This is a genomic window from Paracoccus sp. TRP (genome assembly GCF_000185925.1).
Lineage (GTDB): Bacteria > Pseudomonadota > Alphaproteobacteria > Rhodobacterales > Rhodobacteraceae > Paracoccus > Paracoccus kondratievae.
Map to the genome: position 1 here is coordinate 55,997 of NZ_AEPN01000002.1, position 55,420 is coordinate 111,416.

Annotated in this window: 52 protein-coding genes, 1 tRNA gene, 2 pseudogenes and 1 riboswitch (2 of these 56 cut by a window edge); of the genes and pseudogenes, 27 read left to right on the top strand and 28 right to left on the bottom strand. The window is 62.6% G+C overall.

All coding sequences use genetic code 11. The features are described from left to right. A protein-coding gene (locus PARACOCCUSGL_RS0101495) for a helicase-related protein (protein WP_010392342.1) crosses the window boundary here: on the bottom strand, positions 1-2,072 show its 5' portion. It extends 838 nt beyond the left edge of the window; the window shows 2,072 of its 2,910 coding nt (coding positions 1-2,072); the start codon lies at positions 2,070-2,072; its stop codon lies beyond the left edge, outside the window. Continuing rightward, positions 2,072-2,791 carry a tetratricopeptide repeat protein gene (locus tag PARACOCCUSGL_RS0101500; protein WP_029371275.1) on the bottom strand — a complete coding sequence of 240 codons (720 nt, stop codon included), beginning with the start codon at positions 2,789-2,791 and terminating at the stop codon, positions 2,072-2,074. Before PARACOCCUSGL_RS0101500 ends, PARACOCCUSGL_RS0101495 begins: the two co-directional genes overlap by 1 nt. Positions 2,792-2,840: 49 nt before the next feature. On the opposite strand from PARACOCCUSGL_RS0101500, the gene PARACOCCUSGL_RS0101505 reads away from it, so the two are divergent. From PARACOCCUSGL_RS0101505 to PARACOCCUSGL_RS0101535, 7 genes are all read left to right on the top strand, one after another. Continuing rightward, positions 2,841-3,125 (top strand): SCP2 sterol-binding domain-containing protein, encoded by a 285-nt coding sequence (locus tag PARACOCCUSGL_RS0101505; RefSeq protein WP_010392346.1) that lies wholly within the window; start codon positions 2,841-2,843, stop codon positions 3,123-3,125. A gap of 3 nt (positions 3,126-3,128) precedes the next feature. Beyond that, positions 3,129-4,073, top strand: coding sequence for an alpha/beta fold hydrolase (locus tag PARACOCCUSGL_RS0101510; protein ID WP_010392349.1), 945 nt, complete (start codon positions 3,129-3,131; stop codon positions 4,071-4,073). Positions 4,074-4,151: 78 nt separating this feature from the next. Further along, positions 4,152-6,002, top strand: a complete 1,851-nt coding sequence (locus PARACOCCUSGL_RS0101515; protein ID WP_010392350.1) for a M3 family oligoendopeptidase — start codon at positions 4,152-4,154, stop codon at positions 6,000-6,002. Positions 6,003-6,179: 177 nt separating this feature from the next. After that, positions 6,180-7,361, top strand: a complete 1,182-nt coding sequence (locus tag PARACOCCUSGL_RS0101520; protein ID WP_010392351.1) for a dipeptidase — start codon at positions 6,180-6,182, stop codon at positions 7,359-7,361. Between the two features lie 35 nt (positions 7,362-7,396). After that, positions 7,397-8,056 carry a glutathione S-transferase family protein gene (locus tag PARACOCCUSGL_RS0101525; protein ID WP_010392354.1) on the top strand — a complete coding sequence of 220 codons (660 nt, stop codon included), beginning with the start codon at positions 7,397-7,399 and terminating at the stop codon, positions 8,054-8,056. Between the two features lie 130 nt (positions 8,057-8,186). Then, on the top strand, positions 8,187-10,157 hold the full coding sequence (gene parE, locus PARACOCCUSGL_RS0101530; protein ID WP_010392356.1) for a DNA topoisomerase IV subunit B: 1,971 nt from the start codon (positions 8,187-8,189) through the stop codon (positions 10,155-10,157). Beyond that, positions 10,154-10,489, top strand: coding sequence for a YnfA family protein (locus PARACOCCUSGL_RS0101535; RefSeq protein WP_010392358.1), 336 nt, complete (start codon positions 10,154-10,156; stop codon positions 10,487-10,489). The genes parE and PARACOCCUSGL_RS0101535 overlap by 4 nt, the downstream gene beginning before the upstream one ends. Here PARACOCCUSGL_RS0101535 and PARACOCCUSGL_RS21355 read toward each other — a convergent pair. The 12 genes from PARACOCCUSGL_RS21355 to ccoN all read right to left on the bottom strand — a co-directional run bounded on the left by PARACOCCUSGL_RS21355 (position 10,458) and on the right by ccoN (position 21,745). After that, positions 10,458-10,898 carry a hypothetical protein gene (locus PARACOCCUSGL_RS21355; RefSeq protein ID WP_192826976.1) on the bottom strand — a complete coding sequence of 147 codons (441 nt, stop codon included), beginning with the start codon at positions 10,896-10,898 and terminating at the stop codon, positions 10,458-10,460. The genes PARACOCCUSGL_RS0101535 and PARACOCCUSGL_RS21355 overlap by 32 nt on opposite strands. A 113-nt stretch (positions 10,899-11,011) precedes the next feature. Further along, positions 11,012-11,515: a phosphatase PAP2 family protein gene (locus PARACOCCUSGL_RS0101545; RefSeq protein WP_010392363.1), complete on the bottom strand. Its 504-nt coding sequence runs from the start codon at positions 11,513-11,515 to the stop codon at positions 11,012-11,014. A 16-nt stretch (positions 11,516-11,531) separates the two neighbouring features. Next, positions 11,532-12,194 carry an ABC transporter ATP-binding protein gene (locus PARACOCCUSGL_RS20165; RefSeq protein WP_010392365.1) on the bottom strand — a complete coding sequence of 221 codons (663 nt, stop codon included), beginning with the start codon at positions 12,192-12,194 and terminating at the stop codon, positions 11,532-11,534. Then, positions 12,187-13,488, bottom strand: coding sequence for an ABC transporter permease (locus tag PARACOCCUSGL_RS0101565; protein WP_010392368.1), 1,302 nt, complete (start codon positions 13,486-13,488; stop codon positions 12,187-12,189). Before PARACOCCUSGL_RS0101565 ends, PARACOCCUSGL_RS20165 begins: the two co-directional genes overlap by 8 nt. Positions 13,489-13,575: 87 nt before the next feature. Beyond that, a complete protein-coding gene (gene ccoS, locus PARACOCCUSGL_RS0101570) occupies positions 13,576-13,734 on the bottom strand; it encodes a cbb3-type cytochrome oxidase assembly protein CcoS (RefSeq protein ID WP_010392371.1) in 159 nt (52 codons plus the stop codon). Between the two features lie 15 nt (positions 13,735-13,749). After that, positions 13,750-15,951: a heavy metal translocating P-type ATPase gene (locus tag PARACOCCUSGL_RS0101575; protein ID WP_010392373.1), complete on the bottom strand. Its 2,202-nt coding sequence runs from the start codon at positions 15,949-15,951 to the stop codon at positions 13,750-13,752. Position 15,952: 1 nt separating this feature from the next. Beyond that, positions 15,953-16,417: a FixH family protein gene (locus tag PARACOCCUSGL_RS0101580; RefSeq protein ID WP_010392375.1), complete on the bottom strand. Its 465-nt coding sequence runs from the start codon at positions 16,415-16,417 to the stop codon at positions 15,953-15,955. Further along, a complete protein-coding gene (gene ccoG, locus PARACOCCUSGL_RS0101585; protein WP_010392376.1) occupies positions 16,417-17,874 on the bottom strand; it encodes a cytochrome c oxidase accessory protein CcoG in 1,458 nt (485 codons plus the stop codon). The genes PARACOCCUSGL_RS0101580 and ccoG overlap by 1 nt, the downstream gene beginning before the upstream one ends. Before the next feature lie 291 nt (positions 17,875-18,165). Next, positions 18,166-19,194, bottom strand: a complete 1,029-nt coding sequence (gene ccoP / locus PARACOCCUSGL_RS0101590) for a cytochrome-c oxidase, cbb3-type subunit III (protein WP_010392378.1) — start codon at positions 19,192-19,194, stop codon at positions 18,166-18,168. Then, positions 19,194-19,382 (bottom strand): CcoQ/FixQ family Cbb3-type cytochrome c oxidase assembly chaperone, encoded by a 189-nt coding sequence (locus tag PARACOCCUSGL_RS0101595; protein ID WP_010392381.1) that lies wholly within the window; start codon positions 19,380-19,382, stop codon positions 19,194-19,196. The genes ccoP and PARACOCCUSGL_RS0101595 overlap by 1 nt, the downstream gene beginning before the upstream one ends. An 8-nt stretch (positions 19,383-19,390) precedes the next feature. Then, on the bottom strand, positions 19,391-20,116 hold the full coding sequence (gene ccoO / locus PARACOCCUSGL_RS0101600) for a cytochrome-c oxidase, cbb3-type subunit II (protein WP_010392383.1): 726 nt from the start codon (positions 20,114-20,116) through the stop codon (positions 19,391-19,393). A gap of 9 nt (positions 20,117-20,125) precedes the next feature. Further along, positions 20,126-21,745, bottom strand: coding sequence for a cytochrome-c oxidase, cbb3-type subunit I (gene ccoN / locus PARACOCCUSGL_RS0101605; RefSeq protein WP_029371287.1), 1,620 nt, complete (start codon positions 21,743-21,745; stop codon positions 20,126-20,128). 247 nt (positions 21,746-21,992) lie between these two features. Here ccoN and PARACOCCUSGL_RS0101610 point away from each other — a divergent pair, with 247 nt between their 5' ends. Then, positions 21,993-22,826: a universal stress protein gene (locus PARACOCCUSGL_RS0101610; protein WP_010392386.1), complete on the top strand. Its 834-nt coding sequence runs from the start codon at positions 21,993-21,995 to the stop codon at positions 22,824-22,826. Between the two features lie 70 nt (positions 22,827-22,896). Here the strand turns inward: PARACOCCUSGL_RS0101610 and fnrL are convergent, their stop codons facing one another. Further along, positions 22,897-23,646 (bottom strand): transcriptional regulator FnrL, encoded by a 750-nt coding sequence (fnrL, locus tag PARACOCCUSGL_RS0101615; RefSeq protein ID WP_010392388.1) that lies wholly within the window; start codon positions 23,644-23,646, stop codon positions 22,897-22,899. 47 nt (positions 23,647-23,693) lie between these two features. Between fnrL and hemN the strand changes: the two genes are divergently transcribed. Further along, complete coding sequence (hemN, locus tag PARACOCCUSGL_RS0101620; protein WP_010392390.1) at positions 23,694-25,049, top strand: oxygen-independent coproporphyrinogen III oxidase; 1,356 nt, start codon at positions 23,694-23,696, stop codon at positions 25,047-25,049. Here the strand turns inward: hemN and PARACOCCUSGL_RS0101625 are convergent. From PARACOCCUSGL_RS0101625 to PARACOCCUSGL_RS0101640, 3 genes are all read right to left on the bottom strand, one after another. After that, positions 25,046-25,999, bottom strand: coding sequence for a cation diffusion facilitator family transporter (locus PARACOCCUSGL_RS0101625; RefSeq protein ID WP_010392394.1), 954 nt, complete (start codon positions 25,997-25,999; stop codon positions 25,046-25,048). The two genes, hemN and PARACOCCUSGL_RS0101625, sit on opposite strands and share 4 nt — an antisense overlap. Before the next feature lie 45 nt (positions 26,000-26,044). Continuing rightward, positions 26,045-28,879 (bottom strand): DNA polymerase I, encoded by a 2,835-nt coding sequence (gene polA, locus PARACOCCUSGL_RS0101630; protein WP_010392396.1) that lies wholly within the window; start codon positions 28,877-28,879, stop codon positions 26,045-26,047. Positions 28,880-29,044: 165 nt separating this feature from the next. Beyond that, entirely contained in the window at positions 29,045-29,233 is a 189-nt protein-coding gene (locus tag PARACOCCUSGL_RS0101640) for a zinc-finger domain-containing protein (protein ID WP_010392399.1), read from the bottom strand. A gap of 69 nt (positions 29,234-29,302) precedes the next feature. Here PARACOCCUSGL_RS0101640 and PARACOCCUSGL_RS0101645 point away from each other — a divergent pair, with 69 nt between their 5' ends. After that, entirely contained in the window at positions 29,303-30,253 is a 951-nt protein-coding gene (locus tag PARACOCCUSGL_RS0101645; protein WP_010392400.1) for an ABC transporter ATP-binding protein, read from the top strand. Here the strand turns inward: PARACOCCUSGL_RS0101645 and PARACOCCUSGL_RS0101650 are convergent. Together PARACOCCUSGL_RS0101650 and PARACOCCUSGL_RS0101655 are read right to left on the bottom strand one after the other, a co-directional pair. Beyond that, complete coding sequence (locus PARACOCCUSGL_RS0101650; RefSeq protein WP_010392402.1) at positions 30,250-30,624, bottom strand: histidine triad nucleotide-binding protein; 375 nt, start codon at positions 30,622-30,624, stop codon at positions 30,250-30,252. The genes PARACOCCUSGL_RS0101645 and PARACOCCUSGL_RS0101650 overlap by 4 nt on opposite strands. An 11-nt stretch (positions 30,625-30,635) precedes the next feature. Continuing rightward, positions 30,636-32,213: a DUF5928 domain-containing protein gene (locus PARACOCCUSGL_RS0101655; RefSeq protein ID WP_010392404.1), complete on the bottom strand. Its 1,578-nt coding sequence runs from the start codon at positions 32,211-32,213 to the stop codon at positions 30,636-30,638. Between the two features lie 161 nt (positions 32,214-32,374). On the opposite strand from PARACOCCUSGL_RS0101655, the gene PARACOCCUSGL_RS0101660 reads away from it, so the two are divergent. The 4 genes from PARACOCCUSGL_RS0101660 (at position 32,375) to PARACOCCUSGL_RS0101675 (ending at position 35,805) form a co-directional block, all read left to right on the top strand. Further along, the gene (locus PARACOCCUSGL_RS0101660) at positions 32,375-33,193 is read left to right on the top strand and encodes a sulfotransferase family protein (protein ID WP_010392405.1); all 819 of its coding nucleotides are present in this window, start codon (positions 32,375-32,377) and stop codon (positions 33,191-33,193) included. A 304-nt stretch (positions 33,194-33,497) separates the two neighbouring features. Beyond that, a complete protein-coding gene (gene rpmF, locus PARACOCCUSGL_RS0101665) occupies positions 33,498-33,704 on the top strand; it encodes a 50S ribosomal protein L32 (RefSeq protein ID WP_010392407.1) in 207 nt (68 codons plus the stop codon). A gap of 17 nt (positions 33,705-33,721) precedes the next feature. Continuing rightward, a complete protein-coding gene (plsX, locus tag PARACOCCUSGL_RS0101670; protein ID WP_010392409.1) occupies positions 33,722-34,834 on the top strand; it encodes a phosphate acyltransferase PlsX in 1,113 nt (370 codons plus the stop codon). Beyond that, positions 34,834-35,805, top strand: coding sequence for a beta-ketoacyl-ACP synthase III (locus PARACOCCUSGL_RS0101675; protein WP_010392410.1), 972 nt, complete (start codon positions 34,834-34,836; stop codon positions 35,803-35,805). The genes plsX and PARACOCCUSGL_RS0101675 overlap by 1 nt, the downstream gene beginning before the upstream one ends. 3 nt (positions 35,806-35,808) lie before the next feature. On the opposite strand, the gene PARACOCCUSGL_RS0101680 is transcribed toward PARACOCCUSGL_RS0101675, so the two are convergent. Then, positions 35,809-36,084: a DksA/TraR family C4-type zinc finger protein gene (locus PARACOCCUSGL_RS0101680; RefSeq protein ID WP_010392412.1), complete on the bottom strand. Its 276-nt coding sequence runs from the start codon at positions 36,082-36,084 to the stop codon at positions 35,809-35,811. 212 nt (positions 36,085-36,296) lie between these two features. On the opposite strand from PARACOCCUSGL_RS0101680, the gene ihfA reads away from it, so the two are divergent. The 4 genes from ihfA (at position 36,297) to PARACOCCUSGL_RS0101700 (ending at position 38,555) form a co-directional block, all read left to right on the top strand. Next, positions 36,297-36,605: an integration host factor subunit alpha gene (ihfA, locus tag PARACOCCUSGL_RS0101685; protein WP_010392413.1), complete on the top strand. Its 309-nt coding sequence runs from the start codon at positions 36,297-36,299 to the stop codon at positions 36,603-36,605. Continuing rightward, positions 36,605-37,234 (top strand): MerR family transcriptional regulator, encoded by a 630-nt coding sequence (locus PARACOCCUSGL_RS21360; protein WP_010392415.1) that lies wholly within the window; start codon positions 36,605-36,607, stop codon positions 37,232-37,234. The genes ihfA and PARACOCCUSGL_RS21360 overlap by 1 nt, the downstream gene beginning before the upstream one ends. Before the next feature lie 115 nt (positions 37,235-37,349). Then, positions 37,350-37,427, top strand: a tRNA-Pro gene (locus PARACOCCUSGL_RS0101695). A gap of 60 nt (positions 37,428-37,487) precedes the next feature. Further along, entirely contained in the window at positions 37,488-38,555 is a 1,068-nt protein-coding gene (locus PARACOCCUSGL_RS0101700) for a 2'-deoxycytidine 5'-triphosphate deaminase (RefSeq protein ID WP_010392417.1), read from the top strand. A 278-nt stretch (positions 38,556-38,833) separates the two neighbouring features. Here the strand turns inward: PARACOCCUSGL_RS0101700 and PARACOCCUSGL_RS22320 are convergent, their stop codons facing one another. Then, a complete protein-coding gene (locus PARACOCCUSGL_RS22320) occupies positions 38,834-39,052 on the bottom strand; it encodes a hypothetical protein (protein ID WP_237701478.1) in 219 nt (72 codons plus the stop codon). A gap of 175 nt (positions 39,053-39,227) precedes the next feature. Between PARACOCCUSGL_RS22320 and PARACOCCUSGL_RS22560 the strand changes: the two are divergent. The 3 genes and pseudogenes from PARACOCCUSGL_RS22560 (at position 39,228) to PARACOCCUSGL_RS21180 (ending at position 40,659) form a co-directional block, all read left to right on the top strand. Beyond that, positions 39,228-39,591, top strand: a pseudogene (locus tag PARACOCCUSGL_RS22560) (phage protease). A 76-nt stretch (positions 39,592-39,667) separates the two neighbouring features. Then, positions 39,668-39,994, top strand: a pseudogene (locus PARACOCCUSGL_RS22565) (phage protease); the annotation flags it as partial. Positions 39,995-40,080: 86 nt separating this feature from the next. Beyond that, positions 40,081-40,659 carry a hypothetical protein gene (locus tag PARACOCCUSGL_RS21180; protein WP_010392424.1) on the top strand — a complete coding sequence of 193 codons (579 nt, stop codon included), beginning with the start codon at positions 40,081-40,083 and terminating at the stop codon, positions 40,657-40,659. A 236-nt stretch (positions 40,660-40,895) separates the two neighbouring features. On the opposite strand, the gene scpB is transcribed toward PARACOCCUSGL_RS21180, so the two are convergent. The 5 genes from scpB to argS form a co-directional block, all read right to left on the bottom strand. Continuing rightward, a complete protein-coding gene (gene scpB / locus PARACOCCUSGL_RS0101735) occupies positions 40,896-41,558 on the bottom strand; it encodes an SMC-Scp complex subunit ScpB (protein ID WP_029371298.1) in 663 nt (220 codons plus the stop codon). Then, entirely contained in the window at positions 41,555-42,388 is an 834-nt protein-coding gene (locus PARACOCCUSGL_RS0101740; RefSeq protein WP_010392430.1) for a ScpA family protein, read from the bottom strand. The genes scpB and PARACOCCUSGL_RS0101740 overlap by 4 nt, the downstream gene beginning before the upstream one ends. A 60-nt stretch (positions 42,389-42,448) precedes the next feature. Further along, entirely contained in the window at positions 42,449-43,435 is a 987-nt protein-coding gene (gene nagZ / locus PARACOCCUSGL_RS0101745) for a beta-N-acetylhexosaminidase (protein WP_010392432.1), read from the bottom strand. A 4-nt stretch (positions 43,436-43,439) separates the two neighbouring features. Then, complete coding sequence (locus tag PARACOCCUSGL_RS0101750; protein WP_010392433.1) at positions 43,440-44,585, bottom strand: SPOR domain-containing protein; 1,146 nt, start codon at positions 44,583-44,585, stop codon at positions 43,440-43,442. 67 nt (positions 44,586-44,652) lie between these two features. Continuing rightward, entirely contained in the window at positions 44,653-46,398 is a 1,746-nt protein-coding gene (gene argS, locus PARACOCCUSGL_RS0101755; protein WP_010392435.1) for an arginine--tRNA ligase, read from the bottom strand. 280 nt (positions 46,399-46,678) lie between these two features. Between argS and PARACOCCUSGL_RS0101760 the strand changes: the two genes are divergently transcribed. The 3 genes from PARACOCCUSGL_RS0101760 to metK all read left to right on the top strand — a co-directional run bounded on the left by PARACOCCUSGL_RS0101760 (position 46,679) and on the right by metK (position 51,530). Continuing rightward, positions 46,679-48,736 (top strand): DEAD/DEAH box helicase, encoded by a 2,058-nt coding sequence (locus PARACOCCUSGL_RS0101760; RefSeq protein ID WP_010392437.1) that lies wholly within the window; start codon positions 46,679-46,681, stop codon positions 48,734-48,736. A gap of 8 nt (positions 48,737-48,744) precedes the next feature. Further along, positions 48,745-50,277, top strand: coding sequence for an apolipoprotein N-acyltransferase (gene lnt, locus PARACOCCUSGL_RS0101765; protein WP_010392439.1), 1,533 nt, complete (start codon positions 48,745-48,747; stop codon positions 50,275-50,277). Between the two features lie 32 nt (positions 50,278-50,309). Then, a riboswitch (SAM-SAH riboswitch) is annotated at positions 50,310-50,358 on the top strand. Between the two features lie 5 nt (positions 50,359-50,363). Then, a complete protein-coding gene (gene metK / locus PARACOCCUSGL_RS0101770) occupies positions 50,364-51,530 on the top strand; it encodes a methionine adenosyltransferase (RefSeq protein ID WP_010392441.1) in 1,167 nt (388 codons plus the stop codon). Positions 51,531-51,625: 95 nt separating this feature from the next. Here metK and PARACOCCUSGL_RS0101775 read toward each other — a convergent pair whose 3' ends face one another. After that, the gene (locus PARACOCCUSGL_RS0101775) at positions 51,626-52,252 is read right to left on the bottom strand and encodes a J domain-containing protein (protein ID WP_010392443.1); all 627 of its coding nucleotides are present in this window, start codon (positions 52,250-52,252) and stop codon (positions 51,626-51,628) included. 70 nt (positions 52,253-52,322) lie between these two features. Here PARACOCCUSGL_RS0101775 and PARACOCCUSGL_RS0101780 point away from each other — a divergent pair, with 70 nt between their 5' ends. From PARACOCCUSGL_RS0101780 to recJ, 3 genes are all read left to right on the top strand, one after another. Then, on the top strand, positions 52,323-52,574 hold the full coding sequence (locus PARACOCCUSGL_RS0101780) for a BolA family transcriptional regulator (RefSeq protein WP_010392445.1): 252 nt from the start codon (positions 52,323-52,325) through the stop codon (positions 52,572-52,574). 81 nt (positions 52,575-52,655) lie between these two features. After that, positions 52,656-53,621, top strand: a complete 966-nt coding sequence (gene glpX / locus PARACOCCUSGL_RS0101785; RefSeq protein WP_010392447.1) for a class II fructose-bisphosphatase — start codon at positions 52,656-52,658, stop codon at positions 53,619-53,621. 48 nt (positions 53,622-53,669) lie between these two features. Continuing rightward, positions 53,670-55,420 carry the 5' portion of a single-stranded-DNA-specific exonuclease RecJ gene (recJ, locus tag PARACOCCUSGL_RS0101790; RefSeq protein ID WP_010392449.1) on the top strand. Its footprint extends 4 nt past the window's final position, so 1,751 of the gene's 1,755 nt are visible here — the first part of the coding sequence; its start codon is at positions 53,670-53,672; its stop codon lies beyond the right edge, outside the window.

Here is a 55,420-nt window from a genome sequence, read left to right on the forward strand (position 1 = left end):
AGGCCCCAGAGCACCAGCCGCAGCCGCGTAGGCGCCGGTTTCAGCAGGGCTGGCTGGAAGATGGTGAACTGGCCAAAGCGCACGCCATGTTTGCGCAACATCCCGCGCGCGTCCTGGTCAAGCTCCTTGACCTCAGATGCGACGCCTTCGCGCGGCAGAACGCCCAGTGCCTCGACAAGGCGGAAGGCAAAGCCGCGGGCAAGGCCCGACAGCGTTTCGTCATTACGCAACGCCAGCAGCGGCTCAAACAGCGTCGCGATCTTGCGGTCGATGAAATGCTGCAGACGGCGGCGCACCTTTTCGGTGATCTCGGGGCCTGCTTCTTCGTCAACGAAGGCTTCGACTCCCGGTTTCAGCGCCTCGCCCCCCTTGACGAGCTTGCCCACCGCCGAGCTGCCCCACATCAGGCCGCCCTGTTCGGTGAAGTCCAGCTCGGTATCCGGCGCGTTGTAGAACCGGTCGGCGCGCAGATGGAACTCGGGCCGCAGCGCCTCATAGGCAGCACGCTGCAGCATCCGCGCCTCGTCTCCGGTCGCGTTTGGATCGGCGTGGAAGCGGAAGCCCTCCAGACGGCCGGCAAATTCGCCCTCAACCGTCACTTCGCCCTTGTCATTCACCTCGGCCAAAAGGCTCTCCTTCTGTTTGAGCCGGCGCAGCAGCACTGATGTGCGCCGGTCCACGAATCTTTGTGTCAGGGCCGCGTGTAACGCGTCCGACAATCGATCTTCTACCGCGCGCGTCTCGGCACGCCAATGACTTTCATCCGAAACCCAGCCGGATCGTTGGGCAACATAAGTCCAGGTCCGGATATATGCCAAGCGTTTCGACAATGTGTCGATATCGCCTTGTGCGCGATCTATGCGCCGGATCTGGCCAGCCAGCCAGTCCCCGGGCACGCCACCTTCACGCAGGAAACCAAAGATGCGCGCCAGCAAGGTCGCATGCTCTGCCGGAGAAATGGCGCGAAAATCGGGAATACGACAGACGTCCCACAATAGCCGCACATCGCGGGGATGCGTCACCTTGTCGCGAATCTCGGGCATCGCGGAAAGCGCCTTCAGCGCCCGCAGGTCGTCAGCTTCGCGCCCCCGCACCAGCCATTCCGATTGCGAGGATGCCTCAAGGCTTTGCTGCAACCGCTCGACCGAACCATATTCAAGCGCCCCGTTGCGCCAGCTTAGCCTTTGAATCGGGGCGAACCGGTGGTTCTCGATAGCCTCGATCAACCCTTCTTCCAAAGGGGCGGCATCGCCGGTGACGCCAAAAGTCCCCGGCTCGGTATGGCGACCGGCGCGGCCAGCGATCTGGCCAAGCTCATGGGGGAAAAGCTGGCGAAAGCGGCGGCCGTCGAATTTCTCGGTCGCTGAAAAGGCGATATGGCGGATGTCGAGGTTCAGCCCCATACCGATGGCATCGGTGGCGACCAGATAATCCACCTCGCCATTCTGATACATGGCGACCTGAGCGTTGCGGGTGCGCGGGCTCAAGGCCCCCATGACCACTGCGCAGCCGCCCTTTTGACGGCGGATCAGTTCAGCCGTGGCATAAACCTCATCGACCGAGAAACAGACGATAGCCGAGCGTGGCGGCATACGGCTGATCTTTTTCGAGCCAGCCCAGGACAGGGTCGAGAATCGTTCACGCCGCATGAACTGTGTCTGCGGCACCAGCGCGGCAATCGCCGGACGCATGGTGTCACTGCCTAAAAGCAGCGTCTCGTGCAGGCCGCGCATGTGCAAAAGCCGGTCGGTAAAGACATGCCCACGTTCAGGGTCGGCACAAAGCTGGATCTCGTCGATGGCAACGAAATCAGCCCCGACCTCGGGCATGGCCTCGGTGGTGGCGACCCAATATTGCACCCGCTCGGGCACGATGCGCTCTTCGCCCGTGACCAGCGCCACGACCGAAGGACCCCGCGCCTTGACGATGCGGTCATAGACCTCGCGCGCAAGCAGCCGCAGCGGCAGGCCGATGACCCCCGTGCGATGTGCGAGCATCCGTTCTATGGCGTAATGGGTCTTGCCGGTATTAGTCGGGCCAAGGACGGCCGTGACCCGGGATTTATCGTTCATCAGGCGTCCATGCCTTGCAATTTCTGTTCAAGCCGCCGGACCGCGTCCTGCGCATCCTGCTGATGGGGGTGGATCTGCAGGCTGCGGCGATAGGCGGCGAGCGCCTTTCCGTCATCGCCCAGCTCTTCCAGAATCGTGCCAAGCTGGGTCAGAGCGTTGAAATGGCGCGGTTCAAGGCGCAGCACCTGCTCAAGATCGGCAAGGGCAGGCCCGAAATCCGCATCGAGATAAAGCGCGACCGAACGCAGATACCAGCCCGCGGCGAAATCCGGTGCGTGATCGGTCAGCGCCGTCAGGTGGCCGATAGCGGTGACCGTGTCGCCTGCGTCCAGCGCCGCCTCACCGCGCTTGTAAAGCAAATCCATCGCTGCCGAGCCCGAACGGGACCATATCCGCAGGATATCGGTTTCTGCGCGCGCCCAGGTCTCGCCCTCGGGCTGGGCCAGTTCGACGAAAAGCAGGTCCAGATCCTCACGCTCGCGCAAGCGTGCCTCGGATGTGGGCTCGGCAGGTGCAGCGGGTTCGGACAGTGGCTCCGCAGCACCCGAATCGCTTTCATTTTCAGGAGAATTTTCTTGCGGGGCCACTCCCTGTACGGGTATCTGATGAACCGGCAACCCTGGGGCCTGCCAGGCATACGAACTGCCCGCCAGCCCCAGAAGAAGCACTGTCGCTACGGCACGGTGGAAATGAGGGACTGGCGCAAGCATACTCACCATGTAACTTTCCCTACCGTCTAATTCCAGACACGAGAACAGGAGATCGAGAATGAGCAAAGTGGTCGATGCTGCCGTGGCCGCACTGGACGAAAAGGCCAAAGGCTTCGACGGCACCGCGAAATTCGTCATCGAGGGCGAAGGCTCGGTCTATATCGACACCAATGGCGCCCGCGCCGCCGATGACGAAGCCGATGTGACACTGACCGCCAGCCGCGAAACCTTTGAAGGGCTGCTTGCGGGCGATGTGAACCCAACCACCGCCTTTATGACCGGCAAGCTGCGGGTCGATGGCTCGATGGGCACGGCGATGAAACTGGGGGCACTGCTCTCCTGAAACATGAAGCCTGCGCCCTTTAACACCCTGCCCGGCGATCCCCTTCCCACGGCCCGCCCCTTCTGGGTCCGCGCCGAGGATGGGGTACGCCTCAGACTGGCGCATTGGGCAGCGGGCAACGCCCTGGGAACAGTGCTGCTGTTCCCGGGCCGCACCGAATATATCGAGAAATATGCCGAAGTTGCCGCTGATCTGAATGCGGCAGGCTTTGACGTACTGGCCATAGACTGGCGCGGACAGGGCATGTCCGACCGGCTGCAGCCAGACAAACGGCCCGGCCATATCGAGGATTTCGCCGATTACCAGCGCGACGTGGTCGAAATGGTTGTCGCCGCGCAGGAACTGGACCTGCCGCAGCCCTGGCATCTGTTGGCTCACTCCATGGGCGGCACCATCGGCCTTGCCGCACTTGAAGCCGGGCTGCCGGTGCAAACAGTGGTATTCTCGGCCCCGATGTGGGGTATCAATCTGCGCCGCGTGCCGGAGCCTTTGGCGCTGGCGCTTGCCGGCCTTGCCCGCCGTCTGGGCCGCGGCGAACGTCCGGCCCCTGCCACAGGTGGTGACGAAAACTTCGTCCTTCTCGATTCCTTCCGCCGCAATCTGCTGACCGGGGACGGACGCCGCTGGGGCCGGCTGGTCGCCGAAGCCGCGACCTGGCCTGATATCGCTATCGGCGGGCCAAGCTACAGCTGGCTGCGCGCAGCAATCCTGGAATGCCGCCGCCTTGCCGCCCGACCTTTGCCGGCGCTGCCCGCGCTGATCGCGCTTGGCGCCCGCGAAGGGATCGTTTCGCCCCGCGCCATCCGCAGCCGCACCGCCGATTGGCCCGGAGCCACCCTGCTGGAACTGACCGACAGCCTCCACGAACCGATGATGGAGCGTGACGCCATCCGCAATCGTTTTCTTGGGGCAGCCATCGCCCATTTCCACGCCGCCGCCACAGTTTGACACCGGTGGAATTGATGCGGGACGGGTTGCAGCCCGGCCATTCAGAGGTCACATCTTGGTCATACGAAAGGACCGAAAATGATGATATCAGCCTGCACCTTCGTGAACCGTATCCTGCCGCGTGACGAGAATGCCCTGCCTGTCGCAGCCGAGGCCCCTGACCTGGGCAAGCTGCCGGAATGGGACCTGAGCGACCTCTACCCCGCTCCGGACTCACCCGAACTCGCCCGCGATCTTGAGACGGTGGAACAGGCCTGCAGCGACTTTGCCCACGATTACGAAGGCAAGCTGGCCTCGCTTGACGCCGAAAAGATGCTTGACTGTATCGAACGGTATCAGCAGATCGACATCCTCGCCGGCCGGATCATGTCCTATGCGGGGTTGCGCTATTATCAGAACACCACTGATTCCGAACGCGCCAAGCTGATGGGCGACCTGCAGGATCGCATCACGACGGCGACGACAAGGCTCGTGTTCTTCAGTCTCGAATTCAACAGCATTCCCGACACCTGCTATGAGGACATCTTTGCCGCGCCAAACGGTCCTGCACGCTACAAGCCTGTGTTTGACCGCATGCGCGCTATGCGCCCCTATCAACTGTCAAATGAGCTTGAACGTTTCCTTCACGACAATTCCGTCGTCGGGGCAGCGGCCTGGAACCGGCTTTTTGACGAAACCACCGCAGCTCTGACCTTCCAGGTGGATGGCGAGGAACTGGGGCTCGAAGCGACGCTGAACCTGCTTACCGACCACGACCGTGCACGACGCGAAGCCGGTGCCCGTGCGTTGGCCGAGGTCTTTGGCCGCAATATCAAGCTCTTTACCCGCATCCACAACACGCTGGCCAAGGAAAAGGCCATCGAGGATAAATGGCGCAAGATGCCAACGCCGCAAACAGCGCGGCACTTGTCGAACCATGTCGAACCCGAGGTGGTCGAGGCGCTGCGCAACGCCGTGACCGCCGCCTATCCGCGGCTGTCGCATCGCTATTACCGGCTTAAGGCGCGCTGGCTCGGCCTCGACAAATTGCAGATATGGGACCGCAACGCGCCGCTACCCTCGGAAAGCCCGCGACTGATCACATGGGGCGAGGCGCGCGATACGGTCCTTGGCGCCTATGCCGGTTTCTCACCAAAACTGGCCGATCTCGCCCAGCCCTTTTTCGATCGCGGCTGGATCGACGCTGGCGTCAAGCCCGGCAAGGCCCCCGGTGCCTTCGCGCACCCGACCGTCACCACGGTTCACCCCTATGTGCTGCTGAACTATCTTGGCAAACCACGCGATGTCATGACCCTTGCCCATGAACTGGGTCACGGCGTCCACCAACGGCTTGCAGCTGCGCAGGGGGAGTTGCTGGCCTCAACCCCGTTGACGCTTGCTGAAACCGCCTCGGTCTTTGGCGAAATGCTGACCTTCCGCGCACTTCTGACCAAGACTACGGACAAGGCGCAGCGCAAGGCACTTCTGGCTGGCAAGGTCGAGGACATGATCAACACGGTCGTCCGCCAGATCGCCTTCTATGACTTCGAATGCAAACTGCACGCCGCCCGTGCCAAAGGTGAACTGACGCCCGAGGATATCAACGCCCTGTGGATGTCGGTACAGGCGGAATCGCTGGGCGATGCCTTCGAATTCATGCCGGGCTATGAAAGTTTCTGGACCTATGTGCCGCATTTCGTCCACTCGCCCTTCTATGTCTACGCCTATGCATTCGGCGATGGGCTGGTGAACGCACTCTACGCCGCCTATGAGGATGGCCTGCCAGACTTCCAGGCAAAGTATTTCGACATGCTGGCAGCCGGGGGATCGCGCCACCACAAGGAACTGCTCGCCCCCTTTGGCCTCGACGCCTCAGACCCCGCGTTCTGGGACAAGGGCCTGTCGATGATCGAAGGTTTCATCGACGAACTTGAGGCGATGGAGGCCTGATCCGAACCCCCGGGGTCACACGAAACAAGCTCTAACCCCTTCTTTCGTGTTAAAATATCCCGGGGAATCCCGAAGGGATGGGGCAGAGCCCCTTCCCCGGCGGCAGCCGGGACAGTTTTTCATCGCCTGTCCCGGACGCCTGTCCTATGCTGCCCGCAAACAAGGAAAGGGGACAGCATGATCCGCAGACTTCGGCGCATCATCCTTTGGCTTCTGGCGCTGGCGGCTCTCGCAGCCACTGCCGTGGCAATCTGGGGCCCGGCCTTTGTCGAACAAAGACTGAACCCGATCACCATGCCCGAGGCCGGCTGGCCGGTGACGCCACCAGCCGAGGCCCTGCATCAAAAGCTTGTCATCGGCGACTGGCATTCCGACGCGCTTCTGTGGGACCGTGACCTGCTCGAACGCGTTGACCGCGGCCATGTCGACATTCCCCGGCTGATCGAAGGCAATGTCGCGGTACAGGTTTTTACTACTGTTACCAAAAGCCCGCGCGGCCAGAACTACAGCCAGAACTCGGCTGAAGCCCCCAATAACATTACCCCTCTTTTTATCGGCCAGCTCCGCCCCCTGCCCAGTTGGTTCAGCCTTAAGGAACGGGCGCTCGTTCAGGCGGCGGCTCTGCGCGATGCCGCCGAACGCGCACCTGATCAGGTCATGCTGATCCGCTCGGCCGAGGATCTCCAGACCCTGCTCGAAGCGCGGCAGAACGGCGCAAAAACCGTCGGCGCCATCCTCGGGACCGAAGGCGCCCATCCCCTCGAAGGCAATATCGGCAATCTGCAGGTGCTTTATGGTGCGGGCTTCCGCCTGGTCGGGCTGACGCATTTCTTTGACAACGAACTCGGCGGCAGCCTGCATGGACAAGGCAATGACAACTCGGGGCTGACCCCATTTGGCCGCCAGGTTGTCGAAGAGATGATCGCCAAACGCATGATCGTCGATCTTGCCCACGCAAGCCCACAGGTGGTGCGCGACGTGCTGACCATTCCCGGCGTGCGGCCGATCCTGTCTCATACCGGGATCCATGGCCAATGCCCGAGCCCGCGCAACCTTGATGACGAATTACTGCAAAAGATCGCGGAAAAGGGCGGCCTGATCGGCATCGGCTACTGGGCCGATGTTGTCTGCGGCCGCACCCCGGCCGACATTGCCAATGCAATCACGGCGGCAATCAAGCTTGTGGGCGAAGATCACGTCTCACTCGGATCGGATTACGACGGCTCGGTCGATGCCCCATTTGATGCGGCTCATCTGGTTGCGCTGACCCAGGCGCTGATGGATGCTGACCTGAACGACGAACAGATAGCTAAGGTCATGGGCGGAAATATGATGCGCTATCTTGCGCAGGTGCTTTAACCGCGCAACACCAAAGCCATGATCAGGAGAAACCCATGCTGACCATCCATGGCGTCACCCGCTCGCGTGCCTCGCGCATCATCTGGCTTTGTCATGAACTTGACCTGCCCTTCAAACAGGTGCCGGTGATTCAGGCCTATCGCCTGGCCAATCCCGATGCGCCTGATGCGCCTCTGAACACTCATTCGGAAAGCTTTCTGAAACTGTCCCCCGCAGGGGCAATCCCGGTGCTGCAAGATGGCGATCTGGTGCTGTCTGAATCCTTTGCCTGCACGCTGCATCTGGCGCGCAAATACGGTCAGCCCCTTGGCCCCGGAGATGCGATCGAGGATGCGCTGATCCTGCAATGGAGCTTTTACGCCGCCACCTCGATCGAAGAAGACGCATTGACGATTCTGTCCAACCTTGGCAAAGGCTCGCCACGGCCACCCGAGGCCGAGAAGGCGATTTCCCAGGCTGCCGAACGCCTGCTGCGCCCGTTCAGGGTGCTTGACGACCACATTGCCCGCCACGGCCATATGGTCGGCGGCCGCTTTACCGTCGCCGATCTGAACCTGGCCGAGGTGGTCCGCTATGCTCAGGGACATGCCGGGCTGATGGGCCGTTTCCCTGCCCTGAAGGTCTGGCTTGAGGCTTGCCAGTCCCGTCCGGCTTTTCAGAAAATGTGGCAGGCGCGGCTGGATGAGCCCGCTTGAAATGCCATCTGATCGGGGCCCGGAAACGACAATCCCTAGCGGGCAGCCGCCCCGCGATCCACTTTCCCTTGCCCCCGGACCGCAGGACATGAGATAACGCCTGCTCAGAAGAACAAGACGAGCAGGTGCCATGGCTGACGATCTCTTTCCCGCCGCGGATAAGGCTGCCGAAAGCTATTCGGCCTCCTCCATCGAGGTGCTCGAAGGACTCGAGCCGGTGCGCAAACGCCCGGGCATGTATATTGGCGGTACCGACGAACGGGCGCTGCACCATCTGGTGGCCGAAATCCTAGACAACTCGATGGACGAGGCTGTTGCTGGTCACGCCAGCCGTATCGAGGTCGAGCTGCTGGCCGATTACTCGGTCACAATCCGCGACAACGGCCGCGGCATTCCAATTGACCCGCATCCGAAATTCCCCGGAAAATCGGCGCTTGAGGTAATCCTTTGCACGCTGCATGCCGGTGGCAAATTCTCAGGCGACGCCTATCAGACATCGGGGGGCCTGCATGGCGTCGGTGCCTCGGTCGTCAACGCGCTTTCTGACAGCATGGTGGTGCAGGTCGCCCGCAACCGGGAACTTTACGAACAACGCTTCTCGCGCGGCTTGCCGTTGGGTCCGGTCGAAAAGGTGGGTGCGGCACCGAACCGGCGCGGCACCACCGTAACCTTCCACCCGGATGAGCAGATCTTCGGGCACCACCGCTTCAAACCGGCGCGGCTGGTTCGCATGGTTAAATCCAAGGCCTATTTGTTCTCAGGCGTCGAAATCCGCTGGAAATCAGAAATCGACGACGGCGAAACGCCGCTAGAGGCGACCTTTCACTTCCCGGGTGGCCTTGCCGATTACCTCACCGAGGTGCTGGGCAATTCCTCGACCTATGCCGACCGTCCCTTTTCGGGCAGCGTCGATTTCAAGGAAAAATTCAACACCCCCGGCAAGGTCGATTGGGCAATCAACTGGACGCCCTCGCGCGATGGTTTCATCCAGTCCTATTGTAACACCGTGCCTACGCCCGAGGGTGGCACCCATGAGGCTGGCTTCTGGTCCGCAATCCTGCGCGGCATCCGGGCCTATGGCGAGCGGGTGAGCAACAAGAAGGCGGCGCAGATCACCCGCGACGACCTTCTGACCGGCGGCTGCGCGCTGGTGTCCTGTTTTATCCGAGAGCCGGAATTTGTCGGCCAGACCAAGGACCGCCTTGCCACGACCGAAGCGCAGCGACTGGTCGAAGGCGCGGTGCGCGACCATTTCGATAACTGGCTGGCGTCTGACACGAAATCAGCGGGCGCGATCCTTGATTTTCTGGTGCTGCGTGCCGAGGAACGGCTGCGCCGCAGGCAGGAAAAGGAAACCGCCCGCAAATCGGCCACGAAAAAACTGCGCCTGCCCGGCAAGCTGGTCGACTGCTCGGCCACCAACCGCGAGGGGACCGAGCTGTTCATCGTCGAAGGCGACTCGGCCGGCGGCAGCGCCAAGATGGCGCGTGAACGCACGACTCAGGCACTGTTGCCCCTGCGCGGCAAGATCCTGAACGTGCTGGGCGCAGCTTCGTCCAAGCTGGGCTCGAACCAGGAAATCGCCGATCTTTGCCAGGCGCTTGGGGTCGGCATGGGCTCGCGGTTCAACATCGACGATCTGCGCTATGACAAGATCATCATCATGACGGATGCCGATGTGGATGGGGCTCATATCGCCAGCCTGTTGATGACCTTTTTCTTTACTCAGATGCGGCCGCTGATCGACAAGGGGCATCTTTATCTGGCCTGCCCGCCGCTTTACCGGCTGACGCAAGGTGCATATCGCATCTATGTCGCCGATGACGCCGAGAAAGAGCACTGGCTTGCCAAGGGTCTGGGCGGCAAGGGAAAAATCGACGTGCAGCGTTTCAAGGGTCTGGGCGAGATGGACGCCAAGGACCTGAAAGACACCACCATGAACCCCAAGACCCGCAAGCTGATCCGTGTCTCGATCGACGAGGACGAAGGCGGTGAGACTGGCGATCTGGTCGAACGGCTGATGGGCAAAAAACCCGAGCTGCGCTTTCAGTTCATTCAGGAAAACGCGCAGTTCGCGGACACTGAAGAGCTGGACGTGTGACGCTGGCTGCGCCGATTGCGCTGTACGTTCTTGCGGCGCTGGCCGAGATCGCGGGCTGCTTTGCTTTCTGGGGATGGCTAAGGCTGGGCAAGTCCCCTTTGTGGCTGGTGCCGGGCGTGATCTCGCTGGCTCTGTTTGCCTGGCTGCTGACACGGGTGGACACGGATTTCGCCGGCCGCGCCTATGCGGCCTATGGCGGGATCTATGTCATCGCCTCGCTCGGCTGGCTTTGGCTGACCGAAGGGCAGGTGCCGACGCGCTGGGATCTGATTGGCGGGGCGCTTTGCGTTCTGGGCGCAATCATGATCCTGATCGGATCACGGGCAGCCTAGGCGCAACAGCCCCCCGCCCCGCACCTGGCAGGTCGAAGGCACGCCCCTTTGCCACGACTTTCTGCCAGTCCGCGCCAAGCGTTTCCCGCGCCGAAAGGGCATTCCCAGCCTCGGGCGAGCCATCTGAGACCATTCTGATCACCATTCCCCGGGAATAGTTTTGTTGGAATCCGACAATGATATCGCCCTGCCCCGCGCTGTCACTTTGATCGCCGAGGACGACGAATTTGTCGCCGCCCTTGCGGATCACCTCGATCGCAGCGGATTTGAAGGCAACGTTACGCGCGCCTGCCGGACCACAGGCCGGGGCAGCATGGGTCGCAACCTTGAACGTATCCTTGCTCATCGGCTGGATCTGGGTCTGGGCGCAGGCTGCAAGCATAAGCAGCAGCGCCGTCATTCCCGACATGACAAAAACCCCATCTGAAACCCCGCCTGAAGAACGCCCGCCCCGCTTACACAAAGCAGGCGTGGACCCTCGAATGGGGTTATCCTGGCGCTAAAACCTTGAGAAATGATTGATCAGAACCGCATGCCGACAGAAAAACTGGCACCTTCGCTGCCGATGCCAAAGCTGGCTGCACCAAAGCTGAATCCGACAAGCGCCCCGGTCCAGACCTGCTCGGGCGTATGCTCTCCGGCGTGAACCCGGCTCCAGCCGGTCAGGCCGGCGGCACCGTAGGCCAGCGCACCAGCCTCGGGTTGGTCATCGAAACATTTCCCGGCAAGATCCGCAGCGCCGAAAAAGGCGGCAGCGGTATGACCCGAGGGGAAGCCTTTCCCCTCACCCGAGGGCCGGCGCGAGATTGGCTGGCCGTCAAAGAACTCTTTCATTCCCCAGACCAGCGCAGCTTGCAGCAGCCCCCGGACAGCGAAATCCTCAAACCGGCCCTGATCGGCGGCGCAGACAGCGGCGGCTAGCGGCAGGCCATATTTCATGGCCGTCCCGAATTGTTCGAACGGATCGGCTGCCACTGGTGCAGAAACCGCCAGGGAACAGGCGCAAAGCGCAGCCGCCAATCTCATGAGCACCTCCTTTGCCTCAACCGCCCAGACGGATTACCCGATCCATGCGCTGTGCGAGGTCAAGGTTATGGGTGGCGATCAGTGCCGCAAGGCCCGTCTCGCGCACCAAAGCCATCAGCACGTCAAAAACCTTGTCCGAGGTCGCCGGATCAAGGTTCCCCGTCGGCTCATCCCCCAACAGCAGCGATGGCTGGTTTGCCAGTGCCCGGCAGAAAGCAACGCGCTGCTGTTCGCCCCCCGAAAGCTGCGCCGGACGATGATCAGCGCGATGGCTCAGCCCGACGCGGCCCAACAGATCCAGCGCCCGGGCGCGCGCGGCCCCTTCGGCCACACCATTCGCAAGCTGCGGCAGGATGACGTTTTCCGCCGCCGAGAACTCGGGCAGCAGATGGTGGAACTGATAAACAAATCCCAACTGTTCACGCCGGGCCTCGGTCCGGGTCCGGTCGTTCTGCCCGCTCATGTCGCGGCCATTTAGCAGCACGCGACCACTGTCGGCGGTATCAAGCAGCCCCGCGATATGCAAAAGCGTCGATTTCCCGGCCCCCGAGGGCGCGACCAGCGCCACCACCTCGCCCTGCGCGACCGACAGTGACAGGTCCGACAGCACCGGAACCGGGGCGGGCCCGGCCAGTCCGTAAGTTTTTGAGATGCCTTCCAGAACCAGAACGTCACTCATAGCGCAGCGCCTCGACCGGGTTCATGCGCGCGGCGCGGCGCGCAGGAAAGATGGTGACGATGAAAGACAGGCCTAGCGACAGAACCGCAGCACGGAAAATGTCCCAGGCCCTCAGATCGGCAGTAAGCTGGTAGATGCCGCGCACCTCGGGCTGCCATGCGCCGCCCCCGGTCAGTGCGTTCAGCGCCGCCATGATGTGATCGACGTTCAGCGACAGGATCACCCCCAGCACGACCCCGGCAATGGTGCCGATTACGCCGGTGAACGCCCCGCAAAGGAAAAAGACCCGCAGCACCGCACCTTCGGTCAGGCCCATGGTGCGCAGGATACCGATGTCACGCCCCTTGTTCTTGACCAGCATGATCAGGCCCGACGTGATATTCATCGAAGCGATGAGCACGAGGATCGAGAGGATGAGGAACATCACGTCATCCTCCATATCAAGCGCGGCAAGAAACGAACCTGAGGCATCGCGCCAGGTCCAGACCTGCGACCGCTCACCTGCCACCTGCAGCAAAGGCAGCGTCCAGTCGTCGATCCGTTCGGGGTTATCCACAAAGACCCCGATTTCGTCCGCCACACCCTCGCGGTTGAAAAAGCTCTGCGCCTCGGCAAGAGGCATATAGATCCGCGTCTGGTCCACATCGTAGCGGCCGGCCGAAAAGATAAAGACCACCTCAAAGGATTCCACCCGCGGCGTAGTGCCAAAAGGCGTCCTGGCACCGTCGGGGGCCACAAGCTGCAACCGGTCGCCCAGCCCGATGCCAAGGTCGCGTGCCATGCCGATACCAATGGCGATGCCCTGATCAAAGGCATCAATTTCACCTGCCGATCGTTCGGAATCAACGATCCCGGACATCGCCTTGAGCGACTCGGCCGTCACGCCATAGACATCGCCCAAGGCGGCCGCATCGCCCTGCCGCGCCATGACCTGCGCCCGCACCGCCGGGACCGCGCGGGTCACGCCGGGGATCTGGGCGATGCTGGCGGCGACGGCCTCATAATCCTCGACCCGGCCGGGGGTGACATAGGTTTCCTCGGTCAGCTCATTATAGATCTGTGTCGGCGCGTAATAGACCGTGCTATGTGCATTGGCACCCAGGATCGTATCGACGAAATCGGACCTGAACCCGGCGCGCACCGCAAGGGTGGTGATCAGCGCCATCACCCCAAGGGTAATGCCGATCAGGCTGATCCAGGTCATCACGCTGACCCCGCCCTCGGCGCGGCGTGCGCGCAGATAGCGCCAGGCAATCAGGAATTCATATCGAGAAAACGGGGCGGGACTGGCCATCGCTCACCTGTCTGTTGGCTCGCGTCTGATTGACCTGTCCCCGCCCGCAATGCAAGCCAACAAGGCCGTGACCGGCAAAGCGATGCATCAGGGCTTGGGCCGGTCGTCCCATTCGGTGCTGAGGATCCGCTCGGCGTCGCCCTTTGGGTCCTCATATTGCCGGCCGCGCAGCGCCCAGATGAAGGCAATAAGCCCCAGCCCGCCAAGCGCGAGCGAGACCGGGATCAAAAGGCCAAGAATCTCCATCCCGTTCCCCTTTCCTCAGCGCCGCAGCCGCAGCGCATTCAGCGTCACGCTGATCGAGCTCAGCGACATGGCAAGCGCCGCCATCAGCGGGGTGGCAAAACCGGCAATGGCAATGGGCACAGCGACGATATTGTAAAGAAACGAGATGGCGAAATTCTCTTTGATGCGCGAACGCGCCTGCCGGGCCAGCGTCAGTGACTGTGCAACCGGGGAAAGGTCGCTGCCGACCAGCACGATATCCGAGGCGGTACGCGCCGCATCAAGCGCCGAGGCGGGTGAGATCGAAACATGCGCCTCGGTCAGTGCAGCGGTATCATTGAGCCCATCGCCGACCATCAGCACATGCAACCCCTGTTCGCGCAGATCATGCACGGCCGTGGCCTTTTCGACCGGAGTAACGCCAGCCCGCCATTCGGCGATGCCAAGACGGGTCGCCAGATCCTCGACCACCGGCGCGGCATCGCCGGACAGCAGGAGCACCCGCCGCCCCGAGGCAAGGATCGCCGAGACGCATTCCCCGGCCCCCGGACGCAGCCTGTCCGAAAACTCCAGCCGGATCGGCGCACCCTGACCAAGCGACAGCCAGCTGGCCGAAAGACGGGCATCGCCATGTTCGGCACCTAGCCAGTCGGCACGGCCAAGCCGGACCTCGCGCCCCTGCCAGTTGCCCGCAATACCATAGCCCGGCACTTCACGCAGATCAGCAAGGGGTGCAGGTACAGTACCCGCCCCAACCAGTGCCTGCGCCAGCGCCTGTGACAGCGGATGGCCCGAGCCCTGCGCCAGCGCCAGCGCGACAGGCCGCGCCTCAACCGGGATGACATTGATCGAAACAAGCTGCGGCACACCCATGGTCAGGGTACCGGTCTTGTCGAAAACCACGGTATCGACATCAGCCAGCCGCTCAAGCGCAGTGCCCTCTTTGATCAGCATGCCGCGGCGGAACAGCCGCCCCGACGCTGTGGTGATCACTGCCGGGACAGCAAGGCCAAGCGCACAGGGACAGGTGATGATCAGGACCGCCGCCGCGATGTTTACCGCCAGCCGCAGGTCATGGGTGGCCAGATACCAGCCAAGAAAGCTGCAAAAGGCCATAAGGTGCACCAGCGGCGAATATAGCCGCGAGGCGCGGTCGGCAAGACTGGTATAATGGCCGCGCGCCGATTCAGCCGCGGCGACCAGTGCCGTCAGCCGCGCCAGTGAGCTGTCGCGCCCGGCTGCCGTCACCCGCAGGACCAGGGGACCGGTCAGGTTCACCTCGCCCGCCGAAAGCGCAAGGCCCGGGGCGGCGGCGACCGGAATGCTCTCGCCCGTTAAAAGCGAGCGGTCGATTTCGCTCATCCCGTCGATGATCTCTCCATCGGCGGGGACGCGGGCGCCGGGGCGGATGCGGATCAGATCGCCCGGTACGAGCTCGGATACCGGCACGGGCTCATCGCCGGCAGCAGTGATACGAAAGGCGCGCGGCACCTCAAGCGCGGTCAGCTCTTCGGCAGCGGAACGGGCGACGGCGCGGGTGCGATAGTCCAGATAGCGCCCGATCAGCAGAAAGAAGCACAGCATCACCGCCGCATCGAAATAGGCGTGCCGGCCCGAGTTCAGCGTTTCATAGACCGAGATGGAACTTGCCAGGATCAGCGCCAGCGAGATCGGCACATCCATCCCCAGCCGCCCATGGCTGATCGCCCGCCAGGCGCTGGAAAAGAAAGGCCGGCCAGCAAAGGCAACAGTCGGCAGGGCAATGGCCCCGGAAATCCAGTGGAACATGTCCCGCGTCGCGGCCTCGGCCCCTGACCAGACTGCAACCGACAGGATCATGATATTCATCATCGCAAAACCCGATACGCCAATGCGCATCAGGATATCGCGGCCCTGCCGGTCGGCAGCGCTGGCGCTAAGCGCAGCGGGGTCAAGCTCATGCGCCTCATAGCCGATGCTTTCGACGACGGGAATCAGCTCTTCGGCACTCATGCCCGGCGCGTCCACGGTGACGCGGCGCAGGGTCAGGTTAACCCGCGCGGCCTTGACCCCGGGATGACGGTTCAGCACCCCCTCAACATCGGTGATACAGGTTGCGCAATGGATGGTCGGCAGCGACAGGATGATATCCGCCTGCGCCCCTTTGGCCGACGCGATGCGCGAAGCCAGCGGCGCAGCATCGCAAGCCGGACAAGCCGAAAGCCGGGCATCGTGGTCGTGCAGCGTGGCGTCCGACATCTCACTGCACCCGGTTGCCGTTGTAGTGGTCGATACGCTGGCGGAACACTGTGCCGTCTGGCGCGGTGGCGGTCAGGTGGATGTTCCATTGTCCCGGCGCAAGAACAAGCGGCGCACGAAAGAGGCCGCCAGAATAAGTGAACTCGGGCCGCTGATCGTCGCGCACATGGGTGGGACGACCAACGGTGACCTCAAGCGTGCTGACAGGGGCAGGATTACCCTGACCGTCACGGATCACCAGCACCATTTCGCGCCCGTCATAATCCGGGGTCACGGTCCAGTTCAGCGCCTCTTGTGCGTTGCGATCACGGTCAAAGCGTTGCGAGGCAACATAGCTGTTCTTGACCTCAAGCCCAGGAAAGGTGCCGACGGCTTTCACGGCCATAAAGACATTGACCGCGATGATAATGCCAAAGGCCCCCAGGGTGATCAGCAACACATGGCGGCCAGTCAGTTCGCGCGGCATCACTCACTCCTTCCATGGAAGACCGTGCCGATCCGGGACTTGTTCCCATCGGTGGCATCTTCGACCCACAGCGTCAACTCGCTTTGCTCACTGCCGGCAAGGGCCGAGCCCTTTTCGGCGGTGATATAGACGCGTTGGGTATGGGTACTGTTCGCAGATACGCTGACGCGGGTGTCAGGCAGACCCTCAAGCGTCACGGTGACGCCCTGCGGCAGGGTACCATCTGCGCCAAGGACCGAAACGGTAAATTCACGCTCGTCCCCCTGCTTGTTGCGCAGGCGCAGCGCATAGGTGTTGCGGATCGCACCATCGGCCATGGTGACGTAAAGCGGGTTCCTGACCGGTGTCACGTTCAGATCGAACGGAGAGCGCAGGAACAGCGCAACCAGCAGCGCAACCCCGATCCCGGCCCAGAGCGTAAAGTACAGCACCGTGCGCGGACGCAGGATATGTTTCAGCAGCGGTTTCGGGGTCTCGCCCGCACGCTCGGCTGCCTCGTCCCGCAGCGCCATATAGTCGATCAGGCCGCGCGGTTTGCCGATCTTGCCCATCACCTCGTCGCAGGCGTCGATGCACAGCGCGCAGGTGATGCACTCCAGCTGCTGGCCGTCACGAATGTCGATGCCCATGGGGCAAACGTTCACGCAAGCCATGCAGTCGATGCAATCACCCTTGGGGCCGCCTTCGGATCTGGTCGCCTCCCCCCGGTGCAGTTTGCCACGCGGCTCACCCCGCCATTCGCGATAGGCGACGGTCAGGGTTTCCTCATCCATCATCGCGGCCTGAATGCGCGGCCATGGGCAGGCATAAATACAGATCTGCTCACGCGCGAAACCGCCAAACAGGAAGGTGGTCGCGGTCAGAATCCCCATGGTGATATAGGCGACCGGATGGGCGTCCCCGGTAAAGAGATTGCGAAGCAGCGTCGGCGCGTCGGTGAAATAAAAGATCCAGGCCCCGCCCGTCGCCACGGCGATCAGCAGCCAGATCGCCCATTTCGTCAGTCGCAGCCTCAGCTTGCGGGCATCCCACGGCGCGTTCCACAGCCGGACACGAGCGTTCCGGTCGCCCTCGACCCAACGCTCTGTCAGGATGAAAAGATCGGTCCATACCGTCTGCGGACAGGCATAGCCGCACCAGACCCGCCCCAGCGCCGAGGTGAACAGAAACAGCCCCAGCCCCGCCATGACCAAAAGGCCGGCAACGAAATAGAATTCATGCGGCCAGATCTCGATCCAGAAGAAATAGAAGCGGCGGTTGGCCAGATCGATCAGCACCGCCTGATCGGGCAGGCTTGGTCCCCGGTCCCAGCGGATCCACGGCGTGATGTAATAGATCGCCAGCGTTACCGCCATGATGATCCATTTCAGGTTGCGAAACCAGCCATGGACACGGCGGGGAAAGATCGGCTCTCGGGCGGCATATAGACGTGGCGGGTCGATGTCGGGGTTCGACATGATTAGCTCCTGTTGCGCGTGGCCCGATCATAGCGGGCCGGGCCGCACCGGCGCATTGATCTGCATCAAGCGCGGGTCCGCTGGCTTATAGCGATGGAACAAGGTGCGGGGCATGGGCCGCTTTGTCGCATGCGCCAAAGACCTGCCTCGGAGAAAAACACGCGAACCGGCTTGCGCCGGCCGCAGGGATTGACGTTTGATAAGCGCACCGGCCCCCTTGGAAACGCGCGAACAGGACAGGGGGCCGGTGCCTCCCCGGCCGGTTACCCGGCCAGGGATCCCGGTGTTTTGTTATTCGCCGCCGCCAAGGCTGTGGACATAGGCGGCAACGGCGCGAATGTCGGCCTCGGACAGACGGCCCGTCCAGGCGGGCATGACGCCAAAGGGTCCGTCATGCACAATACGTGTGATCGTTGCCGGGTCCGAACCATATAGCCAGACCGCATCCGTCAGGTCCGGGGCACCCTGGCTGCGGTCGCCGGTGCCGTCCTCGCCATGGCACGAGACGCAGTTATCGGCAAAGACCGCCTCACCTTCGGTCGCCAGCGCCGCGTCATGCGGCAGGCCGCCAAGCGCAAGCACATGGTTTACGACCTGACGGATCTGAGTGTTGTCCAACATCTCGTCCGTGCCAAAACGCGGCATTTCCGAATAGCGTGTATCATCGTTCTGCGGATCGCGGATACCGTGGGTCACGGTGGTGTGGATATCCTCCAGCGAGCCGCCCCACAGCCAGTCATTATCCAGCAGCGAAGGGTAACCCGTCGCACCGCCCGCCCCGGAACCGTGACACTGCGCGCACCAGGTGCGGAAGATCGCAGCACCGGCATTGGCGGTATAGTTCGCCAGTTCCGGATCGGCGGCGATTTCCTCAAGCGGGGTTTCTACCAGCTTGGCCTGGATGGGCGCATTCGCGTCCTTGAATCGCTGGATCTCGGCCGCCACGTCCGAGCGATAGTTCTGGCCCAGCACCCCTTGTGTCGATCCGTTCAAAAGCGGGATCGCAGGATAGGCGATGACATAGGCCACCGACCAGATGATGGTGGCGTAAAAGGTCCACAGCCACCAGCGCGGCAGCGGATTGTCATATTCCTCGATCCCGTCCCAGGAATGGCCGGTCGAGGGCACCTCGATCACCCGGCGCGCGCCCTTGCGGTCGCGCACGACCCGGGTTGCACCGGGGCGCGGGCTGACCGGCTGACCCTCGGAGGATTGGGCAAGGGTCTGGTCCTTCTGAGCCTTGTCGGCGGCCTGGCGTTCCAGCTCGGCCCGGTTATCGGGGCTCTGCGGGCTGGTGTGCTCGTCGTCGGTATCGGCCATCACTCGACCTCCTTCTCGCCCGCCGGGGCGGGCCTCATCTCATTGCGGAAGATGCTTTCGGCTGCGTCACGGTGCATCGGCCGCGAACCCGGCCTGAAGGCAAAGACCACCACGCCCAGAAAAAAGATCACCAGCGCCAGAAGCACCCAGCTATCGGCCAGTTCGCGCAGGAAAGAATATCTGTCCATGACGCACCTCAGCGATTTGGATCAGGTTCGAAGGTCGAGAAATCGACCATCGTGCCCAGCACCTGCAAATAGGCCACCAGAGCATCCATTTCAGACACGCCGGGGCGGCGGTCGAAATTGCGCTGCTGGGCACCCGGATAGCGTTCCTCAAGGCCCGAGGCATCCGCATCAGGATCGGCCTGCGCCAGGAAGTCGGCCCGACCGGCGGCGATCATCTCGTCGCTATAAGGCACGCCGACCAGCGCATCGGTGCGCAAGCGTTGCTCGATGTTCGAGGGGTCGATCTTGCGATCCAGAAGGAAGCCGTATTTCGGCATGATCGATTCCGGCACCACCCCTTGCGGGTTCACCAGGTGGTCGATGTGCCATTCGTCCGAATAGCGTCCCCCGACCCGGGCAAGGTCCGGCCCGGTACGTTTCGAGCCCCACTGGAACGGATGATCATACATCGACTCGGCGGCAAGGCTGTAATGGCCATAACGCTCGACCTCGTCGCGCATCGGGCGGATCATCTGGCTATGGCAGACATAGCAGCCTTCGCGCACATAGATGTCGCGCCCCTTCAGTTCCAGCGGCGTATAGGGCCGCATCCCCTCGACCTTCTCAATGGTGTTCTGCAGGTAGAACAACGGCGCAATCTCAACGATGCCCCCGATGGTCACCACCAGAAAGGAAAAGACCAGCAGCAGCGTTGCGTTCTTTTCCAGAACCTTATGCTTATCAAGAATTGCCATGATCCGTCCTCACTCTGCCGGGACCGCAATAGTGGTCGGCTGGGTCTTGGGCTGGCGCGCGACCGTGGCCCAAAGGTTGTAGCACATGATCAGCGCACCGCCGAGGTACAGCACCCCACCAAGCGCACGCACCACGTTCATCGGGAACTTCGCGGCAACCGTGTCGGCGAAGGCGTTGACCAGGAAGCCCTGAGAATCGACCTCGCGCCACATCAGCCCTTCCATGATGCCCGAGACCCACATCGAGGCGGCGTAAAGCACCAGGCCGATGGTCGCGAGCCAGAAGTGCCAGCTGACCAGAGAGAGCGAATAGAGCCGTTCACGACCCCACAGACGCGGCACCAGATAGTAAAGCGCGCCAAAGGTGATCATGCCGTTCCAGCCCAAAGCGCCGGAGTGGACGTGACCGATGGTCCAGTCGGTATAGTGCGACAGCGAGTTCACGGCCTTGATCGACATCATCGGACCTTCAAAGGTCGCCATGCCGTAGAAGCCGACCGCAACAACCATCATGCGGATGATGGGATCGGTGCGCAGCTTGTCCCATGCGCCCGAAAGCGTCATCAGACCGTTGATCATACCACCCCAGGAAGGCATCCACAGCATGATCGAGAACACCATGCCCAGCGTCGAGGCCCAGTCGGGCAGCGCGGTATAGTGCAGGTGGTGCGGACCGGCCCAGATGTACAGAAAGATCAGCGCCCAGAAGTGGATGATCGACAGCTTGTAGCTATAGACCGGACGCTCGGCCTGTTTGGGGATGAAGTAATACATCATCCCCAGGAAGCCGGCGGTCAGGAAAAAGCCCACGGCGTTATGTCCGTACCACCATTGCGTCATCGCATCCTGCACGCCCGAGAACAGCTGCACCGACTTTGAGCCGAATACGCTGACCGGGATCGCCAGGTTGTTGACGATATGCAGCATGGCGATGGTGACGATGAAGGACAGATAGAACCAGTTCGCCACATAGATATGCGGCTCTTTCCGCTTCAGGATCGTGCCCAGGAACACGGCCAGATAGACGACCCAGACAAGCGTCAGCCACCAGTCAACGTACCATTCGGGTTCAGCGTATTCCTTGGACTGCGTGGCACCAAGAATATAGCCGGTCGCTGCCAGAACGATGAAAAGCTGATAGCCCCAGAACACGAACCAGGCCGCATTGCCGCCCCAAAGCCGTGCGGCCGAGGTGCGCTGCACGACATAGAACGACGTGGCGATCAGCGCGTTGCCACCAAAGGCAAAGATCACCGCCGAGGTATGCAGCGGGCGCAGCTTGCCAAAGTTCGTATAGCCCATGGTGATGTCGCTGAGGTTCAGCACCGGAAAGGCCAGCTGCAGGGCGATGACCACCCCGACCAGAAAGCCCACGGCCCCCCAGAATGCGGTGGCGATGACGCCGGCCCGCACCACCCCGTCCATATATTCGGTCTCAGGGTGGGGCTCGAGGGAGGGTTGCTCGTTCCCCATCTGGCGCAGCACCCGCACGAACATGACACCCGCCACCAGCATGACGATCAAGGCGTTCACTAGGTAGGCGGGATCATCGGGCCGCGCATAGTTGGCCGCGATCGCGGCCAGAACCGCAATCGAGCCAAGCGCGATCAGCTTGATGGTGTCCAACATGAATTTCTGTCCTTCATCCAGCGGCGAGACCACCCGGGACATCAAAAGACGCTGCCGGGTGGGGCTTCGACAGATCCTTTTATCTCTGCACAGTTTCGTGAGACTTTGATCTGCATCAATCAGGATACACGGGACAGGTGTAAAATCGTTAAATATCCGGACAGGATGTCGCAGTTGGCTAAGGCGAGCGATTGCGATTCCCCCCGGAAAGGGGCAAGAATCGCCCTGAACCGTGAAAGGAGAGCCCATGGGCTACAAGACAATCCTGACCGTTCTTACCAATACCAATCAGCACAAGCAGCTTGATTCGGCCATCGCCATGGCCCGGCGCGAGGATGCGCATCTTGATGTATTCTGCCTTGGTGTCGATCACACCCAAAGCGGATATTACTACGCCGGTGCCTCGGCCTATGTGTTCCAGGAATCCATCGACAAGGCCATGGCCGCAGCAAGCGAGCTTGAAGAAAAGGTCCGCGAGCGGCTGAACCCCGAGGATATCCGCTGGTCGGTCGATTCGGCCGTGGCACAGGTCGGCGGGCTGTCAACGCTGGTCGGGATGCGCGCGCGTTATGCCGATCTTGTGGTGCTGAGCCGCCCCTATTGCGAAGGCGCGCCCACCGACGCCGAGGCAGTGACCGAGGCCGCCTTGTTCGAGGGCACCGCCCCGGTTCTGATCGTCCCCGAAGAGCTGAAATCGCCCTTTGGCAAAAAGATCATGATCGCCTGGAACCAGTCGAACGAGGCGATGGCCGCCGTTCGGCGCGCGCTGCCCCTGCTGATCGCAGCGGATAGTGTCGAAATCACCATCATCGCTCCCTCGCCCACCGGCCCCGAGCGTTCGGACCCCGGCGGTGCGCTATGCCAGATGCTCACTCGCCATGGCGTCAAGGCAGAGATCGCGGTTCTGGCCAAGACGCAGCCATTGGTCAGCGATATTTTGAATCGTCGCGCGACCGAGATCGGCGCCGATATGCTGGTCATGGGCGCCTATGGCCATTCGCGTTTCCGCGAGGCGATCCTGGGCGGGGCCACCCGCAACATGCTGGAAAAGGCGCAGGTCCCTGTGCTGATGACGCACTGATCAGACATGAAAAACCCCGCGGCGAATGCCGCGGGGCATAACCCGGGACAGGCAGGCTGCCCGATTGGCTTTAGCTCAACGGTCCGCCATCGGAATCATCTCCGCTTTCCAGCACCAGGTCCTGGAACGAAGGCACGATCACCCGGCGCTTGCCTTCAAGCTCGATCACCCCTTCACGCTTCAGCGCGCTCATCTGCCGGCTGACGGTTTCCAGCGTCAGGCCAAGATAATCTGCCATCGCTTCACGCGTCAGCGGCAGTTCGACGGCAATGCGCCCCTCGGGCCGACGCTTGATCAGTGCCGCCTCGCGCCGGGCAAGGATAACCAGCAGCGAGGCGATCTTTTCACGCGCCGATTTGCGCCCAAGCAGCAAAAGCCAGTCGCGCACGGCGTCCAGTTCGTCCAGCGTCATCTCAAGCAGGCGGCTTGCGATGCGGGGATTGTCAATGAGCAACCGCTCAAAGGGCTTGCGACGAAAGCAGCACAGCAACAGATCGCTGGTCGCGGTGACGGTATAGGCGGCTGACTCACGACCCGGCCGGCCCAGAAAATCGCTGGGCAGCAACAGGCCGACCATCTGGGTGCGCCCATCCTCAAGCTGCTGGGTCAGCCCCGCCATGCCAGCCACGACCGAGGCCACGAAATCCATCCGGTCGCCAGCCCAGACCACCACCTGCCCCGCCTCAAACCGGCGATAGAATTTCATGCTTTCCAGTTCAGCCAGTTCATCGCCTTCGCAATGTGCACAAACAGCCCGATAGCGGATGGGACAGATTTCGCAGGGCTGCTGCGTCGCGCAAAGGGCGGCATCATGTGGCATTTGATTTGTATCAAGGTCCTGGCGCGAGTTAGGCCAATAATAGCAGTATGGAACAGCAATCGCAACTTGAGCGCCTGGGATTGTTTGACGCACGTGTGCCGCGTTACACGAGCTATCCCACCGCGCCGCATTTCACCGCCGCAATAGGTGAGCCCGTCTTTCGCGAATGGCTGGGCGCGATCCCGGCGGGCGCCTCGATCTCATTGTACATGCATGTGCCCTTCTGCCGGCGGCTATGCTGGTTCTGCGCCTGCCGCACCCAGGGTACGCAATCCGAGGAACCGGTCCGCGCTTATGCCGAGGCCCTTCTGACCGAACTTGAGATGCTGAAGGCCGCTCTTGCACCGGGCGTCCGGTTGTCGCGACTGCATTGGGGCGGCGGCACGCCGACCTTGATGCCGGCCGAGATGATGCGCCGCGTTGCGGGTGCCGTACTTGATGCCTTCCCGCTGGCTGAAGGCGCGGAATTCTCGGTCGAGATCGACCCCAATGAGATCGATGATGCACGGATGGACGCGCTGGCCGATGCGGGGTTGAACCGTGCCTCGATAGGCGTGCAGGACTTTGACCCCGAAATCCAAAAGATCATCGGCCGCGAGCAAAGCTTTGAAACTACCCGGCGCGCTGTCGACATGATCCGCGACCGTGGCATTGCCAGCCTCAACACCGACATTCTTTACGGCCTGCCCGATCAGACCCCCTATCGCATCTCGGAATCGGTGCAAAAGCTCTTGGCGCTATCGCCCGACCGGGTCGCCCTTTACGGTTATGCCCATGTGCCTTGGATGGCCAAGCGCCAGGTAATGCTGCCGTCTGACCGGTTGCCTGACCCCCATGGGCGGCTGAAGCTGTTTGAGACTGCGCGTGCCCTGTTTCTGGCCGACGGCTACGAAGAAATCGGCATCGACCATTTCGCCCGTCCGGGAGATGGGCTTGCGCAGGCACAAAAGACGGGCCTTTTACGGCGCAATTTCCAGGGCTACACCGACGACCGGGCCGAAGTGCTGATCGGGCTTGGCGCCTCGTCAATCTCGCGTTTCCCACAGGGCTATGCGCAGAACGCACCTGCGACCGGCGCACATCTGGGCCATATCCGCGAAGGCCGCTTTTCGACCGTGCGCGGCCACAGGTTCAGTGCCGAGGACAAATGGCGCGCCCGCATGATCGAGGCGCTGATGTGCGATTTCGAGATCCGCGCCGAAGAATTCACCCGCGACTATGGCTTTGACGCAGAAAGCCTTGATCAGCTATTTGCACCCGTCAGAGCCCATTTCGGTGAGATGGTCGAATGCGACAGCACGGGCCTGCGCATCACCACGCAGGGCCGGCCGCTGACCCGGATGATCGCACGGATGTTTGACGGCTATGACATGGCTGCCTCGGGACATTCGGCCGCGATCTAGTGATGGTGATCGTGGCTACCGTGATCGTCATGGCCATGGTGATGACGGGAGTCACTACAGGGTGCGCCCTCGCGCTCGGTCTCGATAGTGGCATGATCAATGCCGAAATCTTGCCGCAGTAGCGCCTTGACACGCTGAACGGCCAGACCCTGATCGGCGCCATCGCGCATCACCAGATGGGCGGACAGCGCGTTGCGACGCTCATCAATCTGCCACAGATGCAGATGATGGGCGCTGGCAACGCCCTCGACCCCGGTAACCGTACGGATCAGGGCCTGATGGTCGATACCCGGGGGCGCGGCAAGCATCAGCATACGCATGACCGGCCCGATCTCTTGCCCGACATGCCACAGGATGACGGCCGAGATCAGCAGCGTCAGCAGCGGGTCGGCGATCTGCCAGCCAAAGGCCCAGATCAGCAACCCGCCAAGGATCACCGCCAACGAGACCGCCGCATCTGCAAGGTTGTGCAGGAAAGCCGCGCGGATGTTGACGCTTTCGCGCGATGCCCGCCAGACCAGCGCCGCCGTGGCGATATCGACGATCAGGGCAAAGCCCGCCAGTGCCATCACCAGCCCGGCCCCGACCTGAGGGGGTGAGGCCAGCCTGCCCAGCGCCTCGATCGCAAGCCAGACCGAAATGGCAATCAGCGCCACATAATTGACAAAGGCCGCGACGATCTCGGCCCTACCCCACCCATAGCTCATCTCAGGGGTGGCGGGCCGGCGGGCAAGACGCCGCGCGCCAAAGGCCAGCACCAGAGCCAAAGCGTCCGAAAGATTATGCACCCCGTCCGCGATCAGAGCAGTTGAGTCGGCGATATAGCCACCAAGGATCTGCGCCCCGGTCAGCGCAAGGTTGACCACCACCGCGACCAGAATGGTGCCATCCCCCGCTCCGCCCGGCAGATGCGAATGACCGTGCCCGTCATGGATGTGCGAATGGCCCATTACACCCTCTCATTGCCTGGGGCTGCTGACCGGAGACATGCCCGCTTAATGCGCCTCGGCCCAGTTCAGGCCCTGCCCTGCCTCGACGATCAGCGGCACATCCAGCTGAACAGCAGGATCTGCCGCGCCCTGCATCACATCGCGCGCCACCTCGATCAGTTCGGGCACCGCTGTTTCCTCAACCTCAAAGACCAGTTCGTCATGCACCTGCAGCAGCATCCGGGCCGGCAAATGCCTGATTGCATCGGGCATACGGATCATGGCGCGACGGATGATATCGGCGGCCGCACCCTGAATTGGCGCATTGATCGCCGCGCGACGCGCCCCGCCCGCTGCCGGACCGGACTGGTTGATGCCAGGTGTCATGATCCGGCGCCCAAAGAGGGTGCGCACGAAACCGTCCTGCTTGGCCTCGGCCACCACGCGATCCATATAGGCGCGGATTTCGGGAAAGCGCTCAAAATAGGTGTCGATAAAGCTTTGCGCCTCGGCGCGCGGAATGCGCAGGTTGCGCGCCAGACCAAAGCCAGAAATGCCATAGATCACGCCAAAGTTGATCGCCTTGGCGCGGCGGCGGATCATCGGGTCCATCCCCTCGACCGGCACGCCGAACATCTGGCTTGCGGTCATGGCGTGAATGTCGATCCCGTCGCGGAACGCCTGTTTCAACGCCGGGATCCGGGCGACATGGGCAAGGATGCGCAACTCGATCTGGCTGTAGTCAAGGCTGACAAGCCGCATCCCCGGCCCGGCAATAAAGGCTTCGCGGATACGGCGCCCCTCTTCGGTCCTGACCGGGATGTTTTGCAGGTTGGGATCGGTCGAGGCCAGCCGTCCGGTCTGCGCCCCGGCAATCGAATAGCTGGTGTGGACGCGGCCGGTTTCGGGGTTCACGTGCTGAGGCAGCGCATCGGTATAGGTCGACTTCAGTTTGGACAGCGCCCGCCAGTCCAGCACCCGCGCAGGAAGCTCATGCCCCTCGGCGGCAAGATCCTCAAGCACCTCGGCGCTGGTCGAAAACGCCCCGGTCTTGCCCTGCTTGCCGCCTTGCAGGCCCATACGTTCAAACAGGATTTCACCCAGCTGCTTGGGGCTGCCAACGTTGAAAGGGCCGCCGGCGAGGGTATGAATTTCTGCTTCCAGCGCCGCCATCTTCTGCGCAAAGGCGCTGGACATCCTCCGCAGATGTTCAGCGTCGATGCGGATGCCCGTCATCTCCATATCAGCAAGGACGGGCACCATGGGACGTTCCAGCCTCTCATAGGCGGTAGTGACATGGTTAGGGGCAAGTTTCGGACGTAAATGGTCCCAAAGCCGCCATGTCACCTCGGCATCCTCGGCGGCATATTCACTGGCCTTGTCAACCGGCACCTCGGCAAAGCTGATCTGGGTCCGGCCCGTCCCGATCAACTCTTTGATCGGCACGCAGCGATGGCCAAGATACAGCTCGGCCAGTTCATCCATGCCGTGGTTATGCGCCCCGGCATTCTGCGCATAAGACAGCAACATGGTGTCGTCGATGGGCACCATCCGGATGCCGTGGCGGGCCAGAACCTTCCAGTCATATTTGATGTTCTGGCCGATCTTCAGCACCGCCGGGTCCTCAAGCACCGGCTTGAGCAATTCAAGCGCACGCTCGACCGGCATCTGCCCCTCGACCAATGCACCAGAACCAAAAAGGTCGGCCGTGCCCTCGACATGGCCAAGCGGCAGATAGGCGGCCCGCCCCGGTCCGGTGCAGAGCGAAATCCCGACCAGCCCGGCCTGCATCTCATCAAGGCCGGTCGTTTCGGTATCAATGGCGACAATGCCTTTCTCGGCAATCTCGGTCAGCCATTCAGCCAACACCGCCTCATCGCGGATGGTGACGTAAAGGCTGCGGTCGATGGGTGGCAGTTCGGCAACCGGCGCGGCGGGACTGGCGGCAGCAGTGATCGGGGCCGAGGGCTGTTCGCTAACCACAGGAGGCTCAACCTCGAAACGGTCGGCAACCCGCCGGGCAAGGGTGCGCAACTCAAGCCGGGTCAGAAACTCCAGCAGCGGCTCTGGCTCGGGTTCGCGGATCGAGAGGCTTTGAAGCTCCATCTCCAGAGGAGTCTCGCAGTCAAGTTCGACCAGCCGTTTCGAGATGCGGATCTGTTCGGCATTGTCGATCAGCGTCTGGCGACGCTTGGGCTGCTTGATCTCTTCGGCCCGGGCAAGCAGCGTTTCCAGATCGCCGTATTCCTGAATAAGCTGGGCGGCGGTCTTGATGCCAATGCCGGGCGCACCGGGCACGTTATCGACGGAATCGCCTGCAAGCGCCTGCACATCAACCACCCGCTCGGGGCCGACGCCGAATTTCTCGAACACTTCGTCGGGGCCGATGGGCTTGTTCTTGATCGGGTCCATCATTTCGACCCCGCCGCCGACAAGCTGCATCAGGTCCTTGTCCGAACTGATGATGGTCACACGCCCGCCCGCATCCCGCGCCCGACAAGCCAGAGTGGCAATGATATCGTCAGCCTCATACCCCTCGGTCTCGATACAGGCGATGTTGAAGGCTCGGGTCGCCTCACGCGTCAGCGGGAATTGCGGGCGCAGATCTTCGGGCGGCTCGGGGCGGTTGGCCTTGTAGAGAGGATAGATCTCATTGCGGAACGTGCGCGACGAATGGTCAAAGATCACCGCCGCATGGGTCGGCTGGTCCGAACCCTTGCCGTCCTGAAGATATTTCCACAGCATATTGCAAAAGCCGGCAACCGCGCCCATCGGCAGCCCGTCACTGCGCCGGGTCAGCGGCGGCAGCGCGTGATAGGCGCGAAAGATAAAGGCCGAGCCGTCGATCAGATGCAGGTGGTGGCCTTTGCCGAAAGCCTCATTGTCGGTTGCCTCACCCATCTGCGCATCCTCCTGCCTGTCGTTTCGGCCTTCTTACTGCCACGAAGCGCCCGGCGGGCCAAGAGCAAGCACCGGCCCCCAGCCTGCCCGCAGCGTCAGCCACGCATAGGCCATCAGGCGGCAGGCATGATGCCGCCGCCCTGTCATTTCAGGCTAAAGCCAGGATCAGTGGTCGTCGTGCGCGTGTTCGCGGTCGATGACGAAACGCTTGTCGCAATAGCCGCATTCGACCCAGCCGGTATCCCGCGGGATGGCCAGCCAGACGCGCGGATGACCCAATCCCCGCTTTTCGTCTCCGTCGCAGGCAATCTTCCAGGAGGTGACGGTTTGTATCTCGGGGGCCGGAATGGTCATGGCGGTTCCTTGAGCTCTGACAACAAACAGGTTTAAACCGGTCGCGATATTAATGAACGTGGTGAGCCGATGCCAGCCCCCGCAAGCAATCCCAACGCTATCGAAATCAGCGGTCTGACCAAGACCTATGCCGGGGCGGGCAAACAGCCGGAAAAGCACGCTCTGAAAGGGCTGGATCTGGCGATTCCTGCCGGATCGATCTTTGGCCTTCTGGGGCCAAACGGGGCGGGAAAGTCGACCACGATCAACATCCTTGCCGGTCTGGTACGCAAAACCTCGGGCAAGGTGACGATCTGGGGCTTTGATCAGGACGTAAACCCGCGCCAGTCCCGCGCCGCCATCGGTGTGATGCCGCAAGAGTTGAACATCGACCCGTTCCTGACCCCGCGTGCCAGCCTTGAGGTGCAGGCGGGCCTGTACGGCGTACCCAGACGTGAACGCTGGACCGATGAGCTGTTAGCGCTTGTGGGGCTGACCGAACAGGCCGAAAGCTATTCTCGCCACCTATCAGGCGGAATGAAGCGTCGCCTGTTGCTTGCCAAGGCGCTGGTCCACCGCCCCCAGATCCTGGTTCTGGACGAGCCGACGGCAGGCGTCGATATCCAGCTGCGTGAAATGTTATGGCGTAACGTCCGGCGGCTAAACGAACAGGGGATGACCATCATCCTGACCACCCACTATCTGGAAGAAGCCGAAGAGATGTGCGACCGCATCGCCATCATCGACCACGGCGAGCTGGTGCTTTGCGAGGATACCTCGGCCCTGCTCGGCCGCGCGGATTCCAAAACGTTGGTTGTCGATACGGGGGATGCCCGTACCCTGCCCCACTTGCCCGAGGCAGCCCGTGCCGAACGGCGCGCAGATGGCCGTCTTGCACTCAGCTATGCGCCCTCACGGGTAACGGCGGACCGGCTGATCGACGCGCTGCGCGCAGCGGGCCTGCCGATCCGCGATGTCACGGTCGAGGCGCCCGATCTTGAGGATGTCTTTGTCCAGCTGACCGCGCGCCCGCGCCCCTAATCGGGCTGAACCATCCGCCCCATCGGGCGACCGCCAAGGATGTGCAGGTGGAAATGCGGAACCTCCTGCACGCCATGGGCACCGGCATTGGTAATGGCACGGAAACCCTGTCCGCTGTCCAGCGACACACCCAGATCGCGCGTCACCCGCGCCACCGCCCGGTGGAAATCCACGATCTCGGCATCCGAGGCATTGGCCGAAAAGTCGTCATAGCTGACATAGGCGCCTTTTGGGATCACCAGCACATGCACCGGCGCCTGCGGACGGATGTCACGAAAGACCAGCGTATGTCCGGTCTCCAGCACGGTGTCGTTCGGGATCTCTCCACGCAGGATGCGGGCAAAGATGTTGTTGTCGTCATAGGCGGGCATCCGCTCTCTCCTCAGTCACTGAACAGGTCCGGGGTTCTGGCAAGCATCAGCGCCGTTCTGGCCGGAACTTCAAGGAAGCGCGCAAGCTGCGCGGCATTCTCTTCGGCCGAGCGCCAGGGCGCAATGGCATGGAAAGCAGCGAATTCCATATCACGCAACCGCTCGGCCTCATGCTCAAGATCCGCGCGCACCAGAGGCAGCAGCCGATCGACCACGCCGGGCGCAGTCTCGGCCCCGGCCAGCCCCACGCGGGCGATATGGCCACGCAGGTAGTCGTCGTCAAACTGCGAATCAATCATCAGGACGCGCGTATCCGCCTTGTCCGAGGTCAGGTCCTGAATCAGATAAAGCTCGGACGGGTCCAGACACAGGATCAACCGGTTCGATTCAAAGTGTTGAAACAGCAGCCGGATCAGCGCGCGCCGGTGACGGTGACGCTTTTCGACCGTAGTTTCGACCCCGCCAAGATCAGGCAACCCCGCCTCAAGTTCGTTAAAGGCGAAATCGACTGCCGGGATCTTGGTATGCTGCCGAATCGAGGCCGTCAGCCGTTTCGCGACATGCCATTTCTTGGAAGCCAGCAGAAGCAATGTGTTTGAGCGGCCAAGACTGCCCTCGGCCTCCCAGAAACGCTGGCCAAAGCGCCGCCCGACCCGGCCCCGCCCGGTCAGAAAACGAAACAGCCCCGTGGCCTCGTTCGAGATCGGAAAATGCACATCTTTGGCTGTCCAAAGCGCGCCAAGCCGCTCACGCAGGCGGATCGCCTCGGGGCTGATCTTGCGGGCAAACAGGTAGTTCTGCCCCATGAGCAGATCATAGTGGTCGTTGTAAAAGGTGACCGGCATGCCGTAATCGGTAAAGATCAGATAGGTCAGCGTGCGCGCCCGGATCTCTTTTCCCGGCACGACGTGGGGCACGATGGTCTGAAAGAAGGTCTCGTCCGGAATCCATGTCGTGGCGAAAAAGCGCATTACGTCGGGACGGTTGGCGCAGAACTCAAGCACCTTCTCGACGGTCTGACGGCGCAGACACCACCATTGCGAACCGATCATGACCTGAATGTCGGCAGGCACCTTGCGAGTCAGACCAAACCGTTTCTGCAGGTTGTAGCTGGTGTAGAAGAGCCACTTTTGGGTACGTTCGTTGAACCAGTGACGATAGATCAGCCGCTCTTCCTTGAAGCCGGTCTTGATCCAGCCCGATTCGAAAAAGTCGAAACTTTCGATATAGTCGCAGTCTTCTGCATCCAGAAAGGCATGGGCATATTCGGCCGATTTGATCGGCATGCAATCGCCGGAAAGCATGTAAAAATGCGTCGCCTGTGGAAATGCGACAATTGCGGCACGCACGGCCTCAAGCGTGGCGGCCACAAGGGACCATTCGCCCCAGCCGCATTTCCAGCGCCGCTGGACAAAAGTCACCGACGGGTTGCCCCCCAACGCCCCGCGAATTTGCTCGTAATCCCGAGGGTTAGCGCGCGCATCAAAGTGAATTGAGACATAATCACCCGATGCAGCAAGGCGACGCGCCTGCGCGATAACGCCTTTGGGATCCTTGTGGCAAAGGAGAATGAAGGCAATTCGTGCCATCTATTATAAACCTATCCCATCAACATGAAGGGGGAACGCGTTACAGCAGGTTGAATTTTCTCCTGCGATTTGCTTTTTGTCCTTACCGATTTTGGCCGGATGGGCAACCCGGCGGGTCGCTTACTCCGACCAAGAGCAGCTTCGTGAAGGATAATAGTAGAATGGGTTTTCCTGGAACCTGGATGACGGAAAGCGAAAGCATGGTCTATCGGGTGGTGCCGAAATGCGCCTGCTCCTCGATCGGACAGATCATGTTCTATTCCGACCATGGGCGGTACTTCGATGGTGACATCCACGATTCCACCAGCGGACTGCACAAGTGGAACCAGCCTGACAGCCAACCGCTCATCGAGGCGAATGTGCAGGCGCACAAGGCGCTGACGTTCACCTGCGTGCGCAACCCCTACGCACGTATCCTGTCCTCGTTCTTCGACAAGATTGCCGGCATCCAGCGCAATGGCAAACGCTACCGCGGCAACCTCGTGCCGCAGCTGATGCAGCGCTACGGCGTCGATGTCGGCAGCCCCGAAAACGGCTTCGAGTTCGATCAGATCAAGAGCTTCCGCCGGTTTCTGCTGTTTGCGCGCGACACCATTCGCTGGCGCCGCCCGATGGAGCCCGACATCCACTGGTCTGCCATGTCCGGTCATATCGCCACCTTCATCGTGAACGGCGGGCGCTATGATCAGATCTTCTTTACCGAAAAGTTCAACGAAGGCATGCAAAAGGTGCTGGATGCCTCACCGACCCCGGTAAAGCTCGACGTGAACGATGTGCCAAAGTTCAACGAATCAGAGGGGCACGGCCCCAAGCGCGCGCATAAGGTCAGCGATTATTTCGACGACCTGTCGCGCCATCTGGTCTGGGAGGTCTATAAAAAGGACTTCCAGCTCTTCCGTTACGACTTTGACAATCCCGACAACAAGATGCCCAAGGGCGAGGTTGATCTGGACGAGGTACACGCCAAGCTTGGCCGCTAAAGCGGTCCTGGCAGGAGCGGTTTCCCGTCTAAAAACGCAATCTGAAGAGGCGGCGCATCAGCGCCGCTTTTTAATTACTGGCCCGAAAAGCTTTTTCAAAGATTTCCCTTGCGAAATGCAAAAATGGCGCTATTTTCCCGCGTTCATTCGACCGGCGGGGGAACCCCGGACCGCGACCCCCGCTTAGCGACCAGTTTTGGCGACTTGCGGTCAGCGTTCCGGTAGCCTATGCCCGCGCCAGACCCGAACACCGAATCCGGGGCCGCCCTGCCGGGTTGCCCCCCGAACCAGTTGAGGTTGTGACATGGCCGTCCCTCAGAACCGAGTTACCCGCTCCCGCCGCAACATGCGTCGCTCGCATGACGCGCTCGTCGCCGGCAACCCGAATGAATGCCCGAACTGCGGTGAGCTGAAGCGCCCGCATCACGTCTGCCCCTCCTGCGGCCATTATGCCGACCGCGAGGTGGTCGCGCAGGCCAATGAGGTCGATCTGGACGAAGACGCGGCCTAAGCGGACCGACCGCGGATATGGCTTCGGCAGAAACCAGTTCCCTGCCTCGCGTCTCTGGTGACGGGGGCGGCGTGGTGATCTCGGTCGATGCGATGGGCGGCGATCGCGGTCCGGCGACGGTGATCGCTGGCGTCGCTGAAAGCGCCCAGAAGAACCCGCATATCCGCTTTGTCGTCCACGGCCCGAAAGCCGAGCTTGAGCGGCTGATCAGCCGCCGCAGCGGCCTGGCCGGGCGTTGCGACATCCGCGACGCCAGCGGTGTGGTCACCATGGATGACAAGCCCAGTCAGGTGCTTCGCAAAGGCGAAGGCACCTCGATGTGGTCTGCCATCGAATCGGTGCGTCAGGGCGAAGCGACTGCCGCAGTCTCTTGCGGCAATACCGGGGCGCTGATGGCGCTGTCGATGATGCGGCTGCGCAAGCTGCCCGGCGTCAACCGGCCTGCCATCGCCTGCCTCTGGCCGTCGCGAAATCCGCAGGGCTTCAATGTCATGCTGGATGTCGGCGCCGATATCCGGGCCGATGCCCAGGATCTGCTGACTTATGCGCTGATGGGGGCGTCCTACGCCCGTAACGGCTTTGGACTGGAAAGCCCGCGCGTCGGTCTTTTGAACGTCGGCACCGAAGAGCATAAGGGCAGGCCCGAGCTGAAACAGGCCCATGAACTGATCCCCACCATCGCGCAGGCTGCGAACTTTCGCTATGTCGGCTTTGTCGAAGGCGGCGACCTGCCATCGGATCGGGTGGATGTGATCGTGACCGACGGCTTTACCGGCAATGTCGCGCTGAAAACCGGCGAAGGCACGGCAAAGCTGGTCGGCGATTTCCTTAAGGAAGCATTCGGAAAATCGGTGCTGTCCAAATTCGCGGCCCTGCTGGCGATGGGCTCACTCCGCCGGCTGCAAAAGCGCATCGACCCGCGCCGCGTCAACGGCGGCGTCTTTCTGGGACTGAACGGAACCGTGGTGAAATCGCACGGTTCGTCCGATGCGACCGGCGTTTCCGCAGCAATCAAGCTGGCCTTCCGGCTGGCCCAATCCGGTTTTCAGGAACGGCTGGCCGCCCGCGTAGCGCAATCCGTCGCGGCAGCCAGCCAAATCAACGGCAGCAAGGAAAGCGAGGCGTCCTGATGCGGCGTGCGATCGTCCGGGGAACCGGTCACTACCTGCCTGAGCGCGTGGTCGAGAATACTTGGTTCGAGGACAAGCTGGACACCAGCGACGAATGGATCCGCACCCGCACCGGTATCGAGCGGCGCCATTTTGCCGCCGATGACCAGCGCACCAGCGATCTGGGCATCCACGCTGCGCAGGCTGCGCTGGCCAATGCCGGGATCACCGCCGATCAGATAGATGCGGTAATCGTCGCAACCTCGACGCCCGATCTGACTTTTCCTTCGGTTGCGACCATGGTGCAGGCCGGTATTGGGATGCGCAGCGGCTTTGCCTATGATGTACAGGCGGTCTGCGCGGGCTTCATCTATGCGCTCGCCAATGCCGACGCCATGATCCGCGCTGGCCTTGCGGATCGCATCCTGCTGATCGGGGCCGAGACCTTCAGCCGGATCATGGACTGGACCGACCGCTCAACCTGCGTGCTTTTTGGCGACGGTGCCGGGGCGGTGGTGCTTGAGGCCGCCGATGGTGCGGGCGATTCTTCGGATCGCGGCATCCTTGCGACAGATCTGAACAGCGACGGGCAGTATCGCGACCTGCTCTATGTCGATGGCGGCGTCGCCTCAACCGGTACGGCAGGGCATCTGCGCATGCAGGGCAACCTGGTCTTCCGTCACGCTGTTGAGAAACTTGCCGATACCGCACATCGCGCGCTCGACAAGGCAGGCCTTGCGCCGCAAGAGGTTGATTGGCTGGTGCCGCACCAGGCCAACCTGCGCATTATCGAAGCGACCGCCAGGCGGATGCAGCTGCCGATGGAGAAAGTCGTGCTGACGGTGGCCGATCACGGCAATACCTCGGCAGCTTCGATCCCGCTTGCAATGTCGGTAGCCAATTCCGAAGGCCGTTTCCAATCCGGTGATATTCTGGTGGCCGAGGCTATCGGCGGCGGCCTTGCCTGGGGCTCGGTCGTCCTGCGTTGGTAAGCACTATTTCAGCTGCGAATCCTTTGAGCCGCGCCGGTTGATACCTGCGGCCGGCTTCCAGGCTTTATCGCGGCCGGACTGGCAATCAACGCATAGCCGGACGCCAGGAATAGCCTGCCGGCGCGCCTCAGGAATCGGCTCATCGCATTCGTCGCAGAACCCGGCGCTTTCACGGGCAACGCGCTGCGCATTACGCAGCCGCATGCGCTCGATCGCCTCTTGCGTCGAGACCTCGATCTGCTCGTTCACCGCATCATCATGCGCCCAGCCACCCGCCATGAGATTTGCTCCATCCAATCCCTTTCCTTTTCAAGATAGGGTTGAATCTCTGTGCTTCCAAGCTGCCCAGCAGGATGTCTACTACGCATTGTGGTGGTAAGGCGCGAATAATGCGAAACAAAATCAAGGAATGATGGAACGGAATCCGGTCGCAGTTGTTGACTCGACGCTTTAAAGAAATCATCCTTCACAGCATTCAAGAGGTTTCCGAGATGAGCGACTCCACCTTGACCCGCATGGATCTGGCAGAAGCCGTGTTCCGTGAGGTGGGACTGTCCCGCCACGAATCGGCTCAGCTTGTCGAGAGCGTGCTTGGCCATATCTCGGACGCGCTGGTGCGCGGCGAGCAGGTCAAGATCTCGTCCTTTGGCACCTTCTCAGTCCGCGACAAGAATGAACGCGTCGGCCGCAACCCCAAGACCGGCGAAGAAGTGCCGATCACGCCACGCCGGGTTCTGTCCTTCCGTCCGTCGCATCTGATGAAGGATCGTGTTGCAGCCGGGAACAGGCGCAAGGGCTGATGAGCAAATCCCCCGACGCCTTCAGATCCATCGGAGAGGTCTCGCGCCTCGTTGGCGTCGCGCCGCATGTCCTGCGATATTGGGAAACGCAATTTTCACAATTGGCTCCGGTAAAGCGTGCGGATGGGCGTCGCTATTACCGGCCTGATGACGTCCGCCTCGTCGCCGGCCTCTATCAGGTCATGCGCGAGGAAGGCCTCAGCATCCGCGGCGCCAAGCGTCTTATCGCCGCCGACCGTGGTACAGGCTTGCGTGAAATCGGCGCTGCAAGGCTGGGTGAAACCAGGGAAGATGCTGCAACAGCTCAACCAGCCACCCCGGCAGTGCGCCTTGCCGTGCCCGAACCAGCGCCTGCTGCACTGCAACCACCAGCGCGACCAGTCAGAATCTCACGCGTCACATCACGCGAACCCGAATCATTGCCATTGTTCGCCGGGCTGGAACCTGCGGCAGCGCCCGCCCAGCCTTCTGTCCCCTCGCCTTCTGTTCCCTCGCCAACGCCTGATTGGCTCTCGCGGTTGGCCGCAACTGCGCTCGCGCTTCGTCAGCACGAATGGCAGGATCGCACTCTTCCAGCCACGGCAAAAGCCCTGCACGACGCCCTGCAGAATCTTTGTCAGCGCGCATGATTGCCTGCAGCCGCGCGCCGCATGGGATCTTATCCCCAGCAATCGAAAATCTTGGTGAAAATTCCACCCTTGGCCTCTTGTGCTGGGCGCCCGCTTCGCTCTATATGCCCCTCGTCGGGCCGTGGCGCAGCCTGGTTAGCGCGTCCGTCTGGGGGGCGGAAGGCCGCGAGTTCGAATCTCGCCGGCCCGACCATTCCGAAAACGCCCATCCCCACCCGGGGATGGGCGTTTCCTTTTGCCAAAGGGGTTTTGCGTGAACGGAGTCCTTCCCGATACCGCCCTGCGCCAGCTGATCGAAAGCGGGGCGATCTCGGCTGACCAGCCGATCCTGCCCGAACAGATTCAGCCCGCAAGCCTTGATCTGCGCCTGGGCAGCACCGCATGGCGGCTGCGCGCTTCATTCCTTGCTGGACGCGGACGCAAGGTCAGCGACCGGCTCGCGGATTTCGAAATGCACCGCATGGACCTGACCGGCGGTGCGGTGCTTGAAAAAGGCTGCGTCTATCTGGTCCCGCTGATGGAGCGGCTGTCCCTGCCCCAAGGTCTCGATGCCGTCGCCAATGCGAAAAGCTCAACCGGGCGGCTCGATCTGCTGACGCGGCTCGTCACCGACGAAGGCACCGAATTTGATCGCCTTGCCGAAGGCTATGACGGCCCCCTTTACGCCGAAATCTGCCCGCGCAGCTTCTCGGTACTGGTCCGGCCGGGCATGCGCCTGAACCAGCTGCGATTGCGACAGGGCCAGGCGGTTCTTTCCGATACCGAATTGCATCACCTGCACAGGCAGGAGCCGCTGGTAACGGGTGAGGCACTGATCGACGACGGTCTCGGTTTCTCGGTAGATCTGCGGCCCACCCAAGGCGATCTGGTCGGATATCGCGCCCGCCCCCACAGCGGTGTCATCGACCTTGACCGCATCGGTGCCTATCAAGCACGCGATTTCTGGGATGAATTACACACCACAGACGGCCAGCTGATCCTCGACCCCGGTGCCTTCTACATCCTCGTCAGCCGTGAGGCAGTGGCGATCCCGCCCGATTATGCCGCCGAAATGGCCCCTTATCTGGCCATGGTGGGTGAATTCCGGGTCCATTATGCAGGGTTCTTCGACCCCGGCTTCGGCCACGGCGCTGCTGGCAAAGGCGCGCGCGGCGTGCTTGAGGTACGCTGCCACGAAGCACCCTTTGCGCTCGAGCACGGTCAGGTCGTCGGCCGCCTGGTCTATGAACGCATGGCAGCGCGCCCCGAACGCCTTTACGGCACCGGAATCGCATCGAACTACCAAGGCCAGGGCCTTAAGCTGGCCAAGCAGTTCGCTTGACTTCCCCGACGCCCGAATGCGCCTCTGCTTCTTTCGTGCCCCAATATCCCGGGGGAGTCGCGCGGCTGACAGGTGACAAGAGGTTTGAGACTCTGCGATTTACCGAGCGTGTAAAATCAATGGGTTGCAAGGGTGAGTGTCAAAAGGTTTGAGCCTTTCGGCACGCAAGTCGCCTTTTTCGTGGAATCGTGTATACTCTGGCGACGAAAAATCAATAGGTTAGCTGAAAAGGTGCGCACGGTTTTACGCAGATCTATCGTTAAGCGGAAACTCAACGGTTAACGATAGATCTGCTTTATCGTGGATGATCGCACGGTGGCAAAGACCGATGGCAGCGCCACCCGCTCGCCCGCCGGGGTGGTCGAGGACGTGGATTCCTCGGGTGTATGGGTTCGCCTGGACGAAGCCTTGACGCGGGCGCTGGCATGAACCGTCCTATCGAATTCGCCGTTGACCTGACGCTGACCGCCGAAGGCCAGGCCCCGGAATGGGTTCATCTCTTGCCGCTTGGCCACTTCGCTGCACGCGACGGGCGGGTGTTCGACAACTCGGACCCCGCTGCGCTGATCGCCACCTTCCGCGCGCGGGCGGTCGATCTGCCGATCGAAGAACGACCGACCCGAGGCCCGCCTGAATGGTCTGGTTCCGGCGGCTGGTTGGGTGAAGGAACTGATGCGCCGGGCGGATGGTATCTGGGGCCGCATCGAATGGACCGCGCGCCCGCGAGATGATCGCCAACCGCGAATATCACTATCTCAGCCCGGCGATCAAATACCTCAAGTCCGGCGGGAAGGTTACGATGATCAAGGGCGCAGGTCTTGTGCATTCGCCCGCGCTGCGCCTGACTGCGCTTACCGACGAGCGCCAGGACGGTGACAACCCCAGCATCGCCGCCCAGGTCGTGGCCGAGGCGTTGGGGCTTGCACCCGATGCCAGCAAAGCCGGCATTCTGGACCTGCTGCAACGCTTGCGCGACATGCTGGGCCGGGCGACGGGGCCAAAGGCGCCGTCGCGCAGCTGGCCGAGCTGGACATGATCGCGCGCGACCTCGGGCAAGAAAACCGGATACCGTGCTATGCGGAGGGTGAACCGGATCCGGCCCGCTTCGTGCTGGCGGAGCGGTCCTGACCGAGCGCAATGAGGCACAGGCCGTGCTATGCGAACAGAACGCCAAAACGCGGGTCGATCACGCTTTCGCTCGGGGCTATCTCTCGCCTGCTATGCGCGACTGGGCGATGGCCCCCTGCATGTCGGATCAGTCGAGCTTAGATCTGTTCATCAAGAAGTCGATCCCGCTGTCCGCGCATCTGTTCCAGCCCGCGGCCACATCGACCATGCCGCCCGGATTTGCGCAAAACGGCGGCGCGGCGATCCGTTCGGCCGAGGAAATCGCGATCTGCGAGCAACTCGGCCTCAAGCCCGGATCGCTTCTGGATTGACCGGATCGGGCCGTGACGGGCGGCCGGAGCGCAGATCCACCGCGAAAGAAACACAAAGCGCCAGTTCAACGCCTGATGAAGCCCTGTTGCAGCATGTGGCGGCACATCGTCCAGGCCGACCGGGCAAGATCGCTTCGGACTCCGAATTGCGCGCCTTCGTCGAAGCGCGGCTTTCGCACATGACCTTTGCCGGGATCGAGGCTGCGGTGACGGCGCAGGTCGCGCCTTTCGTCCAGGTCCCCGGGCTTGAGGGCGCGATTCGCTTCATTCTCGCCTTCGGTGGTGCCGAGCTTTACATCGGCAAGAACCCTCGCGACACCAACGAGCTGGTGCAGATGTTCGGGCGCAAGTCTGCCGAGGCGTTCGCGACCCTCGCCACGCTGTCCCGCCGCATCCCCCCGCGAAGCCATGGCTTGCCGCCCATTCCCATGCGCAGGGTCTGTCCATTGCCCGGATCGCCCACAAGCTGCGCATCTCCGATATCTCGGCGCACCTATCTGCGCCGCGAGGCCGAGAACCGCGAACGACTGCGCGCCGACGCCGAACGCCGAACGCCGAACGCCGAAGATCACGCCTCCCTGCCCGCAATCCTCTGCAATCGGTTATTCCCAGCTGATGCCACGAAAAACAGGCTCAGATCTTTTGACACCGGTTTTGACACATGACCGCGGCGGGGGCAGAGCCCCAGCTACCGCATCCGCCGCAGGATCCGCGTTACCTGTTGAAAGCGCTTCGTTGTCTCACGCGCAGCCTTGTCACGGCGACGCTGCTCAGCGGTACGCTTTTCACCTGGTTTCGGCGCATTCATCCGCCGGACGCCCCAGTTCAGTAAACGATTGCCAAACATGCGCGTCAGCATATTGATAAGTTGGTTCCAATTCATAAAGTTACCCTAAACATCTCACTCATCCTCGAATAAATCTTCGGCCAGAACCTCGGCATCATCCTCAGGCTCGGTGTCGAAAAGTCCCGGCGCCCCGGCCTCGCCGGGCGGGCGCGAATCCAGCAACCCCGCTGCGCGCAGCTCGGCCAGCCCCGGCAGGTCACGGGCGCTTTCCAATCCGAAATGGTCCAGAAAGCTTTCGGTCACAACAAAAGTCACCGGCCTGCCCGGAGTCTGACGACGGCGGCCGATGCGAACCCAGCCAAGTTCAATCAACTGGTCCAGAGTGCCCCGACTGACTGCGACGCCGCGAATCTCTTCGATCTCGGCCCGGGTGACGGGCTGGTGATAGGCGATGATGGCAAGGGTTTCGGTCGCAGCACGGGACAGACGACGACTTTCAACCACATTGTCCTGCATCAGAAAGCCCAGATCGGCGGCGGTGCGAAACGCCCAGGAATCGCCGACGCGCGCCAACTGCACCCCCCGCCCTTCATAGCGCGTTCGAAGTGCCTGCAGGGCCTCGCCTGCGTCACAGCCCGCGGGCAGGCGCGTCGAAATCTCGCGCAGGCTCATCGGCTCGGCCGAGGCAAAAAGGATCGCTTCGACCATACGCTCCTGCTCGGCAAGTGGAGGTGGCGGAAAACGCTTCTGATCTGGGTCTTGATCGTCCTGACTCATTGGGGACGCCTGCGGATAGTGATTGGGGCAAAAGTGTCGGACTGGCTGATCTCCAGCGCGCCCTGGCGGGCAAGCTCCAGCGTCGCGGCAAATGTTGCGGCGGTGGCCGAGCGGCGGCGCTGTGAATCGGCGTCCCACCCTGCTGGCAAAAAGGCAGCAAGCTCTGTCCAGTCACCGGCAAAGCCAATCAGCCCACGCACACGGTCAAGAGCCTGTTCCATCGTCAGAACATCGCGGCGATCAAACGCATAGGGGCGGAACTCGTCACGGGTGCGCAGCCGTGCATAGGCGCGCATCAGGTCAATCAGCCCGGCCTGCCAGGTGACCCGTCGCTTTTGCACCACGGTCTCGGGGGCTCCGCGCGGGAAACGGTCCTGACCCAGCCGATCGCGGGTCATCAGCCGCGCCGCTGCCTCGCGCATCGCATTCAGCCGCTCAAGCTGAAAGGCCAGATGCGCGGCCATTTCCTCGGCGCTCGGACCCTCGGCCTCGGGATCAGGGGGTAGCAGAAGGCGAGATTTCAGATAGGCAAGCCATGCGGCCATGACCAGATAATCAGCCGCCAGTTCTATACGCAGCGCCCGGGCCTGATCGACAAAGGACAGATATTGGTTGGCCAGTTCCAGAACCGAGATCTGCATCAGATCGACCTTTTGCGTCCGTGACAGGGTCAGCAAAAGATCAAGCGGCCCTTCAAAGCCCGAGACATCAACGACCAGCACCTCTTCGGCACGGCGCTCGGCCACGGCCTGCGGCTCAAGCCCCGGCAGATGTGGTGCCGGCCCGGGATCAGGGTCGGGCACAGGGGTCAGATAGGGCACCTTGGTCATGACGCTTCCGGGTAAGGAACCCGTGCAGAATCCGTCATGGGCCTGCCTTAGTCAACCTAATCAGGCCGCAAGCCCGCCAAGCGCGGTCAGTTCCGCGCGAAGCGCAGCGATATCCTGATCGGCAGGTGCGTGCCGCAAGGCCAGCGCCACCTCGCCGCGTTCAACGGCACGATGGGACATCGCCCCGGCAGCCGCGACGATCTGCTCCATCTGCTCAAGCGTCTCGTTGCAGGACAGGACCAGATCGCAACCGGCGGCCATAGCCGCAGCGGCACGCCCGGCCAGCGAGCCTGACAGCGCCTGCATCCCGATATCATCGGACATGAGCAGCCCGGCAAAGCCGATCTCGCGCCGGATCACCTCGATCACCGGTGCAGAGGCAGTGGCGGGCGCATCGTCGATGGTTGTAAACCGGATATGCGCGGTCATTGCCATCGGCAGGTCGGCAAGGGCGCGGAAGGGCGCAAAATCAGTCTGGCGCAGCTCGTCCAGAGGCGCCTCGACCACCGGCAGGTCCTTGTGGCTATCGACCCGAGCCCGACCGTGACCCGGCATATGTTTGACGACCGGCAACACCCCGGCGGCCAGCATGGCCGAGGCAGCCGTCCGGCCCAGCCGGATCACCGTATCGGCATCCGTACCAAGACAGCGGTTTTTAAGGAAAGGATGTGTATCCTCGCGCGCAATGTCCAGGACCGGGGCGCAATCGGCATCAATACCGACGGCACGCAGCTCCTGTGCCAGCAGATAATGATGCAGCCAGATCGCGCGTTCTCCCCGACCTGCCTGATCCAGGGGCGCGGGCCATTCGGTCCAGTGCGGGGCCCGCAGACGCTGGACGCGCCCGCCCTCTTGATCAATCAGGACCGGGGCATCACGCCCCACGGCCTCGCGCAGATCTGCCGTCAGCCGGCGCAGGCGGTCCGGCGTATCGACATTGCGCGCAAACAGGATAAAGCCCCAAGGGTTCGCTGCGCGGAAAAAATCGCGCTCGGCCCGGCTCAGGTCCGGGCCGGCGATACCGCCAAGGATGGTGGCTCCCGGCATCTGCTTACTTCGCCGAGGCAGGGATACAGTCCACGCCCTCGGCAATCAGAGCGGCGCAGAAACGCCGTGCCTCGTCTCGCGAGGCAAAGCCCGCGGCGCGCAGGCGCCAGAAGGTGCGGCCATTGGCCTTATGCTCCTGCACGACCATGCCCTTGCCGGCAAAGAGTGCCGAGAGCTTGCCCGAGACGCGGTTCCATTCGCCACGCGCCAGCGCATCACTGTCAAAGGCGCCGATCTGCACAAGCGGCGCACCCGAAGCAACCTTGACCGGGGCTGCGGACGGGGTCTGCGGCTGCTCGGCCGGACGGCTTTCCACAGCAGCGGCAGCCGGGGCGGCGTCGCTGGCGACAACCGGGGCCGCCGCAGCCACGCGGCGCGGACGCGGCGCAGGCCGGGCAGATTGCGCGATGGCACCGGCGGACGGCGCAGCAGAGGCCTCGGCCAATGCAGTAGTAATGGCGATATCGCGCGGTTCATTCCCGGCCAGATCGGTCACAGCCTCATTCACCGGCGCGTCGGCAGCCGGAGCGTCCGAGATAACCGCATTGGCGACAGCGTTGGCCGCAGCCTCTTCGGCAACTTCGCCGTCGGGACGCGCAATAACGCGGCTCGGCTCATCAACAAGCGGCAAATCAAGAGGATGCGAGGGCTCTTGCGCGGTCGCGCCCAGTTCGCCCATCGGCACGTCCTGACCGCCAAGCGGGGTCGAGGACGGCGCGATCGCCACCTGGTCCACCTGTCCCGGCTCGGTCCCGGCTGCAACCGTGTTGACGGCCAGCCCGATGCGGTCAGTCAGCTCGCCACCCGGATTATCGGGCGCGGTACGGGCCTCGCCTTCGATGGCGCGGATCACCGGCACGCCGGACACATCGCGCACCACCAGCTTATAACCCCAGACCACCAGCATCACGATCAGCCCGACCGAGACGAGGGCGCCCAGATAATGGGTCAGCCGTGAAATGCGTCCAACAAGTGTCGGAGCTTCGACCAGCGAATCGGCCTCGGTCTGGTAACGATGATCATCCCAGCCCTCATCCTGCCAGTCGTCCTGATAACCCTGATGCCCGTCGGCATAGGTATGGTCATGCGACAGCCCGCGAGGCTGCGCCCCTTCAAACCCGCCCGAGGAGCGGAAATCTATCACCGTCATTCCTGCCTGCCTGCCGGTTTTTCCGACGCTGCTCGTTTATCTTTACGTCCCCGGCCGGGCGCCTGTGTCAGCGCATTTCCTTGGCCGGAGTCACTCCCAAGATACCAAGGCCGGCCGAAATGACAACGCCGACAGACCGTACAAGGGCAATTTTCGCGGCGGTCGCCTGCGAATCCCCGTCCTGCAGAAAGCGCAGGGCCGGTTCGTCATTGCCGCGGTTCCACAGCGAATGCAGCGCAGAGGCGATATCGTAGAGGAAGAAAGCGACCCGATGCGGCTCATGCGCCCGGGCGGCGATTTCGACCGTGCGTGGCCATTCTGCAACTTTCCGGGCCAGATCCAGCTCGGCCGGATGCGAAATTTGCGCCAGATCCGCCTTCGAAAGCGCCGCGTCCGAGGTATCGACGCCCATTTCGCCCGCCTTGTTCAGGACCGAGTTCACCCGGGCGCTGGCATATTGAACGTACCAGACCGGGTTGTCCTTGGACTGCTCAAGCACCTTGTCAAAGTCGAAATCCAGCGCCGCATCGTTCTTGCGCGTCAGCATGTGGAAACGGGTGACATCCGAGCCGGCCTGCTCGACCACATCGCGCAGGGTGACAAAGGTCCCGGCGCGCTTGGACATCTTGAAGGGCTCGCCGTTCTTGAACAGCCGCACAAGCTGGATCAGCTTGACATCCAGCGGCACCCGGCCATTCGACAGCGCCTTGACGGCAGCGGTCATACGCTTGACATAACCGCCATGGTCGGCGCCGAACACGTCGATCAGCGCGTCAAATCCGCGGTCGATCTTGTCCCAGTGATAGGCAATGTCCGGGGCGAAATAGGTCCAGCTGCCGTCCGATTTCTTGACCGGGCGATCCACATCGTCACCATGCGCGGTCGAGCGGAACAGGGTTTGTTCGCGCGGCTCCCAATCCTCGGGGGTCTTGCCCTTTGGCGGCTCAAGCACGCCCTCATAGATCAGTCCGGCTTCGCGCAGCCGCGCGATTGCAGCCTCGATCCGGCCAGTGCCGTAAAGCGCCTTTTCGCTTGAGAACACATCCATATGGACATTGAGCAGCGCCAGATCCTCGCGGATCATCTGCATCATCGCGTCGGTGGCGAATTCACGCACCTCGGCCAGCCATTCGGATTCCGGCTTGTCGAGCAGGCTTGTGCCGTATTTCTCTTTCAGCGCCTCGCCGACCGCGATCAGATAGTCGCCGGGGTAAAGTCCGTCGCGGATCTCGGGCTCAAGGCCGTTCGCCTCGCGGTAACGCTCATAGGCCGAACGCGCCAGCACATCGACCTGTGCCCCGCCATCATTGATATAGTATTCGCGCGTGACATCATGTCCCGAGAAATCCAGCAGCGCCGCCAGCGCATCACCAAAGACCGCGCCACGGGTATGGCCGACGTGCATCGGCCCGGTCGGGTTGGCGCTGACGAATTCGACGTTGATCCGTTTGCCCTTACCCATGTCCGAGCGGCCGTAATCCGCCCCGACCTTCAGCGCGGCGCGGATCACACCCTGCCATTCAGAGGGCGCAAGGCGCAGGTTCAAAAATCCCGGCCCAGCCACCTCGGCCGAGGTAATGCGCGGATCGGCACCCAGACGCGCGGCCAGCGTTTCGGCGATCTCGCGCGGCTTCTTTCCGGCGGGCTTGGCCAGCACCATGGCAGCGTTCGTGGCCATATCGCCATGGGCCGGGTCCCGAGGCGGCTCAACCGTCACGTTCGCGGTGTCGAGGCCCGAAGGCAGCTCGCCCGCCTGTTCCATCTGTGCCAGCGCATCAAGGACCAGCGCGCGGATATCCGAGAATAGGTTCATGGCTTCCATCCATAAGTCCGGGCCGGGATAACGCTTGGTTATGGGGGCCGTCAACCGGGCCAGAGCCCGGGACAAGGCAGCTACGCATGACCGAAAAACCGGCATCAGATTGACGAAGGGCAGGTTTTCAGCTAGGCCCGCGCTGTCTGCATCCGGCAGGCAAGGCGAGGGGCGTGCGGAAATTGCGTCCCGAACGGCTGATCATCCCGGTGACCGGGTGGGCGGCAATGGACGCAAAGGACGGCGCGGCATGGTCCGCGCATTGATACGAAAGCCCTGAATGACCAAATTTTCTGATCTGAAGCTTGACCCCAAGGTTCTGAAAGCCATTGCCGAGGCAGGCTATGAGGCCCCGACGCCGATTCAGGCCGGGGCGATTCCCCCTGCGCTCGAAGGGCGGGACGTGCTGGGCATTGCTCAGACCGGCACCGGCAAGACCGCAAGCTTCACTTTGCCGACGATCACCCGCCTTGGCCGTGGCCGGGCGCGGGCGCGTATGCCGCGCAGTCTGGTTCTGTGCCCGACGCGCGAACTGGCCGCGCAGGTGGCCGAGAACTTTGACATCTATGCCAAATACACCCGGCTGACCAAGGCCCTGCTGATCGGCGGTGTTTCGTTTGCGGAACAGGACCGGCTGATCGACCGCGGCGTGGACGTGCTGATCGCCACCCCTGGCCGCCTGCTTGATCATTTTGAGCGTGGCAAGCTGTTGCTTACGGGCGTCGAGATCATGGTCGTCGATGAGGCCGACCGGATGCTCGACATGGGCTTCATCCCCGATATCGAGCGTATCTTCCAGCTGACGCCCTTTACCCGGCAGACGCTGTTTTTCAGCGCCACCATGGCGCCCGAAATCGAGCGTATCACCGACACCTTCCTGCATCTGCCCGAGCGGATCGAGGTTGCGCGCCAGGCAACCACCAGCGAGACGATCACCCAAAAGCTCGTCGAACTGACGCCCACCCGCCGCGATCAGACCGCCAAGCAAAAGCGCGAGTTGCTGCGCGCCCTGATCCACGCCGAAGGCGAGGGGCTCAAGAACGCGATCATCTTCTGCAACCGCAAGACTGACGTGGATATTGTCGCCAAATCGCTCAAGGTGCACGGCTTTGACGCTGCGCCTATCCATGGCGATCTGGACCAGCGTCACCGCATGGCGACACTCGATGGCTTCCGCGACGGCACTTTGCGTTTCCTCGTCGCCTCGGATGTGGCGGCGCGCGGGCTTGATATTCCGGCGGTCAGCCACGTCTTTAACTTTGACCTGCCGAGCCATGCCGAGGACTACGTCCACCGCATCGGCCGAACTGGCCGGGCCGGCCGTCAGGGCACCGCGATCTCGATTTCGACGCCTGCGGATGAAAAGCTGCTTGGTGCGATTGAGGCGCTTGTCAAACAGGCCCTGCCGCGCGCGTCCCTGCCCGAAGGCTTTACGCTTTCCGCAGCCGCACAGGCTCCGGCACGTCCGGCGCGTGAAAATGGTCGCAAGGATCGTGGCCGCGACCGTGATCGCGACCGCCGCGGCCGTCGTGACGACAGCGAACAGCGTCCCCCCGCCCCGGTCGAAGAGGTGCAGGTTGTGGCCCATCCCGTCGAACCCGTCGAGCGTCGCCATGACCGGCGTGAACGTCATGGAGAACGTCACGACCGCCATGACCGTCACGACCGGCGCACGGACCGTCATCCGGTAGTCGGGATGGGGGATCATATCCCGGACTTCCTGACCCGTATTTTCCGCCCTGCCTTCCGCGACCCGATCGACGCGCAGGTCGAGCAGGTCGAGGCCACCCCGGCCGAAACCGTCGCACCGGTGAGCCATGGCAAGGTCGAAACCGCTCCGATGGCTGAGACACCTGCCCCCGAGGCTACGGCCCCAGCCCCGACGCCGCTTTCGGCAGAGGAAGCTGCTACCACCGCCGAAGCCACGCCCCCTGAGGCCGAGGTCCCTGCCCCTGCCAAACCGGCCCGCAAGCGCAAACCGCGCGCGCCCAAGGCCGAGGCCAAGGCAGAGCCTGCGCCCGAAGCAGTCGCCGAAGTGCAGGGGGCCGAAACAGTTTCGCCCGAACCGGCGACCGATGTAGCTGCCGAGACCGTCCCCGAGACGGCACCGGCGGCAGCGCCCAAGCGCAAGCGCAAGACGGCGCCCAAGGCAGCTGACAAGGCTGAGGAACAAACCGGGGCGAAACCTGCGGCCAAAGCACCCGCCAAACCGCGCGCGCCGCGCAAGCCCCGCACCAAGCCGGCAAGCGCCCCCGAGACCGGGACTGACGCTGGGGCCAAGGCGGAACCTGCCGAAGCCACCGCGCCGAACCCGGACGATACGGCAACCACGACCTGATCCAAATCATGGCCCGTCCGGCCCTCATGTCCTCGCCACGACGCGCGTTCTGGGCCGCTCTTGCCGCCAACGCAGGCCTTGGCGCGCTTGCGGCACTGGGTCAGGCGCCGTGGGAATTGTGGCCGCTGACGGTCATCGCATTGGCCCTTGTCTGCCGGCAGGTCGCAACGGCAGACACCGCGCGATGGGCCGCCTTGCAGGTCTTTGCAGCCGGGCTTGGGCACTTTGCCCTTGCCATGTTCTGGATCATCGAACCCTTTCTCGTTGAACCCGAGGTCTATGGCTGGATGGCCCCCTTTGCCTTGCTGTTCATGGCGGCAGGCGCAGCACTTTTCTGGACCATTCCTGCATGGCTTGCAGTGCGGATTGCCCCCGGCTTTCCCCGTCAGGGGGTGGCCTTTGCCGCGCTGATGGTCCTGTCGGACTGGCTGCGGGGCTGGATATTCACCGGTCTGCCCTGGGCGCTGACCGGCCATATCTGGATCAATACTCCGGCTGCGCAGATCGCAGCCACATTTGGCTCAATCGGCCTGTCGGCCCTGACCATGCTTGCCGCCGCCCTGCCGCTGATCTTTCATCGCCCGGGCCGGTTTGCAGCTCTGCCGGGCTGGGTCCTGTCGATCCTCGTCATCGCCACGGCATGGAGCGCGGGTCTCGCCCGCCTTGCCCAGCCACTGCCACCTGATACCGGGCTGCACCTGCGGCTGGTCCAACCTAATGCCACGCAGGCACTGAAATGGGATCCCGTGTGGTCCGAGGTCTTTTTCGGCCGCCTGCTTGAGCTTTCGGCGGCCCGCGACCCCGGCAAGCCCGCACCCGATGTGATGATCTGGCCGGAAACGGCGGTGAACTTCCTGCTGAACCAATCGGGAACTGCGGCGCAGGACATCTCGGCCTATGTTGGCGCGCCGGTCATTCTGGGCATCCAGCGCAGCGAAGGCAGCCGCTATTTCAACAGCCTGACCCAGTTTTCAGACGCCGGTATCGGTCCGGTCTATGACAAGTTTCACCTCGTCCCCTTTGGCGAATATACGCCATGGGGCGATGTGATGGCCCGTTTCGGCATCCGCGCCTTTGCCGCGCAGCATGGCTTTGGCTATTCTGCGGGTCCCGGCCCACAGGTCATGCGCCTGCCCGGCCTGCCTGCGATGCAGCCGCTGATCTGCTATGAGGCCGTCTTTTCGCGGCATCTGATTTCAGGCGAGGATCGGCCTGACTGGCTGTTACAGGTCACGAATGACGGGTGGTTCGGACAGATATCGGGACCGTGGCAACATCTGGCGCAGGCGCGGCTGCGCACTATCGAGTCAGGCCTGCCACTTATGCGGGCGGCAAATACCGGCGTCTCGGCAGTGATTGATGCACGCGGCGGGATCCGGGCCAGTCTGGGACTGAACCTTACCGGGCGGATTGACGCACCCCTGCCCGGCGCGCTGCCCCCGACCCCTTGGTCACGCTGGGGTGACTGGCCGGCGGTGGCAGTGACGCTGGCAGTGCTTTTGTTTTGCCTGCGACGTGGGCGGGCCTCGCTGCGCTGTTGACGGCAAGGGGTCCGTCCTCTAACGCTTCGTCTTGACCGTCACAACGGCTTCCTGGCGTGACGGCGTCATTTTAACGGAGCAATTTCATGGCCAGACAGAACTATGTGTTCACCTCGGAATCGGTGTCCGAGGGCCATCCCGACAAGTTATGCGATCAGATCTCGGATGCGGTGCTTGACGCGCTGCTGGCCGAGGATCCGGCCGCGCGCGTCGCATGTGAGGCTTTTGCCACCACCGGAACCGTGGTCATCGGCGGAGAGATCGGGCTGAGCGATAAAAAGAAGCTTGGCGAATACATGGGGCACATCAGTCAGATCGCCCGTGATACGATCCGCGATATTGGCTATGAACAGGAAAAGTTCCATTGGAACACCTGCCATGTGCACAATTACCTGCACGAACAGTCGGCCCATATCAGTCAGGGCGTGGACCGCGACGGTGCCGGCGATCAGGGTATCATGTTCGGCTATGCCGTCGATGAAACCCCCGAGTTGATGCCCGCGCCGATTCAATATGCGCATGCGATCCTGCGTCGTCTGGCCGAGGCCCGCAAATCGGGCGCCGAGCCGATGCTGGGGCCAGACGCGAAGTCCCAGCTGAGCCTGCGTTACGAAAACGGCAAACCGGTCGAGATCACCAGCCTTGTGCTGTCGCATCAGCACAAGGATGAGGCCCAGACCTCGGATGATATCCGCGCCATCGTTGAACCCTATATCCGCGAGGTATTGCCCTCGGAATGGCTGACTGAGCGGACAGAATGGTGGGTGAACCCGACCGGGACTTTCGTCATCGGCGGGCCGGACGGCGACGCAGGTCTGACCGGGCGCAAGATTATCGTCGACACCTATGGCGGCGCCGCCCCGCATGGTGGCGGTGCTTTCTCGGGCAAGGACCCGACCAAGGTCGACCGCTCGGCCGCCTATGCCGCACGCTATCTGGCCAAGAACGTGGTCGCCGCGGGGCTGGCAAAGCGCTGCACCATCCAGCTGTCCTATGCCATCGGCGTGGCAAAGCCGCTGTCGATCTATGCCGATACTTTCGGGACCAGCGAAATCCCCGAGGCCGAGATCGAACGCGCCATCTCACGCGCCATGGATCTGACACCGCGCGGGATCCGCGAGCATCTGGATCTGTGCCGCCCGATCTATCGCCGCACCGCTGCCTATGGCCACTTTGGCCGGGCGCCGGAAGCTGATGGTGGATTCTCGTGGGAGCGGACGGATCTGGCTGAGGCCATCAGGCGGGAATTGTAAGGCAATGGGGGGCTTTGCCCCCGCGCGTTCCGCGCTCCCCCAGGATATTTGGACACGAAAGAAGCCAAGGGTGGGTTGCCCTTGGCTTCTTTCGGTCAGTCCTTGAAGCTGCGGCTGTCCTTGATCTGGTCCCAGGCCCAGACCACCTCTTGCAAGCGTTCTTCGTCTGAGCGGTCACCACCGTTCATATCAGGATGAAGATCCTTGACCAGGGATTTGTATTGCTTGCGGATTTCTCCGCGGGTCCAGGTTTCCTTGGCCTCAAGGATTTCAAGGGCGCGGCGTTCCGTCGGCGGCAGTTTGCGGGCCGTCTGGGTGCGGACTTCGGGATTGGTGCCGTTCGCACCCAGAATCTCGAGCGGGTCGTCGATGCCGTGACGCGCCCATTTACGTTCTTGCGTGGCGCGGCCAAAGGGTTTGGTCGGACGCTCCCACACCGTGGCATTGTCCAGAAACTCCTGGAATTCGGCCTCGGACTGACCTTGGAAATAATTCCAGTTCAGGTTGTATTCGCGGACGTGTTCCTTGCAGAACCAGTAGTAATCATCGAGCGCACGCGGCGATTTGGGTGCACGATACTGGCCCGGCTCGGTGCAGCCGGCCTTGTCGCACCGCCGGGTCGAGGTCTCGAACGCACCCGACATGCCACGCCGGCCCTTTGCCCGGCGCTTTTTGTCCGCAGCTGCGGAAATATCGAATCCGAACGGGTCGCTGTTGCTCATTTGCCTGCCTTGTCCTGAACGGGACAGGCAGTTTAGGCTATTTCGCAGGACATGAAAGGGGGGCAAGCGAATGATCGCCAAAGAAATGCACAAAAGACTGGCCGCGCTGGAGCCCTCGCGTCTGGAAATCATTGACGAAAGCGAAAGCCATCGCGGCCATGGCGGCTGGCGCGAGGGCGGAGAGACCCATTTCCGCATCCGCATGGCAAGCCCGCAATTCGCCGGGCTGAACCATGTCGCACGTCACCGGCTGGTGCATCGCACCCTGGGCGATATTGTGCCGCGTATTCACGCTTTGGCGCTGGAACTGGCGGAAAACTGACCCGTTAGCGCACGCAGGCTTGCCCGTTCCGGAGCCGGGGCGTAGAAGCCCCGAAAAGCAGAAATCACAAGGAATTTTCGGATGAGCTCGCCCAAGGATTTCAACGATCGCATGCTGTCGCTTGGCCTTGCCCGCGTCAGCGAGGCGGCCGCCCATGCCTCGGCGCGGCTGATCGGCCGCGGTGACGAGAAGGCAGCCGACCAGGCCGCCGTGAATGCGATGCGCGAACAGCTGAACATGCTGGACATCAAGGGCGTCGTCGTTATCGGCGAAGGCGAGCGGGACGAGGCCCCGATGCTGTTTATCGGCGAAGAGGTCGGCTCGGGTCAGGGGCCCGAAGTGGATATCGCGCTGGACCCGCTGGAGGGCACCACGCTGACCGCCAAGGACATGCCGAACGCCCTGACCGTGATCGCCATGGCGCCGCGCGGCACCCTGTTGCATGCGCCCGACGTTTACATGGAAAAGCTGGCCATCGGGCCGGGCTATCCCAAGGATATCGTCAGCCTCGACATGTCCCCGGCCGAGCGAGTGCGCGCGCTGGCCAAGTCCCGCGGCGTCAAGGACGGCGATATCACCGTCTGCATCCTTGAGCGTCCGCGCCATGAGAATCTGATCGCCGAAGTCCGCTCGACCGGGGCGGCCATCCGCCTGATCACCGATGGCGATGTTGCCGGTGTGATCCATTGCGCCGAGGCCGAACTGACCGGCATCGACATGTATATGGGTTCGGGCGGCGCGCCCGAAGGAGTTCTGGCTGCCTCGGCGCTGAAATGCATGGGCGGGCAGATGTGGGGCAAGCTGTTGTTCCGCAACGAGGATGAAAAGGCCCGCGCCGCCAAGGCCGGCATCACCGATCTTGACCGTATTTATTCGCGCGATGAGATGGTGACCGCCGATGTGATCTTTGCCGCGACCGGCGTCACCAACGGCTCGATCGTGGCCGGCGTGAAGCGTGAGCCGCATTATCTGCAGACCGAAACCATTCTCATGCGTTCAAAAACCGGCTCGGTGCGGCGCATGATCTATCGCAATCCGATCCGCTAAGCACGGGACAGGGTTGAACAGCAGGCGGTCATGGGGGATGAAGCCCACATGACCGCCTTTCTTTCCGTCACCTCTTCTTTGACCGGCCGGCTGTGGCGTGGCCCCGAGGCTGCGCTGGAGCGCACTGCCGAAGCACTGGCGCAGGACAGCCGCCTGCCCCTGCCCGTCTGCCGGATCCTGGCTGCTCGCGGTGTGCCCGCAAATGAAGCGCCGCTTTATCTTGATCCCAAGCTGCGTGATCTGCTGCCCGACCCCTCGCAACTGCGCGACATGGACAAGGCAGCCGACCGGTTGGTGGCGGCGGTTCTGAGTAAGCAGCGCATTGCTATATTTGCCGATTACGACGTGGACGGGGGCGCCTCAGCAGCACTGCTTCTTGACTGGCTACGTCGGCAGGGACGCGATGCAAGCCTATATATCCCGGACCGTATCGACGAAGGCTATGGACCAAACGCCCCCGCCATCGCGGCGCTGTCGCGCGATCACGACCTGATTATCTGCGTCGATTGCGGCACGCTTAGTCATGAGGCTCTGGCGGCAGCCAGCTGCGATGTCATCGTGCTGGACCACCACCAGGGAGGGGAGACCCTGCCCCCCGTTCTGGCTGTGGTGAACCCGAATCGCGCCGATGAGGACGGCAGCCTTGGCCATCTTTGCGCCGCAGGTGTGGTGTTTCTGGCGCTGGTGCGCTGCAATAGCCTGCTGCGTCAGGGTGGTCATCCCCAGCCCGACCTGATTCCCATGCTGGATCTGGTGGCGCTGGCGACGGTCGCGGATGTGGCGCCCTTGATTGGGGTGAACCGTGCCTTTGTCCGACAGGGGCTGCTGATCATGGCGCGGCGCGAACGACCGGGCCTTGTGGCGCTGTCTGATGCAGCGCGGCTTGATTCGGCACCGAATGCCTTTCACCTCGGCTTTCTGCTGGGACCGCGCATCAATGCCGGTGGCCGGGTCGGCAAGGCCGATCTGGGCGCGCTCTGCCTATCCTGCACCGATAGCCGACAGGCCGAACGGCTGGCGGCCGAGCTGGACGCGCTGAACCGCGACCGCCGCGCCATCGAATCCGCGGTACGTGATGAAGCATTGGCCCAGGTCGAGGCGCGTGTTCAGGCTACTGGCGATACGGGCTGTGTCGCCTGGGCGGCAGGCGAAGGCTGGCATCCCGGCGTTGTCGGCATTGTCGCCGCGCGGGTGAAAGAGGCGACCGGCCTGCCCTCGGTGGTGGTCGGGATTGAAAATGGCATCGGCAAAGGCTCGGCACGATCCGTGCCCGGCGTAGATCTGGGCCGCGCCATTCAGCGCCTTACGGCCGAGGGGCTGCTGCTTAAAGGTGGTGGTCATGCGATGGCGGCGGGCCTGACGGTCGAAGAGGCAAAGATCCCCGCCGCGATGGAGCGGCTTTCGCAGCTTTTGGCACGAGAGATGTCTGACCGCCCCGGCGCGGGTGAACTGCGCATCTCGGGCCTTTTGGACCCTGCCGGCGCGACCATCGAGCTGATGCAGATGCTGGAACGGGCCGGCCCCTTTGGTCAGGCGGCACCAGCGCCACGCTTTGCCTTTGCCGCGCAGCTGATCGACAGCGCCGCAACCATGGGCGACAGCCATTTACGCCTGCGTTTCCGCAGCCCCGGCAGTCCGGTTCTGGAAGCCGTCGGTTGGGGTGCGATGAGCGGCCCTCTGGGTCCCGCGCTTTTGGGTGCCAAGGGGCGACGCTTTCATCTGGCGGGCAAGCTTGAGCTGTCGCAATGGGGCGGGCGTGAACGCGTGCGGCTGCGCCTTGATGATGCTGCACCGGTCGA

Bases quoted from the DNA above. Each gene is read 5' to 3' on its own strand.
- PARACOCCUSGL_RS0101510 (WP_010392349.1), top strand. From the start codon at position 3,129: ATGAAGCCTGCGCCCTTTAACACCCTGCCCGGCGATCCCCTTCCCACG.
- ihfA (WP_010392413.1), top strand. From the start codon at position 36,297: ATGAGCGACTCCACCTTGACCCGCATGGATCTGGCAGAAGCCGTGTTC.
- scpB (WP_029371298.1), bottom strand. From the start codon at position 41,558: ATGAGTCAGGACGATCAAGACCCAGATCAGAAGCGTTTTCCGCCACCT.
- PARACOCCUSGL_RS20165 (WP_010392365.1), bottom strand. From the start codon at position 12,194: ATGAGTGACGTTCTGGTTCTGGAAGGCATCTCAAAAACTTACGGACTG.
- PARACOCCUSGL_RS0101650 (WP_010392402.1), bottom strand. From the start codon at position 30,624: ATGCCCGCCTATGACGACAACAACATCTTTGCCCGCATCCTGCGTGGA.
- PARACOCCUSGL_RS0101645 (WP_010392400.1), top strand. From the start codon at position 29,303: ATGCCAGCCCCCGCAAGCAATCCCAACGCTATCGAAATCAGCGGTCTG.
- PARACOCCUSGL_RS0101595 (WP_010392381.1), bottom strand. From the start codon at position 19,382: ATGGACAGATATTCTTTCCTGCGCGAACTGGCCGATAGCTGGGTGCTT.
- PARACOCCUSGL_RS21355 (WP_192826976.1), bottom strand. From the start codon at position 10,898: ATGTCGGGAATGACGGCGCTGCTGCTTATGCTTGCAGCCTGCGCCCAG.
- PARACOCCUSGL_RS0101580 (WP_010392375.1), bottom strand. From the start codon at position 16,417: ATGCCGCGCGAACTGACTGGCCGCCATGTGTTGCTGATCACCCTGGGG.
- PARACOCCUSGL_RS0101660 (WP_010392405.1), top strand. From the start codon at position 32,375: ATGGGTTTTCCTGGAACCTGGATGACGGAAAGCGAAAGCATGGTCTAT.
- PARACOCCUSGL_RS0101500 (WP_029371275.1), bottom strand. From the start codon at position 2,791: ATGGTGAGTATGCTTGCGCCAGTCCCTCATTTCCACCGTGCCGTAGCG.
- PARACOCCUSGL_RS0101775 (WP_010392443.1), bottom strand. From the start codon at position 52,252: ATGAGCAACAGCGACCCGTTCGGATTCGATATTTCCGCAGCTGCGGAC.
- parE (WP_010392356.1), top strand. From the start codon at position 8,187: ATGGCTGACGATCTCTTTCCCGCCGCGGATAAGGCTGCCGAAAGCTAT.
- PARACOCCUSGL_RS0101515 (WP_010392350.1), top strand. From the start codon at position 4,152: ATGATGATATCAGCCTGCACCTTCGTGAACCGTATCCTGCCGCGTGAC.
- ccoO (WP_010392383.1), bottom strand. From the start codon at position 20,116: ATGGCAATTCTTGATAAGCATAAGGTTCTGGAAAAGAACGCAACGCTG.
- PARACOCCUSGL_RS0101625 (WP_010392394.1), bottom strand. From the start codon at position 25,999: ATGGGCCATTCGCACATCCATGACGGGCACGGTCATTCGCATCTGCCG.
- PARACOCCUSGL_RS0101780 (WP_010392445.1), top strand. From the start codon at position 52,323: ATGATCGCCAAAGAAATGCACAAAAGACTGGCCGCGCTGGAGCCCTCG.
- ccoP (WP_010392378.1), bottom strand. From the start codon at position 19,194: ATGGCCGATACCGACGACGAGCACACCAGCCCGCAGAGCCCCGATAAC.
- ccoG (WP_010392376.1), bottom strand. From the start codon at position 17,874: ATGTCGAACCCCGACATCGACCCGCCACGTCTATATGCCGCCCGAGAG.
- PARACOCCUSGL_RS0101760 (WP_010392437.1), top strand. From the start codon at position 46,679: ATGACCAAATTTTCTGATCTGAAGCTTGACCCCAAGGTTCTGAAAGCC.
- PARACOCCUSGL_RS0101610 (WP_010392386.1), top strand. From the start codon at position 21,993: ATGGGCTACAAGACAATCCTGACCGTTCTTACCAATACCAATCAGCAC.
- PARACOCCUSGL_RS0101505 (WP_010392346.1), top strand. From the start codon at position 2,841: ATGAGCAAAGTGGTCGATGCTGCCGTGGCCGCACTGGACGAAAAGGCC.
- polA (WP_010392396.1), bottom strand. From the start codon at position 28,879: ATGGGTGAGGCAACCGACAATGAGGCTTTCGGCAAAGGCCACCACCTG.
- PARACOCCUSGL_RS0101655 (WP_010392404.1), bottom strand. From the start codon at position 32,213: ATGGCACGAATTGCCTTCATTCTCCTTTGCCACAAGGATCCCAAAGGC.
- PARACOCCUSGL_RS0101640 (WP_010392399.1), bottom strand. From the start codon at position 29,233: ATGACCATTCCGGCCCCCGAGATACAAACCGTCACCTCCTGGAAGATT.
- rpmF (WP_010392407.1), top strand. From the start codon at position 33,498: ATGGCCGTCCCTCAGAACCGAGTTACCCGCTCCCGCCGCAACATGCGT.
- lnt (WP_010392439.1), top strand. From the start codon at position 48,745: ATGGCCCGTCCGGCCCTCATGTCCTCGCCACGACGCGCGTTCTGGGCC.
- nagZ (WP_010392432.1), bottom strand. From the start codon at position 43,435: ATGCCGGGAGCCACCATCCTTGGCGGTATCGCCGGCCCGGACCTGAGC.
- PARACOCCUSGL_RS0101545 (WP_010392363.1), bottom strand. From the start codon at position 11,515: ATGAGATTGGCGGCTGCGCTTTGCGCCTGTTCCCTGGCGGTTTCTGCA.
- PARACOCCUSGL_RS0101520 (WP_010392351.1), top strand. From the start codon at position 6,180: ATGATCCGCAGACTTCGGCGCATCATCCTTTGGCTTCTGGCGCTGGCG.
- plsX (WP_010392409.1), top strand. From the start codon at position 33,722: ATGGCTTCGGCAGAAACCAGTTCCCTGCCTCGCGTCTCTGGTGACGGG.
- ccoN (WP_029371287.1), bottom strand. From the start codon at position 21,745: ATGTTGGACACCATCAAGCTGATCGCGCTTGGCTCGATTGCGGTTCTG.
- PARACOCCUSGL_RS22320 (WP_237701478.1), bottom strand. From the start codon at position 39,052: ATGAACCCATTCCGGGGCCTGGCCTTCGGCGGTCAGCGTCAGGTCAAC.
- PARACOCCUSGL_RS0101525 (WP_010392354.1), top strand. From the start codon at position 7,397: ATGCTGACCATCCATGGCGTCACCCGCTCGCGTGCCTCGCGCATCATC.
- hemN (WP_010392390.1), top strand. From the start codon at position 23,694: ATGGAACAGCAATCGCAACTTGAGCGCCTGGGATTGTTTGACGCACGT.
- PARACOCCUSGL_RS0101675 (WP_010392410.1), top strand. From the start codon at position 34,834: ATGCGGCGTGCGATCGTCCGGGGAACCGGTCACTACCTGCCTGAGCGC.
- PARACOCCUSGL_RS0101565 (WP_010392368.1), bottom strand. From the start codon at position 13,488: ATGGCCAGTCCCGCCCCGTTTTCTCGATATGAATTCCTGATTGCCTGG.
- PARACOCCUSGL_RS0101575 (WP_010392373.1), bottom strand. From the start codon at position 15,951: ATGTCGGACGCCACGCTGCACGACCACGATGCCCGGCTTTCGGCTTGT.
- ccoS (WP_010392371.1), bottom strand. From the start codon at position 13,734: ATGGAGATTCTTGGCCTTTTGATCCCGGTCTCGCTCGCGCTTGGCGGG.
- PARACOCCUSGL_RS0101740 (WP_010392430.1), bottom strand. From the start codon at position 42,388: ATGACCAAGGTGCCCTATCTGACCCCTGTGCCCGACCCTGATCCCGGG.
- PARACOCCUSGL_RS0101750 (WP_010392433.1), bottom strand. From the start codon at position 44,585: ATGACGGTGATAGATTTCCGCTCCTCGGGCGGGTTTGAAGGGGCGCAG.
- argS (WP_010392435.1), bottom strand. From the start codon at position 46,398: ATGAACCTATTCTCGGATATCCGCGCGCTGGTCCTTGATGCGCTGGCA.
- PARACOCCUSGL_RS21360 (WP_010392415.1), top strand. From the start codon at position 36,605: ATGAGCAAATCCCCCGACGCCTTCAGATCCATCGGAGAGGTCTCGCGC.
- metK (WP_010392441.1), top strand. From the start codon at position 50,364: ATGGCCAGACAGAACTATGTGTTCACCTCGGAATCGGTGTCCGAGGGC.
- PARACOCCUSGL_RS0101680 (WP_010392412.1), bottom strand. From the start codon at position 36,084: ATGGCGGGTGGCTGGGCGCATGATGATGCGGTGAACGAGCAGATCGAG.
- glpX (WP_010392447.1), top strand. From the start codon at position 52,656: ATGAGCTCGCCCAAGGATTTCAACGATCGCATGCTGTCGCTTGGCCTT.
- fnrL (WP_010392388.1), bottom strand. From the start codon at position 23,646: ATGCCACATGATGCCGCCCTTTGCGCGACGCAGCAGCCCTGCGAAATC.